General features: G+C 71.4%; 46 protein-coding genes and 3 pseudogenes (1 of these 49 cut by a window edge). 37 read left to right on the top strand and 12 right to left on the bottom strand.

The annotated features are described in order from the left end of the window. Positions 1–1,700, top strand: a 1,700-nt coding sequence (locus tag AB0B02_RS27775; RefSeq protein ID WP_357305141.1) for an AMP-binding protein, incomplete at its 5' end; no start/stop codon positions are given. A 9-nt stretch (positions 1,701–1,709) separates the two neighbouring features. Here the strand turns inward: AB0B02_RS27775 and AB0B02_RS27770 are convergent. After that, a complete protein-coding gene (locus AB0B02_RS27770; protein WP_357305138.1) occupies positions 1,710–2,681 on the bottom strand; it encodes an MBL fold metallo-hydrolase in 972 nt (323 codons plus the stop codon). An 80-nt stretch (positions 2,682–2,761) separates the two neighbouring features. On the opposite strand from AB0B02_RS27770, the gene AB0B02_RS27765 reads away from it, so the two are divergent. The 12 genes from AB0B02_RS27765 to AB0B02_RS27710 all read left to right on the top strand — a co-directional run bounded on the left by AB0B02_RS27765 (position 2,762) and on the right by AB0B02_RS27710 (position 14,490). Then, positions 2,762–4,309 carry an AMP-binding protein gene (locus AB0B02_RS27765; RefSeq protein WP_281940055.1) on the top strand — a complete coding sequence of 516 codons (1,548 nt, stop codon included), beginning with the start codon at positions 2,762–2,764 and terminating at the stop codon, positions 4,307–4,309. A 33-nt stretch (positions 4,310–4,342) separates the two neighbouring features. After that, positions 4,343–5,494 carry an acyl-CoA dehydrogenase family protein gene (locus AB0B02_RS27760; protein ID WP_281940057.1) on the top strand — a complete coding sequence of 384 codons (1,152 nt, stop codon included), beginning with the start codon at positions 4,343–4,345 and terminating at the stop codon, positions 5,492–5,494. Between the two features lie 13 nt (positions 5,495–5,507). Further along, positions 5,508–6,539, top strand: a complete 1,032-nt coding sequence (locus AB0B02_RS27755; protein WP_281940059.1) for an acyl-CoA dehydrogenase — start codon at positions 5,508–5,510, stop codon at positions 6,537–6,539. Positions 6,540–6,612: 73 nt separating this feature from the next. Next, positions 6,613–7,710, top strand: a complete 1,098-nt coding sequence (locus AB0B02_RS27750) for an LLM class flavin-dependent oxidoreductase (protein ID WP_281940061.1) — start codon at positions 6,613–6,615, stop codon at positions 7,708–7,710. Next, positions 7,707–8,714, top strand: a complete 1,008-nt coding sequence (locus tag AB0B02_RS27745; RefSeq protein ID WP_357305132.1) for an LLM class flavin-dependent oxidoreductase — start codon at positions 7,707–7,709, stop codon at positions 8,712–8,714. The genes AB0B02_RS27750 and AB0B02_RS27745 overlap by 4 nt, the downstream gene beginning before the upstream one ends. After that, entirely contained in the window at positions 8,711–10,273 is a 1,563-nt protein-coding gene (locus tag AB0B02_RS27740; protein WP_281940065.1) for an AMP-binding protein, read from the top strand. Before AB0B02_RS27745 ends, AB0B02_RS27740 begins: the two co-directional genes overlap by 4 nt. Then, positions 10,270–11,280, top strand: coding sequence for an LLM class flavin-dependent oxidoreductase (locus tag AB0B02_RS27735; RefSeq protein WP_281940067.1), 1,011 nt, complete (start codon positions 10,270–10,272; stop codon positions 11,278–11,280). The genes AB0B02_RS27740 and AB0B02_RS27735 overlap by 4 nt, the downstream gene beginning before the upstream one ends. Continuing rightward, on the top strand, positions 11,277–12,248 hold the full coding sequence (locus AB0B02_RS27730; RefSeq protein WP_357305127.1) for an enoyl-CoA hydratase/isomerase family protein: 972 nt from the start codon (positions 11,277–11,279) through the stop codon (positions 12,246–12,248). Before AB0B02_RS27735 ends, AB0B02_RS27730 begins: the two co-directional genes overlap by 4 nt. A 9-nt stretch (positions 12,249–12,257) precedes the next feature. Further along, a complete protein-coding gene (locus AB0B02_RS27725; protein ID WP_357305124.1) occupies positions 12,258–13,241 on the top strand; it encodes an LLM class flavin-dependent oxidoreductase in 984 nt (327 codons plus the stop codon). Then, positions 13,238–13,573, top strand: coding sequence for a VOC family protein (locus AB0B02_RS27720; RefSeq protein WP_281940073.1), 336 nt, complete (start codon positions 13,238–13,240; stop codon positions 13,571–13,573). The genes AB0B02_RS27725 and AB0B02_RS27720 overlap by 4 nt, the downstream gene beginning before the upstream one ends. A gap of 72 nt (positions 13,574–13,645) precedes the next feature. Next, the gene (gene npdG / locus AB0B02_RS27715; RefSeq protein WP_281940075.1) at positions 13,646–14,308 is read left to right on the top strand and encodes an NADPH-dependent F420 reductase; all 663 of its coding nucleotides are present in this window, start codon (positions 13,646–13,648) and stop codon (positions 14,306–14,308) included. Positions 14,309–14,331: 23 nt separating this feature from the next. Beyond that, positions 14,332–14,490 (top strand): hypothetical protein, encoded by a 159-nt coding sequence (locus AB0B02_RS27710; RefSeq protein ID WP_357305119.1) that lies wholly within the window; start codon positions 14,332–14,334, stop codon positions 14,488–14,490. A 65-nt stretch (positions 14,491–14,555) separates the two neighbouring features. Here the strand turns inward: AB0B02_RS27710 and AB0B02_RS27705 are convergent, their stop codons facing one another. Together AB0B02_RS27705 and AB0B02_RS27700 are read right to left on the bottom strand one after the other, a co-directional pair. Continuing rightward, positions 14,556–14,699: a hypothetical protein gene (locus tag AB0B02_RS27705; protein WP_281940078.1), complete on the bottom strand. Its 144-nt coding sequence runs from the start codon at positions 14,697–14,699 to the stop codon at positions 14,556–14,558. 295 nt (positions 14,700–14,994) lie between these two features. Then, on the bottom strand, positions 14,995–15,678 hold the full coding sequence (locus AB0B02_RS27700) for an HAD hydrolase-like protein (protein WP_357305116.1): 684 nt from the start codon (positions 15,676–15,678) through the stop codon (positions 14,995–14,997). Between the two features lie 543 nt (positions 15,679–16,221). Here AB0B02_RS27700 and AB0B02_RS27695 point away from each other — a divergent pair. The 8 genes from AB0B02_RS27695 (at position 16,222) to AB0B02_RS27660 (ending at position 24,117) form a co-directional block, all read left to right on the top strand. Next, positions 16,222–16,695 (top strand): hypothetical protein, encoded by a 474-nt coding sequence (locus tag AB0B02_RS27695; RefSeq protein ID WP_357305113.1) that lies wholly within the window; start codon positions 16,222–16,224, stop codon positions 16,693–16,695. Between the two features lie 477 nt (positions 16,696–17,172). After that, positions 17,173–17,346 carry a hypothetical protein gene (locus AB0B02_RS27690; protein ID WP_357305110.1) on the top strand — a complete coding sequence of 58 codons (174 nt, stop codon included), beginning with the start codon at positions 17,173–17,175 and terminating at the stop codon, positions 17,344–17,346. 124 nt (positions 17,347–17,470) lie between these two features. Further along, complete coding sequence (locus tag AB0B02_RS27685; protein WP_281940085.1) at positions 17,471–18,658, top strand: glycosyltransferase; 1,188 nt, start codon at positions 17,471–17,473, stop codon at positions 18,656–18,658. Positions 18,659–18,698: 40 nt separating this feature from the next. Then, complete coding sequence (locus AB0B02_RS27680) at positions 18,699–19,553, top strand: DMT family transporter (protein WP_281940087.1); 855 nt, start codon at positions 18,699–18,701, stop codon at positions 19,551–19,553. Between the two features lie 220 nt (positions 19,554–19,773). Continuing rightward, the gene (locus AB0B02_RS27675; RefSeq protein ID WP_281940089.1) at positions 19,774–19,980 is read left to right on the top strand and encodes a hypothetical protein; all 207 of its coding nucleotides are present in this window, start codon (positions 19,774–19,776) and stop codon (positions 19,978–19,980) included. A 254-nt stretch (positions 19,981–20,234) separates the two neighbouring features. Continuing rightward, complete coding sequence (locus tag AB0B02_RS27670) at positions 20,235–20,837, top strand: DedA family protein (RefSeq protein ID WP_357305106.1); 603 nt, start codon at positions 20,235–20,237, stop codon at positions 20,835–20,837. Positions 20,838–20,919: 82 nt separating this feature from the next. Next, positions 20,920–23,478 carry a magnesium-translocating P-type ATPase gene (mgtA, locus tag AB0B02_RS27665; RefSeq protein ID WP_281940093.1) on the top strand — a complete coding sequence of 853 codons (2,559 nt, stop codon included), beginning with the start codon at positions 20,920–20,922 and terminating at the stop codon, positions 23,476–23,478. Positions 23,479–23,964: 486 nt separating this feature from the next. Then, entirely contained in the window at positions 23,965–24,117 is a 153-nt protein-coding gene (locus AB0B02_RS27660) for a hypothetical protein (RefSeq protein ID WP_357305102.1), read from the top strand. Positions 24,118–24,153: 36 nt separating this feature from the next. Here AB0B02_RS27660 and AB0B02_RS27655 read toward each other — a convergent pair. Continuing rightward, positions 24,154–24,432 (bottom strand): annotated as a pseudogene (locus AB0B02_RS27655) (ferrous iron transporter B); the annotation flags it as partial. A 229-nt stretch (positions 24,433–24,661) separates the two neighbouring features. Here AB0B02_RS27655 and AB0B02_RS27650 point away from each other — a divergent pair. The 5 genes from AB0B02_RS27650 to AB0B02_RS27630 all read left to right on the top strand — a co-directional run bounded on the left by AB0B02_RS27650 (position 24,662) and on the right by AB0B02_RS27630 (position 28,863). Continuing rightward, the gene (locus AB0B02_RS27650) at positions 24,662–25,339 is read left to right on the top strand and encodes a response regulator transcription factor (protein WP_281942623.1); all 678 of its coding nucleotides are present in this window, start codon (positions 24,662–24,664) and stop codon (positions 25,337–25,339) included. A 2-nt stretch (positions 25,340–25,341) separates the two neighbouring features. Then, entirely contained in the window at positions 25,342–26,724 is a 1,383-nt protein-coding gene (locus AB0B02_RS27645; RefSeq protein ID WP_281940099.1) for a HAMP domain-containing sensor histidine kinase, read from the top strand. 101 nt (positions 26,725–26,825) lie between these two features. Next, positions 26,826–27,365 (top strand): phosphatase PAP2 family protein, encoded by a 540-nt coding sequence (locus tag AB0B02_RS27640; protein ID WP_281940100.1) that lies wholly within the window; start codon positions 26,826–26,828, stop codon positions 27,363–27,365. A gap of 34 nt (positions 27,366–27,399) precedes the next feature. Further along, the gene (locus AB0B02_RS27635) at positions 27,400–28,083 is read left to right on the top strand and encodes a VTT domain-containing protein (RefSeq protein WP_281940102.1); all 684 of its coding nucleotides are present in this window, start codon (positions 27,400–27,402) and stop codon (positions 28,081–28,083) included. Between the two features lie 33 nt (positions 28,084–28,116). Further along, the gene (locus AB0B02_RS27630; protein WP_281940104.1) at positions 28,117–28,863 is read left to right on the top strand and encodes an ABC transporter permease; all 747 of its coding nucleotides are present in this window, start codon (positions 28,117–28,119) and stop codon (positions 28,861–28,863) included. On the opposite strand, the gene AB0B02_RS27625 is transcribed toward AB0B02_RS27630, so the two are convergent. Beyond that, complete coding sequence (locus AB0B02_RS27625) at positions 28,856–29,107, bottom strand: DUF2750 domain-containing protein (protein ID WP_281940107.1); 252 nt, start codon at positions 29,105–29,107, stop codon at positions 28,856–28,858. The genes AB0B02_RS27630 and AB0B02_RS27625 overlap by 8 nt on opposite strands. A gap of 381 nt (positions 29,108–29,488) precedes the next feature. Between AB0B02_RS27625 and AB0B02_RS27620 the strand changes: the two genes are divergently transcribed. Both AB0B02_RS27620 and AB0B02_RS27615 read left to right on the top strand, forming a co-directional pair. Then, a complete protein-coding gene (locus AB0B02_RS27620; RefSeq protein WP_281940108.1) occupies positions 29,489–29,872 on the top strand; it encodes a hypothetical protein in 384 nt (127 codons plus the stop codon). A 556-nt stretch (positions 29,873–30,428) separates the two neighbouring features. After that, the gene (locus AB0B02_RS27615) at positions 30,429–31,691 is read left to right on the top strand and encodes a choice-of-anchor A family protein (protein ID WP_357305189.1); all 1,263 of its coding nucleotides are present in this window, start codon (positions 30,429–30,431) and stop codon (positions 31,689–31,691) included. A 205-nt stretch (positions 31,692–31,896) separates the two neighbouring features. On the opposite strand, the gene AB0B02_RS27610 is transcribed toward AB0B02_RS27615, so the two are convergent. The 4 genes from AB0B02_RS27610 to AB0B02_RS27595 form a co-directional block, all read right to left on the bottom strand. Beyond that, on the bottom strand, positions 31,897–34,701 hold the full coding sequence (locus AB0B02_RS27610) for a BTAD domain-containing putative transcriptional regulator (RefSeq protein ID WP_357305092.1): 2,805 nt from the start codon (positions 34,699–34,701) through the stop codon (positions 31,897–31,899). A 226-nt stretch (positions 34,702–34,927) separates the two neighbouring features. Further along, on the bottom strand, positions 34,928–35,881 hold the full coding sequence (locus tag AB0B02_RS27605; RefSeq protein WP_357305089.1) for a hypothetical protein: 954 nt from the start codon (positions 35,879–35,881) through the stop codon (positions 34,928–34,930). Positions 35,882–35,913: 32 nt separating this feature from the next. Further along, the gene (locus tag AB0B02_RS27600) at positions 35,914–36,744 is read right to left on the bottom strand and encodes a peptidoglycan-binding domain-containing protein (protein ID WP_357305086.1); all 831 of its coding nucleotides are present in this window, start codon (positions 36,742–36,744) and stop codon (positions 35,914–35,916) included. Continuing rightward, positions 36,741–36,941 carry a hypothetical protein gene (locus AB0B02_RS27595; RefSeq protein ID WP_357305083.1) on the bottom strand — a complete coding sequence of 67 codons (201 nt, stop codon included), beginning with the start codon at positions 36,939–36,941 and terminating at the stop codon, positions 36,741–36,743. The genes AB0B02_RS27600 and AB0B02_RS27595 overlap by 4 nt, the downstream gene beginning before the upstream one ends. 604 nt (positions 36,942–37,545) lie before the next feature. Here AB0B02_RS27595 and AB0B02_RS27590 point away from each other — a divergent pair. From AB0B02_RS27590 to AB0B02_RS27555, 8 genes are all read left to right on the top strand, one after another. Beyond that, a complete protein-coding gene (locus AB0B02_RS27590) occupies positions 37,546–37,689 on the top strand; it encodes a hypothetical protein (protein WP_357305080.1) in 144 nt (47 codons plus the stop codon). Positions 37,690–37,786: 97 nt separating this feature from the next. Next, positions 37,787–39,598, top strand: coding sequence for a radical SAM protein (locus AB0B02_RS27585; RefSeq protein WP_357305077.1), 1,812 nt, complete (start codon positions 37,787–37,789; stop codon positions 39,596–39,598). After that, entirely contained in the window at positions 39,595–40,779 is a 1,185-nt protein-coding gene (locus AB0B02_RS27580; protein ID WP_357305074.1) for a radical SAM protein, read from the top strand. The genes AB0B02_RS27585 and AB0B02_RS27580 overlap by 4 nt, the downstream gene beginning before the upstream one ends. Beyond that, the gene (locus tag AB0B02_RS27575) at positions 40,776–42,569 is read left to right on the top strand and encodes a YcaO-like family protein (RefSeq protein ID WP_357305071.1); all 1,794 of its coding nucleotides are present in this window, start codon (positions 40,776–40,778) and stop codon (positions 42,567–42,569) included. Before AB0B02_RS27580 ends, AB0B02_RS27575 begins: the two co-directional genes overlap by 4 nt. A 165-nt stretch (positions 42,570–42,734) precedes the next feature. Continuing rightward, positions 42,735–43,244 carry a nitroreductase family protein gene (locus AB0B02_RS27570; RefSeq protein ID WP_357305068.1) on the top strand — a complete coding sequence of 170 codons (510 nt, stop codon included), beginning with the start codon at positions 42,735–42,737 and terminating at the stop codon, positions 43,242–43,244. Between the two features lie 49 nt (positions 43,245–43,293). Next, positions 43,294–44,454 (top strand): insulinase family protein, encoded by a 1,161-nt coding sequence (locus AB0B02_RS27565; RefSeq protein WP_357305065.1) that lies wholly within the window; start codon positions 43,294–43,296, stop codon positions 44,452–44,454. Between the two features lie 7 nt (positions 44,455–44,461). Next, positions 44,462–45,724 (top strand): MFS transporter, encoded by a 1,263-nt coding sequence (locus AB0B02_RS27560; RefSeq protein WP_357305062.1) that lies wholly within the window; start codon positions 44,462–44,464, stop codon positions 45,722–45,724. Positions 45,725–46,090: 366 nt separating this feature from the next. Next, positions 46,091–47,032 (top strand): hypothetical protein, encoded by a 942-nt coding sequence (locus AB0B02_RS27555; protein WP_357305059.1) that lies wholly within the window; start codon positions 46,091–46,093, stop codon positions 47,030–47,032. Between the two features lie 701 nt (positions 47,033–47,733). Here AB0B02_RS27555 and AB0B02_RS27550 read toward each other — a convergent pair. The 3 genes and pseudogenes from AB0B02_RS27550 to AB0B02_RS27540 all read right to left on the bottom strand — a co-directional run. Then, positions 47,734–48,129, bottom strand: a complete 396-nt coding sequence (locus AB0B02_RS27550; protein WP_357305186.1) for a VOC family protein — start codon at positions 48,127–48,129, stop codon at positions 47,734–47,736. Then, the gene (locus AB0B02_RS27545; RefSeq protein WP_357305192.1) at positions 48,102–48,659 is read right to left on the bottom strand and encodes a hypothetical protein; all 558 of its coding nucleotides are present in this window, start codon (positions 48,657–48,659) and stop codon (positions 48,102–48,104) included. Before AB0B02_RS27545 ends, AB0B02_RS27550 begins: the two co-directional genes overlap by 28 nt. A gap of 5 nt (positions 48,660–48,664) precedes the next feature. Next, positions 48,665–49,012, bottom strand: a pseudogene (locus tag AB0B02_RS27540) (transposase); the annotation flags it as partial. A gap of 209 nt (positions 49,013–49,221) precedes the next feature. Here AB0B02_RS27540 and AB0B02_RS27535 point away from each other — a divergent pair. Continuing rightward, a pseudogene (locus AB0B02_RS27535) lies at positions 49,222–49,443 on the top strand (alpha/beta hydrolase) (its annotated part continues 76 nt past the right edge of the window); the annotation flags it as partial.

Raw genomic sequence — 49,443 nt, 5'->3', positions numbered from 1 at the left:
GCGAGGGCCGTGAGCGCATGCCCGGTCGGCACGGCGTGAGTGAACGCACCGAGCGCAGCGAGGGCCGTGAGCGCATGCCCGGTCGGCACGGCGTGAGTGAACGCACCGAGCGCAGCGAGGGCCGTGAGCGCATGCCCGGTCGGCACGGCGTGAGCACCGCGAACCTCGCCGCGATGCTGGCCGGCAACGCCCGCCGGTTCGCCGACGCCGACGCGCTCGTCTTCGAGGGCCGCCGGTGGACCCACCGGCAGCTCGACGACGACGTCAACGCCCTGGCCGCCGGCCTGTCGGCCGAGGGCGTACGCCGGGACAGCCGGGTGGCGATCGTGGCGAACAACGTGCCCGAGTTCCTGCTCCTGTCGCTGGCGCTGGCGAAGCTCGGCGCGGTCTTCGTGCCGCTGAACTACCGGCTCACGCCCGCCGAGTTGGCCCAGCTTCTGGGGCACGCGCGGGTCGAGGCGGTCGCGACGGTGCCGGAGTACGCCGGGCTCACCGGCGCCGCCACCGCCGACCTGCCGGACGTACGCCGGTTCGCGCTGGAGCCGATCGACGGCGGCTGGCTCGACCTGCGGGCCCTCGTCGAGGCGAACCGGGGCGCCCGGGTCGCCGACGCCGACCTCGACGACGCGGCGCTGCAACGGATCGTCTACACCTCCGGCACGACCAGCCTGCCCAAGGGCGTCCTGCTCACCCACGGCAACGTGAACATGAACATGCACGCCCAGATCGTCGAGCTCGGGCTGCGGCCGACCGACCGGATCCTGAACGTCGCGCCGCTCTACCACGTCGGCGGCACCGACCTGCCCGGCTACGGCATCTGGCACGTCGGCGGCTGCATGGTGCTGCACCGGCGGTTCGAGCCGGCGGCGGTGCTGCGGGCGATCGAGACGGAACGGATCACCGGCATGGTGCTGGCGGCGACCATGCTCGACATGGTGCGCCGGGAGGCGGGCGCCGGGACGGACCTGTCGTCGGTGCGGTGGCTCATCTACTCCCAGGTCACGTCCGCGTTGTTCGGCGTGGCGCGGGGGCTGTTCCCGAACGCCCGGCTGATCGAGGGCTACGGCCTCACCGAGACGTGCAGCGGGCTGACCTATCTCGACGCGGCGCACCAGGAGGCCAAGCAGGGCTCGGTCGGCATCCCGGTGCCGTGGGTGCAGGTCCGGGTGGTCGACCCGGACGGCGACGACGTGCCGGTCGGCGTGGACGGCGAGGTGGTCGCGCGGGGACCGAAGGTGAGCCCCGGCTACCTCGACGACCCGGAGGCGACCCGCGACGCGTTTCGGGACGGCTGGTTCCACACCGGTGACATCGGCTGCTTCGACGCCGACGGCTATCTCTACATCCGCGACCGGCTCAAGGACATGATCCGCAGCGGCGGGGAGAACATGTCCAGCGCCGAGATCGAGAACGTGCTCGCCGACCATCCGCTCGTGCTGGCCGCGTCCGTGGTGGCGGCGCCGCATCCGGTGTGGCTGGAGGTCCCGGCCGCGTTCGTGATCGGCCGGCCGGGGTTGAGCCCGGAGGCGCTTATGGCGCACGCGCGGCAGCGGCTCGGCCGGTTCAAGCTCCCGAAGGAGGTCTACCTGGTGCCGGAGTTCCCGACCAACCCGTCGGGCAAGGTGCTCAAGCGGGCGCTTCGGGAGCTGCGGTCCTCGTTGCGGCCGGACTGGACGTACGACGAGGCCCGGCGGGACTGAGCGGTCCGGTCACCGGGCGGTGTTCGCGGCGTGGCGCAGCAGCGCGAGCGTGTGCACGAGCGCGAACCGCCGGGTGCCGCGACCCAGGTCGTCCCACGGCTTCTTCCAGGTCGTCCGCCGCGCGAGGTCCCAGGCGGTGGCGCCGTCGCCGATCAGGCCGCGCAGGGCCTCGACCTCGTCGCGGTGGAAGGCCGCGAGCGCGTCGGCGCGGGCGGCGACGTCCCGGTACGGGAACTGGTGCGCGGGGCAGGCGATCTCGGCGCCGAGGTCCCGGATGAGTCGGAGCGACCGGAACAGGTCCGCGGCCGGGTCGTCCTCGGGGCGGCTCACGATGGCGAGCTGGGTGGGTCCCTCGGCCATCATGGTGTCGCCGGTGAAGACCAGGCCGCGAGTGTCGAAGTAGACCGTGTGCCCGTAGGTGTGCCCGGGGGTGGGCACGGCGTGGATGGTCACGTCGCCGAAGCGGAACTCCGTCCGGCCGGTCAGGCCGACGTCGAGGCGCAGGCTCTCGTGGTGCACGGCGACCTCGACCGCGTCGGCGTACATGCCGTCGACGACGTCGGGTGGGGCGCCGGTGAGGCCGAGCGCGGTCCGGAGCTGCTGGAGGAAGCTGCCGCGGCGCCGGTGCATGGTGGCGAAGTCGTCGGCGCCGCCCATGACGATCCGCGCGCCGGAGACGGCCCGCAGCCGGTCGGCGAAGCCGACGTGGTCCGGGTGGTTGTGGGTGAGCAGGACGGTGGAGATGGCGTCGACCCGGTGCCCGATGGACGCGAGCGACCGCTGGAACGACGCCCAGCAGCTCGGGTGGTCGTAGCCGGCGTCCACGAGGACCGGGCCGTCGCTCGTTTCGACCAGGAAGACGGTGATGGACCGCAGGGCGCTGCCGTGCAGGGGGACGGGGACGGCCCAGACGCCGTCGACGACCTCGGTGGGGGCGGGCACCTGGCGGGCTCGCCAGCTGGCGGCGTGTACGTCGCTCACGGGTATGGACATCGTCCGGGGGCTCCCTTACTGTGAGGCATCAACATACCGGATGGTCGGAATCTAATTCAAGGAGTCCGATGAGCGAGGAGCGGACCGGGTTTCGGTTGTGGGCGACCGCGGAACCGGACCTGTGCGCGATCGTGACCGCCGATGACCGGCGCATCTCCTACCGGGAGCTGTACGCCGAGGTGAACCGGATCTCGCACGGCCTGCGTACCCGGGCGGGCCTGCGGCCCGGCGACACGGTCGCGGCGGTGATGACGAACAGCGTCGGCCTCGTCGCGCTGTACCTGGCCGCGATGCAGTCGGGGCTCTACCTGGTGACGCTCAACTACCACCTCACCGAGCCCGAGGTGGCCTACATCCTCACCGACAGCGCCGCCAGGGTGGTGGTGGGCTCCGAGCGGGTCGAGGACGTCGTGGTGGCCGCCGCCGCGGCCGTGCCCGGCATCCAGGTCTACCTCGACGGCACGCCCGCCGGTGACCGGGCCCGACCGCTGTCGGCGCTCACCGAGGGCATGCCCGCGACGAGCCCGCCGGACACGCCGGCCGGTTCGCTGATGATGTACACCTCGGGCACCACCGGCCGGCCGAAGGGCGTCAAGCGCCCGCTCAGCGGCGTCGACGCGGACACCGGCGCGCTCACCTACGTCTGGCTGTTCCGGGAGTTCGGCATGGAGCGCGGCGCGTTCGCGTCCTGGCTGGTCTCGGCGCCGATGTACCACTCGGCGAACATCACCCCGGCGATGGGCGCGCTGCACGCCGGCGGCACCATGGTCCTGATGGACGGCTGGACGCCGGAGGGCTTCCTGCGGCGGGTCCAGCAGCAGCGGGTGACCGGGACCAGCATGGTGCCGACCCACTTCTACCGGCTGCTGCAACTGCCCCAGCCGGTACGCGACGGCTACGACCTCTCCTCGCTGCGCTACGTGCTGCACGGCGCCGCGCCCTGCCCGCGCGAGGTCAAGCAGCGGATCCTCGACTGGTTCGGCCCGGTGGTCTACGAGTACTACGGCTCCACCGAGGTGGGCACCACCGTCGCGCGCCCGCACGAGTGGCTGGCCCACCCGGGCACGGTCGGGCGTCCGGCCTCCATCTCGACCCTGCGGATCCTCGACGAGCTGGGCGACGAGGTGCCTGTCGGGCAGACCGGCATCGTGTACATGCGCCAGGGCGACGACCGGGTCGAGTACCACAACGACCCGGGCAAGACCGACGGCGCGCGCCGCGACGGCCTGATGACCGTCTGGGACGTCGGCCACGTCGACGCCGACGGCTTCCTCTACATCACCGGGCGGGCGGCCGAGCTGATCCTGGTCGGTGGCGTCAACGTCTACCCGGCCGAGATCGAGGCGGCGCTGATGGGCCACGACTGGGTCGCCGACGCCGGCGTGGTCGGCGTGCCCGATCCGGAGTTCGGCGAGGTGCCCCAGGCCCACGTCGTGCTGCGGGACACCGCGCCGGATCCGGACGCGGCCGTCGAGGAGCTGCGCCACTACCTGACGGGCCGGTTGGCAAAGCCGAAGCGCCCGGCCTCCTACGTCCTGCGCGACGCCCTGCCGCGGGACCCGAACGGCAAGCTCTACAAGGCCCGGCTCACGCGCGTCGAGGAGCCCAGCGCGTGACCGGCGTGACCGACGACCCGCTGGGAGGTGGGCATGGACTTCGCTGACAGCGACACCGACCTGGCGTTCCGGCGCGAGGTCGGCAGGTGGCTCGACGAGGCGCTGGCGGACGTGCCCGACCAGGAGGAGCTGTCCCAGGAGGAGCGCGAGCACTGGTCGCGGGTGTGGCAGGACCGGCTGTGCGCCGGCAACTGGGCCGGCCTGTCCTGGCCGGTCGCGCACGGCGGCCGAGGGCTGGACGCGCTGGCGCAGGCCATCTTCAACGAGGAGGCCGCGGTACGCGGCGCGCCGTACCCGCTCAACGGCGTCGGCATGATGCTGGCCGGGCCGACGATCATCGCGCACGGCACCGAGGAGCAGCAGGCCCGGCACCTGCCCGGGATCCTGCGCGGCGACGAGTACTGGTGCCAGGGCTTCAGCGAGCCCGGCTCCGGTTCCGACTTGGCCAGCCTGAGCACGGCGGCGACCCGGGTCGAGGGCGGCTGGCGGATCAACGGCGCCAAGATCTGGACGTCCAACGCGCACAACGCGTCGAAGTGCCTGCTGCTGGCGCGTACCGACACCGACGCGCCGAAGCACCGGGGCATCACCTACTTCCTCGCCCCGATGGACGGGTTCACCGTGCGGTCGCTCGTGATGATCAACGGGGACACGGAGTTCAACGAGATGTTCCTCGACGACGTGTTCGTCGCCGACGCCGACGTGCTCGGCGGCGTCGGCAACGGTTGGCCGGTCGCGCTCACCACGCTCGCGTTCGAACGCGGCAGCATGGCGTTGAACCTCTGGGTGTGGGCCCGCCAGGCGGTCGACCGGGTGGTCGACGTCGCGCTCGCGCGGGGCACGGCCGACGACAGCGCGTTCGTCGACGCGGTGGGCGCGTTGCAGTGCGACGCCGAGGCGGTCCGGATCGGCTCGATGCGGATGCTCGGGGAGAGCCGCGCCGGCGGGGTCCCCGGGCCGGAGACCTCGGCGTTGAAGAGCCTGTGGGCCGGCGTGGTGCAGCACGCCAACCGGCTCGCCGTGCAGCTCGACGACGCCGGCGGGGTGCTCGTCGACGGCGACGGCGCCGCCGCCCGGATCCGCCGCTACCTGCGGGCCCGCGCCCACACGATCGAGGGCGGCACGGAGGAAGTCCAGAAGTCGATCCTCGCGGAGCGGGTGCTGCACCTGCCCCGCTCACGCTGAGCGGAGTCGCCGGATGCGCGCAACATTCACCCAGGAGCAGCAGGAGATCGGCAAGACCGTGGGCTCGCTCGCGGACGGTGCCGGCGGCACGGCCCGCGACGCGCTGTCCGGCCCGTGGCGGGCCCCGGCGTGCGACGGACCGCTGCTGCGGGACTTCGCGCTGCTCGGGGTGCCCGAGTCGGCCGGGGGCGTCGGGTCGAGCCTGATCGACCTGCTGGTCGCCGTCGAGGCACTCGGCGAGCGGCTGGCACCGAGCCGGTTCCCGGCGCACGCGGCGGCCGTCCAACTGCTGTGCGGCGACGAGCGGCGTACCGACGCGCTCCCCGACGGGGTGCTGGACGGCAGCCGGGTGCTCACCCCGGCGATCGACGTGCCGGGTGGTTCCGGTTGGGCGGACCGGTCGTCACCGGACCGGCTGGCCCGGACCCTGGTGCCGTACGCGGCGCAGGCGGACGGTGTGGTCGCCCTCGGTGCCGACGGGGTCTGGGCCGCGGATCCGGCCCGGGTGACCGCGCGGCAGTCGCTCGACCCGTCGATGCCGTTGTCGGACGTCGCGCTGGCCGCGCCCGAGCGGACGCAGCCGGTCGGGACGGGCGCGTGGCGGGCCACGCTCGTGGTGGCCGCGCAGTTGTGCGGGGTGGCCCAGGGTGCCATCGACCTGGCCGCCGAGCAGGCGCGGACACGCCGGCAGTTCGGGCACGTGATCGGGTCGTTCCAGGGGGTGGCGTTCCCGCTCGCCGAGGCGGCCACCGCGCGCAAGGCGGCGTGGGACCTGACGTTGTACGCCGGGTGGGCGGTCGACAACGGCCGTCCGGACGCCGAGATCCAGGTGCACGCCGCGAAGGCGGCGGCGGGGCGGGCGGCGATCTTCGCGGCGGAGCGGTGCATCCAGGTGCATGGCGGGATGGGCATCACCATGGAGGCGGACCCGCACCTGTTCCTGCGTCGCGCGTTCGTGTTGGACGCCTGGTGCGGACGGGGCTCGTGGCATCGGCGGCGGACCGGGGAGCTGCGCATCCGGGCGCGCCGGGCAGATCGCGCCTGACCTGCGGAACCCTTGCCCGGCTTCGGCCGGAGCAGTAACATACCGGCTGGTCGGAATAAATGAGGAGAAGGCCGTGAAGTTCGGAATCATGAACCTGTTCCCGGTGGCCGACGGCGCATCGGACCACCAGGTGCTTCGAGAGACCCTCGAGGAGATCCAGCTGGCCGACGAACTCGGCTTCGACTCGATCTGGCTCGCCGAGCACCACTTCTCGAAGTACGGCATCCTCGGCAGCCCGCTGAACTTCGGCATGGCGGTCGCGGAGCGGACCACGCGGATCACCATCGGCACCGCCGTCCTCGTGCTGCCGCTGCACCACCCGCTGCGGCTGGCCGAGGACATCGCGGCCCTCGACGTGCTCAGCGGCGGCCGCGTCTCGATCGGTGTCGGCCGTGGCTACCAGCCCGCCGAGTTCGCCGGCTTCGGCGTCCCGCTGGCCGAGTCGAAGCAGCGTTACCAGGAAACCCTGGAGATCCTGCGGCTCGCCCTGTCGCAGGAGAACTTCTCCTACCACGGCGAGATCTTCCACTACGACGGCGTCACGACCTATCCGCGGCCGTTCACCCCGGGTGGCCCGCCGATCCTGCAGGGCACGGTCTCGCCGGAGAGCTTCCGGGAGCGCGGCGCGGTGGGCGAGTCGATCATCACCTCGCCGAACTTCACACCGTTGGGCATCATGCAGAAGAACTTCGACCTCTACCGGCGGAGCATGGGGGAGAACGGCTTCGACATCTCCACCTACGACCTGCCGTTCATGCAGCAGGTCTGGTGCGGTGACAGCCGGGAGGGCCTCCGCGAGGCCGCCCAGGCGGCGATGACCTACTACAAGTCCGTCGGCAAGGTCATCCCGGGCTCGGCGGAGGCCGTCGAGAAGGAGCGGTCCTACTACGCGGCGGTCGCCAAGAACATCGAGCTGCTGACGCTGGAGCAGACGCTCACCCACGGCGGCAACTTCGGCTCCGCCCAGCGCGTCATCGAGACCATCGAGATGCTGCGCGAGCAGCTTGGCATCAACCACTACATCGGCTGGCTGCGTATCCCGTCGCTGGACCGCCGGGAGGCGCTGCGCTCGATGGAGGAGTTCGCCGACAAGGTCATCCCGCACTTCCGGGCCCAGGACGCCGACCGTGCCGCGGTGAGCGCGCCCGCCGCCGAGGCGGTCCTCGGGTGAAGGTCAGCTGCTTTCTGAGCGCCCAGTTCGACCCGTCGGCCTCCGCCACCGAGGGCATCGACGGCGTGCTGGCCCAGGCGGTCGCCGCCGAGGCGGCCGGCTTCCACGCCGTCTACCTCGGACACCACTTCCTGGCCCGGTCGGCGTTCGTCCAGCCCGTCCCGTTGGCCGGCTACCTGGCCCACGCCACCGGCCGGGTCCGGATCGGGTTCGGGGTCCTGCTGGCGCCGCTGCTGAACCCGGTAGCGCTCGCCGAGGACCTGGCCTCGCTCGACGTGCTCTCCGGCGGCCGGCTCACCGTCGGCATCGGCGCCGGCTACCGCCGCCGCGAGACCACCGCGTTCGGGGTGGCCTGGGAGGACCGGCTGCGGCGCCTGCGGGAGTACGTCCCGATCCTGCGATCGCTGTGGAACGGCGAGACGATCGACATCGCGGGTAGCTGGGGCGAGGTGCCCGGCGCGCACCTGGCGCTGCGCCCGGCGCAGGCCGGCGGTCCACCGCTGTGGATCGGCGCGTTCGCCGACCCCGCGGTGCGCCGCGCCGCACGACTGGACGCCCCGTGGCTGGTCGGCCCGAAGGGCAACGACGACGAACTGGCCCGGCTGCTCGCCCTCTACCGGGCCGAGCTGACCGAGCGTGGCTTTCCCCTGGAACGGGAGTACCCGATGAGCCGCGAGGCGTACCTCGGCGACAGCTATCCGGCGGCCGTCGCGGCCGTCCGTCCGCACCTGCAACGCCAGTACGCGGGCTACAAGTCGTGGGACGACGCCCAGTCCCTCGACCTCGACCGGTATCTGGCCGAGGACTGCCTGGTCGGGTCCGCCGACGAGATCGTCGCCAAGTTGCGCCGCTGGGAGACCGAGCTGGGCATCACCGAGGTCTCGCTGCGGCACCAGTTCGTCGGCGCCGGGCAGGACGAGGCGATGGAGCAGCTCGCCCGCTTCGGTGCGGAGGTCATCCCGCGGGTCAGCAGCCCCGCCACCGCGCCCGAGGTGCTCCGGTGACCGCCGCCAACCTGGCCCGGGTGCTGGAGAACCGGCACGCCGACCGGGGCGACCGGCCCGGCCTGTACGGCGAGGACGGCCGGTCGTGGACGTTCGACCAGATCGACCTGCTCGCCGGCGGTGTCGCCACCGCGCTGCGGGCCGAGGGCGTCGTCGCCGGCGACCGGGTCGCCTGCTACCTCACCAACGGGCCCGAAATCGTGTTCTTCCTCTTCGGTGCGTGGAAGATCGGCGCGGTGCCGGTCACCGTCAGCAGCCTGTACAACGCCGCCGAGCTGGCCGAGTCGACCGCGAAGACCGCGCCCCGGCTGCTGCTCGTCGACGACCGTCGCCCGGACGTGGTCGCCGACCTGCTCGGCGCCGCGCCGGACGGCGTACCGTTCCCGGTCCGGTCCGTCGCCGGCGGGCTGCCCGGCGCCCCGGCGTTGCCCTGGCGGCGGGAGGTCCGGGTCCCCGGCGTCGACGTCGCACCCGAGGCGGAGGCCTGCATCCTGTTCACCGGCGGCACGACCGGCCGGCCGAAGGCGGTCAGCGTCACCCACGGCGGCACGCGTGAGTCGCTGACGCGGCTCGCCCGGGTGACCACCGGCACCGACGCGGAGGGCACCGCGGCCCCGGAGTCCAAGCCCAACCTCATCGCGCTGCCGCTGTTCCACAGCGGCGGCCAGCACGCGTTGCTGTTCGCCTTCTTCGTCGGCCGGCCGGCGGTGGTCTGGGAACGCTTCGGCGTGGACCGGCTCGCCGACCTGATGGCACGGTTCGCGTTCGACAACTTCTTCTTCCTGCCCACGATGGTCTTCGACATCGTCCACGCCGGGCGGGACCTGCCGTTCCAGGGCGTCAAGTCCGTCCTGGTGGCCGGGCAGGCGATCGCGTGGCCGGTGCGGCGCGCGTTCGAGGAGCGCTATCGGGTGCCCATCCTGGTCAACTACGGCTCCACCGAGGCCGGTCACATCGCCGGCTGGAACGGGCGGGACATGAAGGCCGGCCGGTGGAAGCCGGGCTCCGCCGGCCGGGTCTACCCGGGCGTCGAGCTGGAGATCCGCGACGACGCGGGCGCCGCGCTGCCGACCGGCGCGGAGGGCGAGGTGGTGGTCCGGTCCGCGCTGACCCGGGGCTACGTCGACGACGCCGAGGCGTCGGCCGAGCTGGTCCGCGACGGCTGGGTGCACACCGGCGACATGGGCTACGTCGACGACGACGGCGTGCTCTTCCTGGTCGGTCGCAAGCGAGACATGATCAAGTGTGGCGGCTTCCAGGTGTGGCCCGAGGAGATCGAGGACGAGCTGCGCGGGCATCCGCTGGTGCGGGACGTCCGGGTGCTCGGCCGGCCGGACGACCGGCTCGGCGAGATCCCGGTGGCGCTGGTGGTGCGCGAGGACGACGACGCGGTCGGCGACGACGCGCTCGCCGGCCGGCTCGTCGCCTTCGCCCGGGACCGGTTGGCCCACTTCAAGACGCCCCGGCGGATCGAGTTCGTGCCCGCACTGGAACGCAGCACGACCGGGAAGATCAGCCGCGTGTCGGCTGCCGTGCCGGAAGGAGGCGTGAGCCGATGAGGTTCGGCATCATGGCGTCGCACCAGTACCCGCACGGCGACGACCTCGGCAGGCACCTGAACGACCTGTTCGGCACCGTCGAGCTGGCCGCGGAGCTGGGCTACGACTCGGTGTGGACGATCAACCACTTCCAGTCCAACCTGGCCACCCCGCAGCCGATCTCGATGATGGCGAGCCTGATCCCGCGTTCGGGCGACATGGTGCTCGGCACCGGGATCCTGCTGCTGCCGATGTTTCATCCGGTGCACATCGCCGAGGAGTTCGCCACACTGGACCATCTCTCCGGCGGGCGGGTGGTCCTCGGCGTCGGCGCGGGATACCGGGAGAACGAGTTCGCCGCCTTCGGCGTCGACCCGGAGACCCGGTTCCGCCGCTTCGACGAGAGCCTGCGGCTCATCCGCGCGCTCTGGACCGGGGCGCCGGTCACCCACGAGGGCGAGTTCTATCCGCAGGTCGACGCCACGATCGGGGTGCGGCCGCTGACCCCGGGCGGCCCACCGATCTGGATCGGCGCCGGCGGCAAGAAGGCGGTCCGCCGGGCCGCCCGCCTCGGCGACGCCTGGTACGCGCCGGGCAACTCGCCGAGCCGCCGGTTCCTCCCCGAGCACCTCGCCGTCTACGACGAGGCGCTGGCCGAGTACGGCCGCGACCCGGCGACGGTGCAACGGCCCGTCGGCGTCGAGCTGTACTGCGCGCCGAGCACCGAGCGGGCCGTCGCGGAGGCGTTGCCGCACGCCCGGGTCGAGTACTCGACGTACGCCGAGTATCCGGCGCTGCGGTGGCAGCGGGACCGGTTCGACGAGCTGGTCCGCAACACGCTGCTGCTCGGCTCGCCGGAGTTCCTCATCGAGCGGATCTCCGCCCTGCGGGACCTGGGCTTCGACCACCTCATCTTCCGCCCCGGCTGGCTGGGCATGCCGACCGAGAAGCTCCGCGCCTCGCTGCGGTTGTTCGCCGCCGAGGTGATCCCCGCCTTCCGCTCCACCCGAGAAAAGGAATCGCCGTGAAGAAGACCGAAGCCGAGCTGCTGGAGAACCAGTGGGACGTGGCGAACATGGAGGTCGACCCCGAGGTTCTCGCGACGTACGTGCGCTACGACGTCGACGAGCAGCGGGCCGTCGCCACCATCACCTTCGACCGTCCCGACCGGCTCAACGCCATCCCGGTCGCCGCCTTCGAGCGGGTCGGTGACCTGGTCCGGGAGGCCGAGACCGACGACCGGGTCAAGGTCATCGTGTTCAAGGGGGAGGGGGAGCACTTCGGGACCGGCGCCGACGCCGCCGAACTCGGCCACTACATCGGCTACAAGACCGGCACCGACAAGGCGTCCCGGCGCCGGCCGGCGCAGCGCCAGCGCATCCTGCCCGACCGCAACGTGCTCAGCTCCGGCTTCACCCGCCCGATCATCGAGTCGCTCAAGGCGACCATCTGCCAGGTGCAGGGCTACTGCTACGGCGGCCACTTCCAGATCGCGCTCTCCGCCGACATCGTGATCGCCTCCCCGGACGCCCGGTTCACCCACCCGGCGTTCCGCTACCTCGGACCCGCGCCGCAGGACATGTACCACTGGATCGAGAAGGTCGGCCTGACCACGATGAAGGACGTCATGCTCACCATGCGGGCGATCGGCGCCGAGGAGGGTGAACGCAAGGGCCTGGTCACCAAGGTCGTCGAGCGCGACGAGCTGCAACGGTGGGTCGACGACTACGCCGACGCGATCGCGGTCATGCCGCTCGACTCACTGATGATGGGCAAGTCGATGATGCAGGTGGTGATGGAGGCCCGGGGCAAGGGCCTCGGGGCGATGACCGGCTGGGTCGGGCACGGCTGGGCCACCAACGTCAGCTTCGCCGACGGCGACTGGAACTTCCTCAAGGAGCGGCGGGAGAAGGGCATCGCCCAGGCGCTGGCCGACCGGGACCGGCTGGTCGCGCCGTACTTCCGGCTCAGCGACGCCCGGTCGCGGGAAGAGTAGGCGACCGACGTGAAGTTCGGCATCCTGCTCGACCACCAGTACGCCCCCGGCGACGACCTGCGCCGGCGGGTCGACGAGACCGTCGAGTACGTCCAGCACGTCCGCGACCTGGGCTACGACTCGGTGTTCGGCATCCACCACTACCTGTCGTCACTGAGCACCCCGCAACCGCTGCCGCTGCTGAGCCGGCTCATCGACCACTCCGGGACGATGCAGCTCGGCACCGGGATCCTGATCCTGCCGCTGGGCCACCCGGTGCACTGGGCCGAGGAGATCGCCACCATCGACCAGATGTCCGGCGGCCGGTTCGTGCTCGGCATCGGCTCCGGCTACCGCGACGTCGAGTTCGCGTCGTTCGGCATCGAGCGGCGTACCCGGGTCTCGCGGATGACCGAGGCCCTCACGGTGATGCAGCGGTTGTGGACCGGCGAGACAATCCACCACGAGGGCCGGCACTTCCGGCTCGACGGGGTGCGGTGCAGCGTGCTGCCCGCGCAGCGCCCGCACCCGCCGGTCTGGGTGGGCGCCAACGGCCCGGCGGGGATCGCCCGGATCGCCCGGCAGGGGCTGCCCTGGCTGGCCCCGTCGAACGTGCGGCGCAACTGGGCGGTCGGCAACCTGACCGACTACCGCGAGCAGCGCCGGGCCGCCGGCTTCGACGAGGAGGGGGCGGTCTTCCCGATCCACCGCGACCTGTGCGTCGCGGATTCGTTCCACGACGCGTACGCGACGGCCGGGGACGCGGTCCGCCGCTCCTACGGCGAGTACGTCCAGTACGGCATGGACTTCTTCGAGTCACAGTGGGACGCGATCAAGGAGAAGGCGTTGTTCTTCGGCTCACCCGACGACATCGCGGCGAAGATCCAGGACTTCGCGGACGCTGGCTACAACCACTTCGTCTTCCGGGCCCAGTGGCTCGGCCTGCCGATCGAGCGGTCGATCGAGATCGTCGAGCGGTTCGCCCGCGAGGTCATGCCGAGGTTCCGCCGATGAGGGTCGGACACGTGATCGTTCCCGCCGACGACCTGGACGCCCAACTCGACTTCTACACCCGTCTCGGGCTGACGGTGCGGTTCCGCGACGGCGACCGGTACGCCGCGGTCACCGACGGCACCGTGACCATCGGCCTGGCCGATGCCTCCCAACAGCCAGTCGCCGGCCGGACCCTGCTCAGTGTCCAGATCGACGACCTGGACGCCTGCGTGACGCGGCTGGTCGCGGCCGGCGCCACCGTCACGGCGCCGGTGGCCGGACCGCACGAGCGGCGGGCGCTGGTCGTCGACCCCGGCGGCAATCCGCTTGTCATCTACGAGCGGCTGACCTGACCATCGCCGTGGCCGGGCCGGCCGGCGACGCCACCACGTCCCACCCGCCACCGGGTGAGGAAAGGACATCACATGACCGTCAGCGAGGCGCTCCGTGGCCGCACCGTCGCCGTGCTCGGCGGCACCGGCCCGCAGGGGCGTGGCCTGGCCCGGCGCTTCGCCGCGGCCGGACTCGACGTGGTGCTCGGCTCGCGTGCCGCCGACCGTGCGGCGGAGGCGGCCGCAGCGTTGCCCGGCCGCGTGCGGGGGTTGTCGAACGCCGACGCGGCGGACGCCGGCGACATCGTCGTGGTCGCCGTGCCGTGGGCGGGCCACGCCGAACTGCTCACCGAACTCGCCCCGGCGCTGGCCGGGAAGATCGTGGTCGACTGCGTGAATCCGCTGGGCTTCGACAGGCAGGGCGCCTACGCCCTCGACGTGCCGGAGGGCTCCGCGGCCCAGCAAGCCGCCACGATCCTGACCGAATCACGGGTCGTCGGCGCGTTCCACCATGTCTCCGCCGTGATCCTGGAGGATCCCGCCCTCGACACCGTCGACACCGACGTCCTCGTGCTCGGTGACGACCGCGAGGCCACCGACCTGGTCCAGGATCTCGCCGCCGCGATCCCCGGCGTCCGCGGCGTCTACGGCGGCCGGCTGCGCAACGCGTGTCAGGTCGAGGCGTTCACCGCCAACCTCATCTCGGTCAACCGGCGCTACCGGGCCCACGCGGGCCTGCGTGTCACCGACGTGTGATCCCGGCACACGGAGCACGCCTGATGGAGTTCGCCTGTACCGCCGCGATCGTCACCGGCGCCGCGTCCGGCCTGGGCGCGGCCACGGCCGCCGCGTTGGTCGCCGCCGGCGCCACCGTGCGCGGCTTCGACCTCGGACCGGCGATCGCCGCCGCCCGCGACGCGCCGGCCGGCGTGCGGTAGGACAGCAGCTTCACGGCCCGACAGTCCGCAGGCACGTCGGCGAAAGCCGTCACACCGTGCGGCCGTTAGGCGTTGAGGTCGGCCCACTGTGCGGAGGTCAACAGTTGCCCATGCTCCAGCCGGTAAGCGATCGTGGCTTTGGCGGCCTGGTTCAGGGTGTCGGGTATCTCGTCGAAGGACGGCGGCCAGACATCCAGCAGGGAGAACACCTGATGACCGTCACGCATCGCCAAAAGGAGCATGCACCGCCAGTGCGGAGAGCGCGGTCCCGTCGTCGTAGTCGACCTGAAACGTTCGCTGAGCTCACCGGCCATAGCGACGGCCTCGCACTCGGCTTGGCTCAACCCGACACCGGCAGGGGCGGCGCCGAACAGGTCGGGTTCGGGGCGCCGAGTCATGCCCGAGCGGCATGCACCGGTCGACTCCGGCCGCTAGCCGAGCCCGCACCGGCGATCTCGCTCGCCTGGCCGGCCGTTGACGGAGGACCGGGCGTCCGACGGCGCGCTAGCCAGTAGACGTCGGCAGTGAACGCTGGTCGAGCTGCTCGACCGCGTCGACGATGTCGGGAAAAGCGTCAATGAAGGCATCGACGTAGCGGGGATCGAAGTCCGTAGGTTTCCGGACCCCGCTCTGCAGGCAGCCGACGAAGTGCATGCCGGCGCCCCCGGCGGCTAGTGCGTCACCCGGTGAATCCCCGACGTAAACGCACTGCCCGGGTGGTATGTCAGTCGCTGCCAGCAATTCATCGAAGGCGCGCGGATCCGGTTTGCGGAAACGCGTGTTGCCGGCGTGGTAGATGCCGCTGACCCGCTCGGCCAAGACATGATCCGGCTCCAGCATGTGCCGAACCTCGTCCTCGGTCCGCGACGTCAACAGGAACACCGACCGGCCGGTCATCACGAATTCGTCCAGCGCACGCAGGTTCTCAGGGGGAATCAGATCCAGACGACCGTCGGCGATGTACGCTTCCAGCGCGCTCTGATAGAGCGTCGAGAACTGCGCCAGGTCCAGACCTGGTGAACGTCGGGGCATGGCGTCCAGAAGCGGCTCGCCCCAGGTGGATAGATGCACCTCCCGTCGCATGAGGGGTCGGCCCATCTCCGCCAGGATTTCATTCTCCAGAGCGAACGAGGCGGCCTGAGTGAGGCACAGGGTGTCGTCGACGTCCACGATCACAGCGCGAATCACGAGCCAAGCCTAACTGCCCCGGCGGTTGCACACACTCATCGGGAAGCGGAGTTTCACGGTCCGTCTGCCGCGTCAGGACGGCGGCGAGCCGGGGCTCCTGCGGCAGCTACCGGGACGCGATGCCGCTGTGCCTGGGGAGCGTCATGTCGACAAAGGTACGTGCCCGCGACCGATGGCCGCACCCCTGCCGGGTACGAGATCCGCCTCGGTCGACGATCGCCGCACCGATTGTCGCCGGCGGCAGATTCCCGATTTTTTACGTGTGGCGGCACCTCCTGCCCGGATTCGGGCTGTCGAGGGCCACCGCGCACCGCCAGCCACCTGCTTCTGCTTGACGGCGGCAAGACCCGCCTGCGCGCCGACCGGATCGCCGCTGACCTACCCGCCACAAGCCATCCTCGTCCTGCACCACGTCGAAACCAACCGCTACGCAGGATGAAGATGGCTGAATTACGACGGCGCTCGGGAATGGCCGCGACATACAATCCCGGTAAGGTGGAGCCAAGGCCGAGATTCCGGCACCGGTGTGAGGGAGGGGTCAGGATGTTCGGCAGGATGTTCGGCGCGATGATCGGCAGGATGATTGAGTCGACGAACAACGTCAGCGATCTGAGGGACCAGCTCAGACCCGACCTGAGTCGGGAATCGCTCGGCGTCGGGCCCGGATTCCCCGGGATCGCCCCGAACCCGCTGCTGAGCAGTGACGCGCGGAAGCGCAATGCGGAATTGCGTACGGGGGCGCTTGCGCTCGGCGTTCTCGTCGACTGGCGGGAGGTGAACAGCAACCCTCGCGTGGTCCTGATGTTCGACGTGGAGACCGCCGACGGCATCTCGTTCCGCGGTATCGCAGACGAAGGCCTCACGATCACCGAGCTCACCCGACTCGCCCCAGGGCAGACGTTGCTCGTGCGCTACCGGCCGGCGGTCATGGACCACTACGTCGCCCTTGCCCGGGACGCGGACCCCGCCCACGTGCAGCAGCTCTCTGACGAGATCGCGAGCCGCAAGCGGACCTGATCCGAAGCCATTGAGCGTCTTCAACTGGCTTCGGGCTGGTGGGGAATGGGTTCGGGTGCCCCGGTAGCGGGTTGAGGTGAGGCTCCCGGTAGGACAGCGATGGCGGCGAGTCCTTCACTCGGCTGGTCTATGCTCTCAGCGACCTGGACAGACGTGCGTGGGCATGCCGCTGGGCCACCGGACCACTGGGGGTCAAGGGGTCGTCGGTTCGAATCCGCCGCCCCGACAGCGAGAGGGTTTCCGCAGGTCAGCGAACTGCGGAAACCCTCGTTTTGTTGCTCGGCATGGATCCACGGTCTGGCGCGTCGCTGTTGGACTTCCAGACTCGGGCAGGTTGTCGCGCCACTACTGGATCTCCAAAGGCTTAACTCGGGACTGTCCCGGATCTGGGCCGGGTTCCTCCGCGACTGGGCCCGGTCGCTGCGGGCCGGGAACTACCCGGAGACCACCCGCTACAACTACCTGCTGGTCGCTGACGTGGATCTGAACACGGAGTCGGTGCGTTTCCGCGGTAAGGGTGCGAAGGATCGGCGGGCGCGGTTCGGGCCGAAGACGGCTCGGGCGCTGTCGCGGTATCTGCGGGCCCGGGACAAGCACAAGGGCGTTGCCCTGCCGTACTTGCGGCTGGCCGACGAGGCGCCGCGGCGTTGAGTCCGAACGGCATCAAGGTTCTGTTGAAACGGTTGAGAGCGGTGGCCGGGGTGGCGGACGTACACCAGGGCGGAGTGTCCACGCCGGTGGTGTGTGACGACGGTGACAGCGGGTACCCGCGCCCATGAGCAACGGGAGGGGGGAGCGCCCTCAGGCTCGGATCCCGCCCGGGGCGCGGCCGGCGGCGGCCGGCACGTGCGGCGAGGCGCCGCGGCCGGATCGTCGACGCGATGGCGAAAGGATCGTCGTGGTTTCGGCCGACATCGGCGCGGGCCATGACGCTGCCGCCGCTGAACTGGCCGCCCGGCTCGCCCTCGACGGCGTCGAGGTACACCACCTCAACTTCTTCACGTCCCTGCCCAAGCCCCTGCACCGGGTGATCCGCGAGGGCTATCGGGCGCTGTTGCGCTGGTGCCCGCTCAGCTACGACGCCCTGTTCACCGTCACCGACCGTTCGCCACCGCTGGTGGCGACGATCAGGGCCGCGTTACGGCCGGCCCGCCGGCGGATGCTGATGCAGATGCCTCCGGATATCGGCCTGGTCGTGTCGACGTTCCCGTTCGCCAACCAGGTCCTCGGGCCGCTGCGCCACAGCGGGCGCCTGGGCGCGCCGGTCGTCACCTATGTCACCGACTTCGTCATCCACCCGACCTGGCTGGCGACCGGCGTGGACACCTACTGCGTGATCCACGAGGCCACCCGGCAGCAGGCCGCGGTTCGTGGCGCACCGAACGTCCAACTCGTCGACCCGCTGGTACCCGCCCGCTATCAGCCACCGACGGATGCCACCAGACACGCCGCCCGCGCCCAGTTCGCGCTGCCCGAACAGGGAAGGCTGGCGCTCATTGTCGCCGGGTCCTGGGGGGCTGGCGACGTGGCCCGCACCGCCAGGGAAGTGCTGGCCGCCGGTTGTGTCACGCCGGTGGTGGTGTGCGGACGCAACGGCAGCCTGCGGCGGCGGCTGGCCGGCCTTCCCGGCCACGTCATGGGATGGGTCGACGACATGCCCACCCTCATGCAGGCAGTGGACCTGGTCGTGGAGAACGCCGGTGGCCTGACCTGCCAGCAGGCCCTGGCCGCTGGACTGCCCACCATCACCTACCGCCCGATTCCCGGCCACGGCCGAGCCAACGCACAGGTGCTCGCCGGCGCCGGCCTGACCACCTATGTCCGAGACCCCGCGGACCTGTGCCAGGAGCTGACCCGCGCCGCAGTTCCCACGGCGCCGGCGTTCACCAGCGCCGCCGACGTGGCCGCGATCGTGTCCGCGACCCTGCGGGCCGGGGTCGGACCGGACGGGAACCCGCAGTGACGTCCCGGCGCTCACCCGCGGACCACTCCCATGCCCGACCATGATCTTTTACGCGTTGGCTGGGGCGTTCAGCTTCGCGTTGTCCGCCGCGTTGCACCAGCGCGCCGCGACCCGACAGCCCCGCTTCGCCGCGCTCGACCCGCGGCTGCTGCTGCGGCTGTTCCGCGACCGCCTGTGGCTCTCCGGCTGGATTCCCGACACGGCTGGAGTCGTCTTCCAGGTGCTCGCGTTGCGTGCCGGCGCGCTCGCGGTGGTGCAACCCGTCATGGCCAGCGGGCTGTTCATGGCAGTGCTGATCGAGGCCGTCATCGTTGGCCGGCGCATCGCGCGCCGGGACCTGATCGCGGTCGCGGTGGGCGTGGCGGGACTGACCGCGTTCCTGCTCCTCGCCGACGTCCGCGCAGGCGTGCCCCGCCCTCCGCCGAAGGCCTGGACGGTCGCCATGAGCTGCGCGACAGCGGTCATCGCGGCCTGCGTCCTGGCCGCGCGTCGTCGCCAAGGCGCCGCGCGGGGCGCGCTGCTGGGCGTGGCAAGCGGCGTCGCGTACAGCTTCGCGGCGGCGCTGGTCAAGGATCTCACCGGCGGGCCACCGGGTTCCCTGCTGACCGCCGTGGTCAGCTGGCGATCCGTGGCGTTGGTGGTGGCCGTCGCCCTCGGGCTGATGCTGAATCAGGCCGCGTTCCAGCACGGCCGCCTCGCCGCGCCCCTGACCGCTCTCACGCTCACCGACCCGGTGGTGAGCGTTCTCGTCGCCGTCACCGTGTTTCGGGAAACACTCTCCGCCGAGCCCATGCGCGTCGTCGGTCTCGTCCTGGCGGCCGTTACGGTCGGTGGCGGGGTGTGGCTCGCCGCTTCCGCCTGCTCAACTGGACCACATGAACACCGTCGACGGTGACCGTCGTCCGGAGGGCGCGGCGGGGGAGTACCAGCCCTTGCGCATGCGCGGGGCCTTGAGACCCGCCGGTTCCCGGTGTCCGGCGATCGGAATGCCGCTTGTCCGCGACGGGAACGCTGACATCCAGGCCAGCGTCGGGCTGTCCGGGTCGGGGAGAGCCACGTCGACGTACCGCGGCGGCGGCCCGGCTGAGTAGTGCCCCAACTCCGGAGAGGTGGCGATGAGCGCACCCGAGCAGCGCGATACCTCCTTCGCCCGGCGGCTGCCGGTGCGCATGTACCTGCTTCTGGTCCTCGCCTACCTCGCGGTCGGCCAGGGGTTGGGCCACGTGCTCACCCGCGGGCGGCACCTGAGCCACCCGACCCCGCCGGACGTCGACGCGATGCGGCGGATGATCACGGTGCCCGTGACCGCCACGCTGCTGTGATCACCGCCCTGCGATGGTGGCGGCCCGTGTGGCACGACGACCGGCCGGTGCGGTCGTGGGTGATCGTCGTGCCGGTCGTGATGGGTCGTGAGCATCATCCTGGCCACCGACTACGGCGGCCTGGCGGACATGGGCGGAGTGTTCGCCCTGCTCCTGCTGCTGTCCAGCATGCCTACGGATCGCCCGCACCTCGGATGGCCTTCTCCGTCACCGGTCAACCCGATGGGGGTGACAATCAGCCGGTGGACAGAGTCGTGGCGACGCTAGTCGGGTTGCCGCCGCTGCTCGTCCTGACCCTGGTGATCGTCCTGCCGGCCCTGGAGTCGTCGACCCTGCTCGGGCTGGTCGTGCCCGGAGAGACGGCGATCCTGATCGGCGGGCTGGTGGCCCACGGTGGCGCGCTGCCGCTGTGGGCGGTGGTCGCCGGCGGCGCCGCCGGGGCGTGCCTCGGCGACCAGGTCGGCTATGCCCTGGGCCGGCGGTACGGCCCAGGCGTGCTCGCCCACGCCCCGCGGGTGCTGCGCCGACGCGTCAACCTCGCGCGGGCCCGCCACCTGGTCGCCCGCCGCGGGGCGTGGGCGGTGGTCACCGGACGCTGGGTGGCGGTGCTGCGGACGGTGGTTCCCCTGATCGCCGGCGCGGGTGGGATGCGCTGGTCGTTGTTCCTGCGGGCAAACCTGCTCGGCGGGCTCGCGTGGGCCACAGCCGTGGCGACGCTGGGCTACCTGGGCGCCGCCTCCTACCGCTACCTGGAGCGGGAACTGGGCATCGGCGAGTGGGCTCTGCTGGTCCTGATCGGCGTCGTCGTGGCGCTGCGGGTGTGGCGGCGTGCCCGCCGGAGGTCGGCCGACCGGTGAACGGCGCGGCCAATCGCCCGCGCGCCGTGGGACGGGCTCGGTAGCGTCACCCGCGGGGAGGCCGAGGACCGCGGAGTGCGCAGTGGGGCGAGCAGACGACGGGCGTGCGGCGTTCTGGGCGGGGCCGCTGCCGGAGGCCATGGCCGCCGTCGGGGCGTCCACGGCCGGGCTCACCGGCGAACGCGCCGCCGCCCTGCTGCGCGAACACGGACCCAACCGGGTCGACGCGGGCGCCAGGCGGGGCTGGCGGCTCCTGCTGTCGCAGTTCACCAGCCCGATCATCCTGATCCTGATCGCCGCGACCGCGCTGTCGATGGCCGTCGGGGACCTGATCGACGGCGCGATCATCCTGGCCATCGTCGCCGCCAGCGGCGGCCTCGGCTTCTGGCAGGAACACGCCGCCGGGCGGGCCGTCGACGCGTTGCAGGCCCGGGTGCGGGTGGACACCGAGGTGGTCCGCGACGGGCGTGAGGTGTCCGTACCGGTCGAGGATGTCGTCGTCGGTGACCTCGTGGTGCTGCGCGCGGGGGACGTCGTCCCCGCGGACTGCCGGATCGTTCAGGCCGGTCGACTTCAGGTCGACCAGGCGGTGCTCACCGGAGAGTCGTTCCCGGCGGCGAAGTCGAGCGACCCGTCGCCGCCGGACGCGGCGCTGACCGCACGCGGCAACGCGCTCTGGATGGGCACGCACGTTGCCAGCGGCACCGCACGGGCGGTGGTGATGCGCACCGGCCGCGACAGCACCTTCGGAGCGGTGTCCCGCCGGGTCGCCTCCCGCCCCGCCAGCACCGGCTTCCAGCGCGGGCTGACCCGCTTCGGGCTGCTGCTCGTACGGATCATGGTGGTCCTGCTGGCCGGCATCTTCGTCGCCAACCTGCTGATGCACCGACCAGTCATCGACTCCCTGCTGTTCTCGCTGGCCCTGGCCGTCGGGTTGACCCCGCAGATGCTGCCGGCGATCGTCGCGGTCAGCCTCTCCGCCGGCGCCCGCGCGATGGCCGCGCACCGGGTCATCATCAAACGCCTCGACGTCATCGAGGACTTCGGCGCCATGACCGTGCTCCTGACCGACAAGACCGGCACCCTCACCGCCGGAACCGTCACCCTGACCGGCTGCCTCTCGGTCGACGGCGAACCCGACGCCGACGTGAGCCGTCTCGCCCGGCTCAACGCCGGCCTCCAGCACGGATTCCCCAACCCCATCGACACCGCGATCATGACCGGGCAACCACCGGCAGACCCGGGCGTGCGCATCGCCGAGGCACCCTACGACTTCACCCGCCAACGCCTGTCCCTGCTGGTGCGCGACAGCGACGGGCCGCTCCTGGTCACCAAGGGCGCGCTGCGCGCGGTGCTCGACGTCTGCGCTACCGCGCGGACCGCCGCCGGCACGGTACCGCTGCACGAGGTACGCGACCGGGTCCTGCACCGGTTCACCACGCTCAGCGACCAGGGCAGCCGGGTGCTCGGCCTCGCCGTGCGGCCCATGCCCGGCGCCACCGCCGTCACCGTCGCCGACGAACGGGAGATGACGCTCGTCGGGCTGCTCGCCTTCCAGGACCCACCCCGCGCCGACGCCGACGCCGCGATCCGCCGGCTCGCCGACATGGGCATCACAGTCCGTCTGGTCACCGGCGACAACCGGCACGCCGCCCGCCACGTCGCCGCCAGCGTCGGCCTCGCCGGTGAACCGCTCGTCGGCGCCGACCTTGCTGCCTGCCCCGACGACCAGCTACCGGCGCGGATCGCCGACGTCGCCGTGTTCGCCGAGGTCGACCCGCTGCAGAAGGAACGCATCCTGGCCGCGCTGCGACACCGCGGCGACGTCGTCGGGTTCCTCGGCGACGGCATCAACGACGCCCCCGCGCTGCACGCCGCCGACGTCGGCATCTCCGTCGACACCGCCGTCGACGTCGCCAAACAGGCCGCGGCGATCGTGCTGCTCGACAAGAACCTCGACGTGATCGCCGACGGTGTCCGCCTCGGCCGCCGCACGTTCACCAACACCCTGAAATATATCCGGGTCAACACCAGCGCGTCCTTCGGCAACGTCGTCAGCATGAGCGTCGCCACGCTCCTGCTGCCCTTCCTGCCGCTGCTTCCCCGTCAGGTCCTGCTGCTCAACTTCCTCTCCGACATCCCCTACACCACCCTGTCCACCGACCACGCCGACCCCGAGCAACTCCAGCACCCCCGAACCGTCGACGTCCGCACCATCGGCAGGTTCATGCTGGTGTACGGGTCGATCAGCATCGCCGTGGACCTCCTTGTGCTCGTCTCCCTGCACTGGTGGTGGCACGTGCCCACCGACGTCTTCCGCGCCGCCTGGTTCGTCCAGTTCACCGCCACCGAGATCATCGTGCTGTTGGTGCTGCGCTCCAACCGCAGTTTCCTGCGCAGCCGCCCCTCCGTGGCGCTGGCCGGCACCGGGCTGTTGCTCATCGCGGTCACCGTCGCGCTGCCGTTCAGCCCACTCGCCGTGCCCCTCGGACTCGCCCCGCTCCCACCGGTGGTGCTGGCGACCCTCGCCGCGCTCACACTTGTCAACGTCGCCGCCAACGAGACCGCCAAACACCTCGTCCCGCCCGACCCGACCGGCCCGCCACAGGTGCCCCGCCGTCATCGGATGAGTGGTCCGTGAGGCGAACTGCTCAGGCCGCACCACGGGGCGCGGCCGAACGTTCTTCGGCAACCCATCGCGCTGCGCTAACCGCACGCAACACGCCATTCGTGGTTTTCGTCAGGTGTGTTCGGTAACGCCACCTTCACGGCAGTGCGCAGCCGGTCCCGTTGACGCAGGAGCCGACGCGCAGCGACGGCTGCCGTGGTGACGGTGGCAGCCGCTCATGCCTGTCGAGAGGTGGCCAGGCCCGGATGAACGGTTGCTGATGATGCGGTGGAACGCTGCCACGGAACAGGCCGGTCGCCTCGACTCGTCGCGGAACGCACCGTACGGGCTGGCCTTCTGCCGGCGAGGCCGTCGAGCAGCTCCTGGGCGGCGTCACGTGGTGGCCCGTCGTCCGGCTGGCCGGCGGGGTCCGCTGGGGCCCACCCGGCCGGTCTTCGAGGGCGGCGTGCAGAGCCGTACGGACGCGGGCGCCGTCTCGCGGGACCACCGTGGACCGGGATGCAGCGTGGTGACGATCGCGGCGGGCTCGACGCGGACCTCAGCGAGGGTGCCGTCGTCGCGCAGGGCGGCGAGCGGGGCGGGCAGGGTGGCGGCGACACCGGTGAACGGCAGCACCCCGGCCGGGGCGATCCAGCGCAGCTGCTCGGGTGACCCGCGACGGGCTGGGGGTGAATGGGAATCATGACCTCAGCCCGCCAGGAGCGCGGTGATGGTCCTGGCGACGTACGCCATGATCCAGGCCAGCGCGGTCAGGTAGCCGACCGCGGTCAGGGGCCACCTCCAGCCGCCGGCCTCCCGGCGGATGATGCCGACCGTGGCCATGCACTGCAACGCGAAGGCGACATGGACCAGCAGCGCCGCGACGGTCGGGGCGGTGAACAGTGGCTGCCCGGCGTGCGGCCCGTCGGTTCAGGTCATTGCCTTGAGCGCCTTGGACGGTTCCTCGGAATTTTCCGCGGCGGCGACCTCAAGGCTCGCCTCACCTGCCAGGACGTGTGACGAACTTCGGCGGGCGGTACCCGTCCGACCACGACCACGTACCGTTCGGTTGTACTGGCCGCGGCCGTGGTCGGCCTCGCTTCGGTCGGATCCGTGGCGGTGCCCGGCTCACCCGTCCCGCGTCCCCACGGATGGTCGGGGCGTTCCGAGGTGATGCGGGGAGCGGGTTTCGACGCTCCGAAAGGGGGTGGGCGGGGTGCGGGTGCTGGTCGTCGAGGACGAGACCGCCCTGGCGCAGGTGCTGCGTGCCGGCCTGACGGATGAGGGTTTCGCCGTGGATGTGCAGCACACCGGGACCGACGGGCTGTGGGCGGCCACCGAGAATCCGTACGACGTGGTCGTGCTGGACATCATGCTGCCCGGTCTGAACGGTTACGAGGTGTGCCGGCGGCTGCGGTCGCGGGGTGTGTGGACGCCGGTGTTGATGTTGACCGCGAAGGACGGGGAGTACGACCAGGCGGACGCCTTCGACCTCGGGGCCGATGACTATCTGGTCAAGCCGTTCTCGTTCGTGGTGCTGGTGGCCCGGCTGCGGGCCCTGGTGCGCCGGGGCGCGCCCGCCCGGCCGGTCGTGCTGACCGCCGGGGACCTGACCGTGGACCCGGCCCGGCGGCAGGTCAGCCGGGCCGGCCAGGCCGTCCGGGTCACCGCGCGGGAGTTCGCGCTGCTGGAGTTCCTGATGCGTCACCGCGGTGACGTGGTGTCCAAACGGCAGATCATCGACAACGTCTGGGACGCCCACTTCGAGGGCGATCCCAACATCGTCGAGGTGTACGTCGGCTACCTCCGCCGCAAGATCGACCAGCCGTTCGGGCGCCGGGCGATCCAGACCGAGCGGGGCATGGGCTACCGCCTGGCAGCCGACGGCGGCTGAGCATGGCCATCGGGTGGATCCGCCGGCACCTGGGGGTACGGCTACGCTCGGCGCTGGCCGCCGCCACTGTCGTGGGGGCAGCCTTCGCCATCGGCGCGGCGGCGTTCGTCCTCATCGCCCGAGCGGATCTCGCCGGCAACGTGGACGCCGCCGCTCGGCAGCGGGCGGCCGAGGTGGTCGCGGCGGTGGCCGCCGGCGATCAGGACGCGCTCGCCCAGACGCTGAAGCCCAGCCCGGGAGAACAGACGTTGGTGCAGGTCGTCGACCCGTCAGGGCGGGTCGAGGCAGCCTCGGCCGCGCTCGGCGACGCCGCGCCGCTGTCCCCGCTGCGGCCCCGGCCCGGTGAGGCGCTGCGTGAGCAGCGGCTGCTGCCGTTCGCCGACGAGGACCCCTTCCGGATCGCGGCAGTTGGGGTGGCCACCGGCGCCGGCACCCGCACGGTCCTGGTCGCGCAGTCGCTACGACCGGTCAACGAGAGCACCGAGGCGGTCGCGGCGATCCTGGCCGCCGGGCTGGCACCCATGCTGCTGGTGGTCGGCGCGGCGGTGTTCTGGTTCGTCGGGCGGTCCCTGCGCCCGGTCGAGGCGATCCGCCGGCGGGTCGCCGGCATCACCGCCCGTGACCTGCACGCCCGCGTGCCGGTGCCGCCCGCCCGAGACGAGGTCGCGGCGCTCGCCGAGACCATGAACCGGATGCTCGAGCGGCTGGAGACCGCCGCGGCGAGCCAGCGGCGGTTCGTCGCCGACGCCAGCCACGAACTGCGCAGCCCCCTGGCCACCCTGCGCGCCGGCCTCGACCGCTTGGCGCTGGCACCCGTGGAGGGGCACGGCGAGCTGGTCGAGTTGCTGCGCCGCGAGACCAGCCGGCTCGGTGATCTCGTCGCGGACCTGCTGCTGCTCGCGCGCATCGACGAGCGCGGCGCCACCGGGCGCCGTGACGACGTCGACCTCGATGATCTCGCCTACACCGAGCGGGAGCGCCTCGCCGGGCAGCACCCGGACCTCACCGTCCGGGCTGACCTCACCCCGGTGCGGGTGACCGGAGACGCCCACGACCTGGGCCGGGCGTTGCGGAATCTGGCCGACAACGCCGCCCGCCACGCCCGCACCCAGGTCACCCTGCGCGTGTCGGCGCGCGACGGGTGGGGGTGCGTCGAGGTCACCGACGACGGACCCGGTGTCCCCCCTGCCGACCGCGAGCGCATCTTCGACCGGTTCGTCCGTCTCGACGACAGCCGCACCCGCCCGCAAGGCGGCACCGGCTTGGGCCTCGCCATCACCCGCCAGGTCGTCGCGGTGCACGGCGGGCACGTGCAGGTGCTGCCCGGTCCGGGCATGACCGTCCGAATCCGGCTGCCCCACCACGTCGACTCCGAAGATCACTGAACCCCGACCTCGGCGATTTCAGGCTCCTCTCAGGTGACCGGCGGCACCCTTGGCGTGCCGGGCGCCTGCATGAACCGGAACCCATCAGTCACGGGGGAGCGATGAACTACCACCTGTTCCAGATTGTCAACGACACAGCCGGCCGCAGCGACCTCGTCGACGATCTCTTCGAGTGGTCGGCGGTGTGGCTGATCTACGTCCTCGCCGCCGCGGCGACCATACCTGTCCTGGCTCACCTGCGGCAGGGGCGCGCCGCCCTGGCGCGCGTCGTTGTCTCCCTCGGGCTGGCCTTCGCCGTCGGGCAGGCCGTCGCCGCGCTCAGCACCGAGGTACGGCCATTCCAGACCCACCCCGTGCACCAACTGATCCCGCACGCCGCCGGAGCGTCGCTGCCCAGCGACCACGCCATCGCGGCCTTCGCGGTGGCCTTCGCCGTCGGGGCGTTTCTGTCCCGCCGATGGGGGGTAGCGCTGAGCGTGCTCGCCACCATCATCGGCTTCGCCCGCGTCTGGACTGGCGTGCACTACCCCGGGGACATCCTCGCCGGCGGGCTCATCGCCGCCGGGGCAGTCGCCACCACCGGCGTCGTCGGCCGCGCCTACGACCGCCGTGCCAGCCGCCGCCTCGACGCCACCGCCTGAGGACCACCCCGCCCCTCGTACCGGAGGTCATGCCATGTCGCCTCAAGCGCTCGTCGCCGCGGGCCCCCGCTTCATCGACCCGGAATGGCTGATCTCCACCTTCGGGCTGATCGGGATCCTCGCGATCATCTTCGCCGAGTCCGGGGTGCTCATCGGGTTGTTCCTGCCCGGCGACTCGCTGTTGTTCACCGCCGGACTCCTCGTCGCCGACGGCCGCTACCTGCACCAGCCGCTCTGGCTGGTCTGCCTGCTCGTCGCCGTCGCCGCGATCGCCGGTGACCAGGTCGGCTACCTGTTCGGCAAGCGGGTCGGCCCGAGCCTGTTCCGTCGCCCCAACTCCCGGCTGTTCAAGCAGGAGAACGTGCACCGGGCCAACGCCTTCTTCGCCCGCTACGGCGCCCGCTCGATCGTGCTGGCCCGCTTCGTACCGGTCGTGCGCACCTTCACCCCTGTCGTCGCCGGCGTCAGCCGGATGCACTACCGCACCTTCGTCACCTACAACGTCCTCGGCGGCCTGCTGTGGGGAACCGGCGTCACCGTGCTCGGCTACTTCCTCGGGCAGATCGCCTTCGTCAAGGCGAACATCGAGTTCATTCTGATCGCCATCGTGCTGGTCTCCGTCCTACCGATCGGCATCCAGTTCCTGCACTCCCGCCGCCGCTCGGCAACCCCGGCCCCCGAGGCGACCATGACCGGAAACGCCTCCCGCACCGACTGAACGCCGCATCGGCGCCGAGGCGACACTGGCCGGGTGAACTCGACGATGCTGGTGCTCGGGCCGAGACTCGCCGTCGCACTGGTGCTGCTGACCGCAGCCGCAGCCGCCATCGCCGCCGTCGGACGGCTCGGGCACGGCAGACAGATCGCCGTCGCCGCCGTCCGCGCCGCGCTGCAACTGACCGCCGTGTCCCTGGTGATCACCGCGATCGTCGGCTCGCTGTGGGCCACCGGTGCGTTCGTGCTGCTCATGTGCGCGGTCGCCGCCGGCACCTCCGGCCGGCGGATCACCGGCGGGCCGTACGGCTGGTGGGCGGGAGTCCCGATCGCCACCGCCAGCCTGACCGTCGTCGCCGCGCTGCTGATGGCCGGGCTGGTGCCCCTGCGCGGCATCGCGATCATCCCGATCGCCGGCATCCTGACCGGCGGCGCCATGACCGCCACCAGCCTCGCCGGGCGACGCTTCAACGACGATCTGCACAACCGGCGCGGCGAGGTCGAAGCCGCGCTCGCGCTGGGCCTGCTCCCCCGCGACGCCCGACTGCTCGTCTGCCGGCCCGCCGCCAGCCAGGCACTCATCCCCGCCCTCGACCAGACCCGCACCGTCGGCCTCGTCACCCTCCCCGGCGCCTTCGTCGGCGTCCTCCTCGGCGGCGCCAGCCCGCTGACCGCGGGCATCACCCAACTGTTCGTCCTCGTCGGCCTCCTCGCCGTCGAAGCCGCCGCCACAGTCCTCACCATCGAGGTGATGGCCCGGGGGCGGCTCCGTCCGGTCAGTTGACGCCGTCGAACTGATTGAAGGTCGCCAGCAGGGGCCCGGTCCAGTTGAGGCCTATCCGGTAAGCCTCATTGGCGAGTTCCGGGAGCTCGTCCTTGCGCCACGCCTCCAGGGAGATGGGGACAGGCCGCAGGTCGTTGCCCCAGACGTCGGCCGCTCGCTGAGCACCAGCCTGGGACGACCAGTACGGCATGGCTCGGGTGCCGCTGGAGGTCTTGGGAGCGGGACTTCCCTGGGCGTCACGCACGCGGTTTGGTGACCAGCAACCTCACGGAAGAACGCCGCTGCCTGGCTACCGCTCTGGCTCACGAGCGGTGAGGCTAGCAGCACAGATCCCCAGACTGTCAGCGGTAGAAACCACTGAACCGTTGTCGCCGCAGCATCAGCGCAACGGCTCTGGCCGGAGGTGACGTCGACCGGGGGTGTCGCGGGGCAGCCCGGAGGCGACTTCCCGGCGCATGGATCTGCCGCGCATGGCGCCGCGTGGAGCAGTGATGCTCCCCGCGTACCGCGCCTGCCGGTGTTCGGCTGGGAGCCGTCATCTCGGAACTGGATCAAGGGTCGGGGCCCAGGTGGCCAAATCATGATCATGGCCGGTTGTAGTATGTGGATTCGCTCAGTGTGGGGGATGGTCGACTTCGAGCGGCCGTACTGGGCTGGTGAACATCCGGTCGAACCGGTCCCGGGATGGTCCGACGAGGGTCCTTGTCCGCTGCCGTTCCATCCGCTGGAGTTGGGCGAAGAAGCCCTGCGCGCCTTGTTCGGTTTCGTCATCGAGGGTTTCCCGGAGCCGGACGACACCGAGGCGCACGCCGTTCGCATGTACGAGTTTCGCGTCGTTGACCCGTCCGCTGACGAACAGGCGGCACGCGAGGCGGCCTACCAGCAGGCGCTGCGTGGCATGGGGCCGCCCCGGTTGTTCCGGCTGGGCTCGGACGGGACGATGCGCGAGATCAGCTGGGATGAGTTCTCGGGCCGTCCAGCTCAGGAGGACTCGCACACTCCACAGTGATGTCCGGGCACGCATGAGGTAGGCGGCGTGGATGCCCGCGATGGCGCCCAGGCGGTTCGCTTGGCGCTGCAGCACGACAGCACTGGCATGGACATCTTCGTCATCGCCAACGCCGACACCGTCATGAACCGCCCCAGCAGCGAACTGGCCGCACAGTTCTTCCGGCGTCCCCTACTGTCCTTCGACAGGGCCCGCCGCGTCCTGGGCTACGAACCCCGCCACTCCCGGCGGGCCGTCACCGCGTTCTTCCCGCCAGTCGCCGCCGCAGACCTGCCGAACGCCGATGGGCTCAGTCGACTCCCGGAAGGTTGGGCGATTCGCTCGGAGGGCCCGGCGGCCCGTGACGCGCCCCGTGCTTCGGGTGGCACGGTCCGGTGCATGCGGGCGCTCCACGATCGGGTGAACGGGCGACGGTTGGCGTCGACGGTATGTTCCTATCTCGATACCTTCCCTGCATTTGGTCAGAGAAAGGTATGTCATGACCACATTGGCGAAGCGCGCCCGTCACGTCGTCGTCCTGCCCGTCGTCGGTGTCGCCACGGTGATCTCCGTGGCGATGTTGGCTGGCGCCTCCCGCGCCGAACCGCGCCAGCCGGTGAATCCCGTGGCCGGTACGCAGGGCTTTCTGGTCATGACCGAGGGCAATGCGCGGCTGGTCGGGGCCGAGAACGAGGGCACGGTCGCGGTCGGTGGTGACCTCAGCTTCGGCAACTATCAGGTGGCGCTCCAGACCGCCGGATCTTTCGTGGTGCCACCCGACACCAACCCCACCGCCCTGGTCGTCGGTGGTCGGGTGGACTTCGCCGGCAGCGTGCCCGGCTCGCGGCTGCAGATTCTGCAGAACGGCTACGTCAAGGTCGGCGACCTGACCGGCACGTACGTCCGGGACACCGACAACAACGGCGCAGCGGTCAACACTCGCGTGCTGCCCGCCGACGACTACGACGCATCTCCCCGGGTCGAGCTGGTCACCCGTCAGCCCGTGAGTAGCGTCGGCCCGGCCTCGCCCATCGACTTCGCGTCCGCGTTCACCGGCTTCCGCCAGACCACCGCCGACCTCGCCATCTGCGAGCAGAACGTGGTGCTGCGCACCCCGAACGGAGATCCCCTACCCCGGCCGATCCCGCCGGGCAGCAACGCGGTCGTCACGCTCACCCCCGGGGTGACGAACGTGCTCAACCTGACCGCCACCGACCTGGCGAACATAGCCGTGCTCACGTTCGCCGACCAGCCCGCCGCGGACACTCCACTGCTGATCAACGTAGACACCAGGGACGTCGGTGACCAGTTCATCTGGCGCGCGCCGAACTTCGCCGGGATCGGCGGCCAGCAGGCCCGCTACGTGCTGCTGAACTTCCCCACCGCGACCTCGATCACCCTGACCCCGGACAGCGCGACGATCGAGGGCACCCTCTACGCACCAAACGCCGACCTGACCGCGACCACCCAGAGCAACATCGAGGGCAGCATCATCTCGCGGACGTTGACGCATGACGGCGGCGAGATCCACGACTTCCCGTTCTCCAGCACCCTGAACTGCGTGTCCACCTCACCCACGGCGAGCCCGACCACACCCACCGCCAGCCCTACGTCCAGCCCGACCGTCAGCCCCACGTCCAGCCCGACGAGCGGTCCCACCACCGGGCCGCCGATCAGCCCGACCTGGCACCCCTCCTATGACCCGACACGCCGGCCTCATCCGCCGCTGCCCGTGACCGGTGCCACCGTGTGGCCGCTGCTCGGTGTCGGCGCCGTGGCGGCCGGCAGCGGAGCTGGACTTCTGCTTCTCGCGAGGCAACGCCGACGCGAGGCCAACTGACACCATCGATCGGGTGGAACTCCCGCTCGCACGCCGATGCGTGAGAGCGGGAGTTCCATCCGTAGGGGGCGTACGAACCCGCCGGGCCGGCCAGCGGTGGGACCCGGATGGTTACGCAGCTGCCAGGAAGCAACGGTGTCCGCGCAGCGTGACCCAGTGTCGCGGTCACGGCTGGGCCTACTGCTGCCGACTTCCCTTCGCGTCTTCAGCGCTGGCCGGCCGCTCGCCGGGGCGTGGCGGGAACGCGGAGCGCGGTCAGCGCGCGGCGTACCTCGTCGGCGCCGATGGCGTCGCCGGTCTGCTCGGAGATGGCGAGCGCGTGGTGCAGGTCGTCGCGGGCCGTGAGCTGCTGGCCCGTGTCGCGGTGCACCTTCGCCCGCACGGTGAGCACCCGCCATTCCGCCTCACGGTTGCCGGTGTCCCGGGCGGCGGTGAGGGCCCGGTCGAGCCATCCGTACGCCTGCCGGTACCGGCCGCTGCGGGCGTACGCCTGGCCGATGGTCAGGATGGTGATGCCGAGGCCCAGTTCGTCGCCGATCTCCTGGCGCAGCCGCAGACTCTCCTGGAGGTGGACGAGCGCCGCGTCGGACTGGTCGAGTTGCAGCAGCACGTCGGCGAGATTGTTGAGGGTTACGCCTGTCCGCCGCCGGTCGGCGCGCCGGCGGTGGAGGTCGAGGGCTCGCAGGAAGGCCGCCCGGGCCTCGTCGAGGCGGCCGGCGGCGGCGAGTAGGACGCCGAGGTGGTCGAGGGTCACCGCCACCGCCTGCGTGTCGTCGTCCGCCTCCCGCAGGGCGAGCGCGATCAGGAGGTTGTTGACCGCCCGGTCGGTCTCGCCCAGCCGGGACTGGGCCACCGCGAAGTAGGTGAGCGCGGTCGCCTCGTCCGGGCGGCTGCCCAGCCGTCGGGCGCACCGCAGCGCCCCCTGGGCCACCTCGCGCAGTTCGCGGTAGTACCCCCGCATGGGGAGGAACGGGTACAGCTCCGCGCACAGTCGGACCGCGAACAGGTCGCCCTCGGCGGTGCCGTCGCGGGCCGCCGCGCGCGCGGCGGCGACCAGGTTCTCCCGCTCCCGGTCCAGCCAGCGCAGGGCCTCCCGCTGGTCGGTGAAGGTCACGATGGGCCGCGCCTCGACGAACCCGTCGGCCGGTCGGTCGGGAACGCGCCGAAGGTGGTCGCCGGCCCGTCGCGTGGTGCCGAGCCAGTGGCACCGGGCGGCGTGGATTGCCGCCGCGCGGGTCGTCGGGTCGCGCCGGCCGCGCTCCATCGCGTAGAGCCGGACGAGATCGTGCAGGCGGTAGCGGTCCGTTCCGCACGCCTCGACGAGGCCGGCGGCGGCCAGCCGGTCCAGCAGCGCGCGCACCTCACGGGCGTCGGCTCCGGTGAGCACCTGGGCCAGTTCGAGACCGACCGCCGGGGGGCAGACCATGCCCCAACGGTCGAACAGGTCCATCGCCTCGGGCCCGCCGGGCCGTTCGGTGAGGACGTCTGCGGTGACCGCGAGGCTGGCGCGGACGGCCAGGTCGTCGCAGCTCAGCTCGTCCAGCCGGAACTGCTCGTCGGTGAGCCGGGCGACCATGTCGGCGAGGGTCCACTCCGGGCGGCTGGACAGCCGGGCTCCGACGATCCGCAGCGCGAGCGGAAGGTGGTCACACAGGTCGGCCAGCACCCTCGCCTCCTCCGGGGCCGCGATGATCCGTTCGGTCCCCGCATGCCGGGCGAGCAGCACCACCGACTCGTCGGGGGCGAGCGCGCCGACGGCGAGGTGGGCCACATCCAGCGTCGGCAGCGCCGTGCGGCTGGTCACGATGACGGTGGCGGTGCCGAGCACCGACAGCAGCCGGCGCACCTGGCCGGCGTCGAGCACGTTGTCCAGGACCAGGAGCATCCGCCCGTCGCCGACCCGCGCCTGCAACTCGGCCGCCTCCGCGGCCGCGGTGCCGCCCGAGCGTTCGCCGCCGAGCGCGCGGAGCAGGCTGCCGGTGGCTTCCTCGACCGTCATCGGGGTCAGCCCGGGGCTGCTGCCGCAGAAGTCGAGGTAGAGCTGGCCCCGCGGGAAGGACGGGGCGAGCCGGGCGGCGGCGGCGCCGGCCAGCGCCGACTTGCCGACCCCGGCCGGGCCGTGCAGCACGATCGCGCCGGCCCTGCCGAGGGTCGCCTCGATCTGGTTCAGCAGGCACTCCCGGCCGATGAGGACGACCGCAGGGGGGAGACTGGACGGCGCGGTGCGCGGTGACGCGTCGCCGGGGGCGGCATCGGGACGGCCGGGCGCCGCCGGCGCGCGTTCGAGCAGACCCCGCTCGATCTCCCGCAGAACCATCCCCGGGCCGCGGCCGGCACCGGCGCGTAGCGCTGCGTCCGCGGCGGCCAGGGCGGTCATGGCCTCGGCCCGCTCGCCCAGCCGGACGAGGGCCTGAGCCAGGGCCTCCCAGGCGGACTCACGGGCCGGCCGGTCGGCGAGCAGCGATCGCAGCGCGGCGACCGCAGCGCGGTGCTGGCCGGCCTCGGCGCAGGCGGCGGCGTGCCGCTCCACCGACACCCATCGACTCTCGTCGAGCGCGTCGAGGCTGTGGCCGAGCGCCCCGAAGCGGGGCAGCCCCTCGGCCGCCTCGCCCCGCCAGCGCCGCAGCCCGGCGGCGAGGGCCTGCGCGGACTGCTCGGGGCGTCCGCGACCGACCGCGTCCAGGGCGTCGCGAATGTCGACCTCGAACCCGTCGAGGTCCAGCTCACCCGCCTCGACGGCCAGCGCGTAGCCGGCGTTCACCCAGACCAGCCGGTCCCGGTGGGGACCCAGCAGGCTGCGCAGCCGCGTCACGTACGTCCTGAGGTTGCCCGACGCCGACGGCGGCGGCTCGTCCCACAGGTCGCCCAGCAGCCGCTTGGTGGAGACCCGCCGCCCACGGTTCAGCAGCAGCGCGGCCAGCAGGAGCTGTGTCCGGCCGGCCGGCAGCGCGACCGCGTTCCCGTCCAGGTGCATGGTCACCGGCCCCAGCAGGCCGAATGCGACTGTCATAACCCGCGACCCCCCATACCCTCGGAGATCCGATTGCCGGCCGTGCGAGCCTAGCTTGATCTTCGGGCTGTTCGGGATGGGAGGGGATTCAAAGTCTTGGTTTCCTGATGCCTGTCGGGTGGGGGCGCGACGCACCGCCGGGTGCCGCGGCAATGCTCGTAGGGAGCATCGCCGGCGACACCCGGCGGGTGGCGGTCGACAGGTCCTCTCGGGTGGACCGGTCGCCTCAGTAGTTGACGTAGGCGGTGATGGCGATGTGCTCGGAGTACGCGCCACCGGTCGCCGTCGGGCTGATGTGGGCGGCGTTGCTGAAGCCGCCGCCGCTCTTGGCCAGCATGAAGTCGATCCGCCGGGAGCCGTTGGTGTCGTACGCCGAGGAGCAGTCGCGGCTACCGCACTTCTCCGCGATCGGGTCGCGGTAGCCGAGCGCCTTGGCGTCGTCCCACCAACCCTTCGTCTGCGCCTCGGTGTTCATGTCACCTGCGACGATCTTGAGGTCCCCACCGAGGCGGACCATCGCCTCCTCGGCCTCGGACATGTTCTCGTCGGCGCAGTCGGGGCCGTTCCAGGTGTTGGTGGGCCAGTGGATCGAGGCCACCGAGACGTCCTGGTTGCGGACGTTGTCGTGCAACCGGACGCCGATGTTCTCCACCCGGTCCTGACTGCTGGAGGTGGGCTCCAGGTTCTTGCACCCGCCGGTCTTGTTCTCGGGGGCGTCGGAGCGCCAGCGGGTCTCGGCCTCCTGGGTGAACCGGTCCGAGCGCCAGATCACCGCGTTGGTCTGCTGGTTCTTCATCTTGCCGCAGGTGCTGGTGTAGCCCATGGAGCCCGGGCTCGCGATGGCGATCTCGCCGGCGTAGGTGCCCGGCAGGTCGGCGCTGAGCCGAGCGAGGAGGGTGTTGAGCTGCGTCTGGTTCGAGATCTGCTGGACGGTGAAGATGTCCGGGCTCAGCGGCCGGCCCTTGAGGTAGGTGAGCAGCCGGTCCCAGATGTAGCCGTCGGCGCACGAGGCCGGCAGCCAGTTCTCGATGTTGTTGTTGTAGACCACCAGGTAGTTCGGCGACGTGTTGACGGCGGCCTGGGCGGCGGTGGCGCCGGTGAGGCCGACCGCCGCGGTCATCAGGGCCGTGCCGAGCACGGCGACGGCGCCGCGCGCGAGGCGACTGTTGCGAATGGACATTGTTCCTCCTGGTCATGCTGGTGCGATGGCGGTCAGAGCGACCGCTGGTATTCCTCCCAGGTCCGCTTGGCGACCACCGGGCCGTCGTCGGGGCCCCGGTTGGCCAGGCCGTTGCGGCCGAGGTAGTAGTCGCCGGCCTGGTTCTGCGCGCCGGTCGACTGGTCGGTGTCGGCAAGCGCGACGGCGTGGATGTGGTAGCCCCAGTCCCCCTGGGCGGGGGTGCGCAGCCAGGCCGCGAAGCCCACCGTGCGCAGCCGGCGCAGCACGTCCGTCCGCGTGGCCGAGGAGAGGCCGCTGACCGACAGGTCGAGCGCGCCGCCGCCGTCGTGGGTGCCCGCGGACGCGTCGACACCCGAGTTGTACGAGCCCTGGGTGATGCCGAGCTGGCGACCGAGTAGGCGCTCGGCCTCCAGCAGCATGGCCCTGGTCCGCGTGTTGATCTGCACGCCGCGCAGGGTCACGACGCTTCCGGGCGAGAGGGCCCGGACGACGGTGAAGCGCCCGTCGCCGAGCGCCCGAAGCGACGACGGGCCGGGCAGGCCGGTGGCGTCGAGGCCGGTGTAGCCGAGCGAGCGCTGGTACGCCGCGTACGCGGCGACGGTGCTGGTGCCGAAGTGCCCGTCCACGTAGGGGGTCGACAGCAGTCCCTTGGCCTGGAGCGCGCGCTCGACCAGCAGCACGCTGTCCTTGGCGCCCTCGGTGAGGGCGGTGTCCGCGCGTCGGGGGTCGATCTGGGCCGCCTTGATGAGCGCCTCCATGTCGACCTCGGGCAGGGCGGCGGATGCCGGGCCGACGGCCGCCGGTCCGGTGGTCGCCAGGGCGAGGACGGCGGCGCCGGCGAGCAGCTTCCTTCTGGCGATCATGCGTGCTCCGTCGAGGCGGTGGGGGCGGTTGCCCGGTCAGCAGCGCGGCACGCCGGGCTGTGGTTGGTGCGTGTCTGCCCGGACCAGCTCTGTTCGCAGGGAAACGGCACCATGAGCACCGGGGCCGCCAGCGCCGGCATGCTCACGGCCACGGCGAGCAGCCCCATCGCGAGCAGGCGCACCAGACGTCGCTTCATCCGACCCGCCCGGCGGGGCGAGCGTTAGTAGATAGATGTGGGCGCATGCCGCACGACTCTTGGTGGGCGTCTGATCGGAGTCAAGGCGGCTGCCCACGATGAGCGCGGAATGTGCCGGGAATGTGCGGGGGCGGCGACCGCCCCGGCAACGCGATGGCCGGATCAGAGTTTGTCGATGCCGGCATGCTCGGGACTCGACAGCACGATCGACATCGCTCCGCGGAGTGCCACCGGCTAGGTCGAGGGGCGTCGGAAGGGCGGTTGACGAGGAGCGGCTCGAAGCGGAGGGCCGTGGTTGCCGACCGTCCCGTAACACCTGCGGGCGGGCGGATCGGGAATGCCGACGAGGGCCGATCTCGGCGCGGCGTCAGAGTGCGACCTCGGTGGCAGGCGTGGCGGTCTCATTGCGGAGAGTAGCGGATCTTCCGATGCGTGCCGGGCGGCTTCCGCTGAGTTACGACTCAGTAGCCGCACCAGCATGCACTGCGGGACCACATCATGGAACTAGGGGTTCACCTGGGCGAATATCTATCGTACGTTGCCGTTCACAGCTCGTGGCGTGGATCACGAACTGACCTGTAGTGCGGAAGGCAAGGTGATTGCGATGTCCACCATGACCGACGCGGCCATCACGGAGAGTGCCGCCCTCGAGCTCACGGACACCACCGAGGTCGAGGTGGTCGAGATCGAGTTCGACGAGCTGGGGCGCTTCGAGTCGCTCTCGATGTGCTGCAACGTCGCGTTCTGACCGACCTGGTCTGAGCAGTACGAACGCCGGCGGGACGGAGCAACCGGCCGGTACGCCCCGTCCCGCCGGCACCCGACGCTCGGAGGAGAGCCCCGCCGTGCAGACCTCCCTGATCTTCCCCCCGGCCACCTACTACCACATGCCCTACCTCGCTCCCTACCTGCTCAAGGGGCACCTGCACGCCAGCACTCCGGTGACCTGCCGCACCGACGACGCGAACATCCGGTTCTTCCACGCGATGTGGACCGGCGACGTCGACCTGACGGCGCTGGATCCATCGACGCCGGCGCGGGTCCGGCTCGGCCTGGAATACCTGGCCGCCCGGGGAGCGTCGGCGTGGCGGGCGCTCCGGGACCTGGCGACGTACCGGAGCACCCGGTCGGTCTCCCGGGCTTCCCGGACACTTCGCTTCGCCGACCTGGTGCTCTCCTACGACCTGCGGCACCACGACCTGACCCGGCCGGTGCCGACGCCGGAGCAGGACTGGTCCACCCTGGTCGACCGCCTGCGGGGCACCGTCCTCGGTCGGTGGCTGGCCCGGGACGTCCGGGGCGGACGCTACCGGGACTGCGCCGTGGTCTGCCTCAGCGCCGCCTACCTCGAACAGTTGGCACCGGCGCTGCTCACCGCCCGACTGCTCAAGGAACACCAGCCGGGCACCGTCGTGGTGATCGGCGGCAACGCCGTCACCCACGTCCGGCGCGAGGTGCTGGCCCACGACACGTCGTTCTGGCGGGACGTCGACTACGCCGTCGCGTTCCAGGGCGAGGAGCCGCTCAGCGCGTTGCTGACCGCGCTGGCCGAGGGGGCGACCGACGTGGACGTCGACGGTGTCGCCCGCATCCGGGACGGAGCCGTCAGCTACCGGCGCGCCGCCCCGCAGACCGGCCCCCCGGCCGGGGCGCCCGACTTCGCCGACCTCGAGCACCTCTATCCCACCCCGGAACCGATCTACCCCCTGCTGACCAGCAAGGGCTGCTACTGGGGGAAGTGCGCCTTCTGCACCCACCACGAGGGGTACGGCGACGGATACTTCAGGCTCGGCGCCGATGCCGTGGACGACGCCCTGAAGGCGATCACCGCGGTCGACGGCTCCTACCTGTACTTCGTCGACGAGGCCATCCCACCGCGGGAGATCAACGACCTGGCCCGCCGGCTCGCCGCCATCGCGGAGGCTCCGGCGACGCGGCCGACGCCGGAGCCGGCTGGTGACCGGCGGTTCCGATGGACCGCCGAGGCTCGGGTCGACAAGCCGATGCTCACCGACGCGGCCGTCCGCGCCCTGGTCGACTCCGGCTGCGTTCTCCTGGTCAACGGCATCGAGTCCGGCTCCCAGCGGGTGGCCGACCTCATGCGCAAGGGCATCCGGCTCAGCGACGTCGAGCGGCACGCCGAGCTGCTCAAACAGGCCGGCATCCCGGTCGGCTGGATGTTCTTCATCGGCTTCCCCGGTGAGACCGACGAGGAGGCCCGCGCCACCTTCGAGATGATTCGCCGAAACCGGGACCACATCTCGTACGCATCGGTCGGAACCTTCGCCCTCGAACGCGACTCGCCGGTCTGGAACGACCCCACTCGATATCAGATCAACCTGCTCGAGGCGAACGTCCCGTACGCCCTGGCGCAGAACTACACCACGGCCGGCGCTCCGGGTCCCGAGGCGGACCGGCAACGTGCCCGGCTGGACCGCCGGCTGGCGGATCTGCATGCCGAGTTCGCCGATCTCGACCCGATCTTCGAACGGGCGGTGGACCGGTCCTTCGCGATGTTCATGGCCGTGGCGCAGGACGGGCGACCCGACGTGCCGGCCGAGGTGGGGGAGCGGGCCCCTGAGTCGTTCCGGTCGCCGTCCCTGGGCCGCACGGTCTCCGTCGACCTCGACCGCTGGAAGATGAGAGTGAATCCATGACCACACAGACCATCGGTGACCTCCCGGCCGAGCTGGTGCTGGCGCCGTTCGTGAAGCTCACCGGCACCCGGCGGTACGCCGACGACACGCCCCGGGTCTACCGCCGGCTCGACCTCTGGCGCGGGGCGAAGCAGGGCGTGGCCGCCACCGACCAGATCACCCGCCTGCTCAGCCGGTTCGAACACCCGCAGTCGACCGCCGCGCTGGTGGTCTCCGCCGGGGCGCGCGCCGACGACCTGGCCCGCACGCTCGCCACGCTGGTCGAGGTCGGGCTCCTGGTGGACGTGTCGGCGATCCGGACGCCCCGGCCGTCCCTCGAACTGGAGATCACCAACCGATGCAACGCGGACTGCATGATGTGTCCTCGCCAGGAACTGCGTCCGCTCGGCGACATGAGCGAGGAGACCTTCGACCGGTTCCTGGAGTTCGCCGCCGCGATCGATGCGCCCGGGATCATCCTGCAGGGCATCGGCGAGCCCACGCTGCACCGCCAGCTGGTGCCGTGGGTCCGCCGGATGCGGGACGTCCTCGGCCCGGAGGACAGATTTCCCATCGTCGCGGTCACCAATGGCTTCCGGATGGACGCCGACACGGTGGCAGCGCTGCGTGACGCCGGTCTGTCACTGCTCAAGTGGTCGATCCACAGTCTGCGCCGCGACCGCTTCGCCAAGATTTTCGGTCGGGACAAGCGGGACGCCTCGGTGGCCAACCTGGAAGCGGCGATCCAGGTGGCCCCGGACCTGGTGGCGCTCAACTTCGTCAAGATGGACATCAACCGGGACGAGGTGGAGGACTTCTACCGGTGGATCGACGAGCGCGGCCTGTCCCGCGGCCGGCTGCGTCAGATCGAGGTCCAGGGTCGCGGTGGCACCCTGCCCATCATGCAGCTCACGTCCCGGCCGGGCGCGCCCGACCAGGCGCACTGCCTGTTCCGCAAGCAGTCGCTCTTCGTCGCCTGGGACGGGGATCTCCTGCCGTGCAGCAACGACGTGGGTAGCCGGCACCGCTACGCGAACCTGAATACGGACGACACCGACACCATCATGAACAGGTGGCGAAGCGAGCTGCTCGGCCGGCCCGCCGAGTTCCCGATCTGTGAGGGCTGCGATCACGGCAGCCGGGGGAATCTGCCGACCGACTGGCACACGCTGGCTAGCAAGGCCAGCCTGGAGCTGGCGTGACCGTCCCGGCGGTCGCGGGGGGCTTCGAGGCATGGCGAGGCATCGCCGCCGCCTGCGACGTCGTCAGCGTCGACGGCGCCGGTGCCGCGGCGCTGATCCGGCGCGGGGCGCGTGGCTGGCAGCTACGCTCGGCGTCGCCGACGGCGGTGCTGGCCGAGGCCAGTCGCCTCGCCGGCGGCGACCCGGCCACGCCGTCCGGGGCGCGGCCCGGCAGTGCGGCACCCCGGCCGGAGCACATCTTCCTCGACGGCCCCGACGAGGAGTGGCGGCTGGGTCGCTGGTCGGTGGCCGGTGATCTGGTCGCGGCCTGCCGCGGCGTCCCGACCGACGCGGTCCCGGTGGCGGCGTGCGCCCACCGGCCCGGGCCGTGGGCCGCCGCGCTGGCGGAGCTCGCCGGCGCCGTCCCGCACCAACCGGTTCTCGTGCTCGGCCGCTGGCTGGTCGTGGGGCCGGTGGTCCGAAACCGAATTGATCACAGCTGGTTCTGGTCCGTGCTGGGACAGCTCGACCCCCACCTTCCGGGTCGGGTCGACGGCGACCACCGGCTGGTGCACCCGGCCGGCCACGCGCCGGCCGCCGCGGTGGTGTCGGCTGTGGTAGCCGCCCGCGAGGTGGACCCGGACGGCGCCGACGTGCACCTGCGCGACCTGCGCACCGGATCGCGGCAGCGGGTCCGGCCGCCGCGCTCGGTGCGGCAGGCGGGCGCCACCGGGGCCGTTGACGGGCCGGTCTTTCAGCCCTGGGTGGACCTGGAGGAGATCGACGCGGCGATTCCGCTGGCGGTCGCGTTCGGCGCGGCCACCGATCCGGTACGCCCGGTCCGTTCCGCGGCGGTCTCCCCGCTGGCCAGCCTCGCCACCGCCCGAGCAGCCTTGGAGGCCGCCGAACGCTTCGCGCTCAACCGCCGGCCACCCCGGACCGTCACCTGCGCCAGGAGCGAGTTGCCCGCGGGGCAACCCGTCGTGGTGCCGGAGCCCTTCACCAGCGCGCAGCAGGCTGCCGCGGACTTCCCGCACCCCGCCGTCGACACCCGCACGCCCCGGCCCTGGACGCCCGCGAGGTCACTGGTGGACGGCAGTGTGTGCTGGGTGCCGACCGAGCTGGCCTGTCTGGTCCCGGGTGTGAGCGGCGAACGTCCGTGCGCGCCCCGCACCAGCACCGGCACGGCGGCGCACACCAGTGGGCTCCTCGCCGAACAGGGCGGCCTGCTTGAGCTGGCAGAGCGTGACCTGGTCGTCCGGCACTGGACCAGCGGGCGGGTTCACCGGCTCGACCCCGCCGTGTGGGCGCGGGAACTGGACCACGCGGCCCGACAGATCGGCCGGGAACCGTACCTGTACGTCTGTGCCGATCCGACGGTGCCGGTCTGCGTGGTCACGCTGCACGATCCGGATACCGGTGCGGCACACGTCGGCGGCTGTGCCGCCGCGTCGACGATCGCCCAGGCGGCCGCCCACGCCTTCGAGGAGGCACTGATGCTGCACCACCGCGGCGTGCCGGCCGGTGCTGCGGCTCCGCTGTCCGAACCGGTGGCGGCGGATCCGCTCGACCGGGCCGGCGCGACCGCGCTGGAGGCCGACTTTCGCTTCGACCGGCTACGTCGGCACTACCGGGCGGTCAGCGTGGACCTCGACACGACCGGCCTGCGGGCCGACGGCATCGTGGTGCGCAAAGTGGTCTCGCCGGTCGCGGTCGATCTCCCCGTTCCCGGCGGACCGCTGCCCGAGCGGCTGCTCGACGCCGTGGCGCTGCGGGGCGTCGGACGGCTGCGGCTGTTCCAGGCGGGCTGAGGTGACACGGTGCGAGATTCCGACCAGGGTGCGGCGGTGAACGACGCGGCGACGGGCCCGCGTTCGGCGGCTCTGACGTTCCACGACCTCAGCCGTCTGCCGCCGGACGGCCCGCCGGTGGCGACGCTTCGCGTGCCTCGGCAGCAGCCCGGCCGACGTCCTGCGGTGTCGCGTCCCGCGTCACAGCGACGGTTCGGCGCGGCCACGCCGGTCATCGACGCGGCGGCCCGCGCGGTGACCGAGGAGGTGTTCGGCCGGGATCGGGACGGACGCAAGGCGTACCCGTCGGCCGGCGGGCTGTACGCGGTCCGCGGGCACCTCGTTCAGTCGTACGCCGGGACGGTGCTGGCCTGCGGCGGCTTCCCGCAACCCACGGTCGGGGCCGTCGATGCCGAGGAGTTGAGGGCGCGTTCGTTCGGTCAGGTCGGCGGCGAACCGAACTGGGTGGTCCTGACCGGATGCCAACCCCGCTACGAGCACCGTTACGGCCTGCGCGGCTACCGCTATCTCCTGCTGGAGGCGGGGCACCTGGCGCAGTGCCTGCTCGACGCGGCCACCCGCGCCGGTCTCCGGGCACTGCCGATCGGTGCCTTCGACGACGAGGGCGTGATGGCGAGCATGGGTCTCGTCGGAGCGGACCAGTTGCCGTTGTACCTCATCGCGCTGGGCCGCTGAGGCCAACCTCGCGCCGACCACGACCCGCACACACCGGAGGGGAAACTTCATGCGGCCGACCATGACGCACCGCTGGCTCGAACGCCCATTGGCCAACACCTATGTCTGTCTGGCCACGGTCGGCGGGCCCGCCCTCGAGGAACTGCTGGGAGCGCCCACCGGCACCAGCCACCTGCTGGAACACCTGCTCTTCCGGCGGGTCGAGAGCGAACCGCCCGACTCGCCGTTGCGCGGTGCACGGCTGGGCATGTTCACCTCGCGGGAGACGATGCAGGTCGACGTCGTCTGCGCGCCCGAGGCCGCGCCCGGCATCGTCGACCTGCTCGAACGATGGTGGCTCGATTTCCGGCTCACCGCCCGCCTGGTCGCCGAGGAGCTTCCGGTCATCGAGGACGAGCTGGCGGAGCGTCGCTTCGAGCTGATGCCCCGGCTCTGGCCGCTGGTGTTCGACCGGTTCGCCCCGGGAAGTTGGGCGGCCCGTCCCCTGTCCGGCCCGGTCGAGGACCTCGCCGGGCTGGGTGTCGACCAGCTGTTGGACTGGCAACGCGGAGCGGCCGACCTCGGGGCCCACCTGACCGCGGTCGGGCCCCGGGACCCGTGGCGCGGCTCTGCCCGATACACCGAGCCCAAGCCGGGTGACGCCGTCACGCTGCCCGCCCTTTCCTGGACGTCGTTCACGTCGTCCGTGGCGCCACGCGCGGTGACCGGGGCCGAGCGGGTCATGGTGTGCTGTGCCCGGGAGGTGCCAGGCCGCCGGTCGCCGCACGTCGCGGCGGGCTACTGCGTCAACGGGGCGCTCGACCGGGGATTGAACGTCGAGATCCAACGGGAGTTGAAGCGACGGCACGCGATCCGTTCGATCGAGTACCGGCAGGAGTTCCTCGCCGACCGGGCCGTCGTCGTCGCCGTCACCGAGTGCCGAGGGGAGGCCGCCCCGGACGTCTGCCGGCTGCTGGAACGATCCTTCGACGTGCTGCGGCACGACACCGACGCGGCGAGCCTGGCGGCGGCCGGGGCCGGATACCTGGGGGCCTATCTGGACGATCCGAAGACTCTGGCCCAGCACGACGCCCGCGCCGGGCTGCTCGCCGTCGACGCCGGGGTCGACACGCCGGGGACGCTGCGGGAGAGTCCGGCGGAGACGATCCGAACCCTGGTCCGCGACCACGTCGCGCCGGCCGGGCCCGCGATCATCGTCAAGCGCCGGTGACGGGGTGATGCGCCACGGTGGCCGTGCCGGCCGGCTGATCCTCACCGCCACCAGTTTCTCCGCGCTGGGAGACGGGTTCCGCTACACCGCGCTGCCGCTGCTGCTGCTGTCGATCGGCGCCGGCACGGACACCCTCTCGACGGCGTACGTGGTCAACAGTGTTCCCGGTGTGCTCTTCGTGCTCTTCGGTGGCCTGCTCTCCGACCGCTACCCGTCGAAGGCGGTCGTCGTCCTGGTCGACCTGGCGCGGGCCGTCGCGGCGACGGTGTTCACCGTGGCCCTCGTCCTCGGCGCGATCTCCGTGTGGTGGGTCTACGCGCTGGTCTTCGTGCTCGCCACGGCGGAAGTCGTCTACTTCAGTGCGGTCCAGGTGTTCCTCGCCGACGCACTCGACCGGGGCGACCTGGGCGTGGTCAACGGCCGGGTCGCGTCGATCACCACGACGGCGAACAGCCTCGCCGGGCCCGGTGCGGGCGCCTTCCTGTTCGGGCTCGCACCAGCCCTCCCATTCCTGGTCGACGCCGTGTCGTTCGGCGCGGCGGCCCTGTGCAACGCGCGGGTGCCCGCCCGGCGAACCGGGCAGCGCGAGGCGTCCATCCGGTCCTCTCCGCCCGCCGGTATGGCTGCGCAGCTTGCGGCCGGCTTCCGGGCGACCTTCGGTGATGCCTTCCTCCGCTGGTTCTTCGTCTTCGCGGTGACCCGGGCACTCGCGGCCGCGGCGGTGCTCTCCGTGCTGGCCGTCTTCGTGGTCACCGACCGGCGCCTTCCCATCGCCCACTACGGGTACGTGCTCGCGGTCGGTGCGATCGGTGGGGTCGTCGGCGGCTGGCTCGTCTCCCGCTACGGGGACCGCGTTCCGCTCTGGCGGAGCATGTGGGCGGCGAACGTCACCTTCGGGCTCTCTTTCGCGCTGCTGCCGCTGGGTGCCACGGTGCCGGTGATCGGCGCTCTGCTCGCGCTGAACCTCGCCGCCGCAGTCTGGACCGCCGTTCTGGCAGCCACCTACCGCCAGCGCGTGGTGCCCCGGAGCGAACTCGGCCGGACGAGCAGTGTGCTACGGCTCGGGGTCGGGGTGGCGACCATCCTGGGTGCGGCGATCGCGGGGCTGCTCGGTGACGCGCTACCGCTGGGCGGGCTGTTCGTCGGTCTGGGCCTTCTGGTGGTGGCCGTGTGCGGCCCCTTCGTCCGGTCGCCGCAGCGGCCCGACATCGACCTGACGTCAGCCCCCGGACCGCGCGACCAGGAATCCAACCGACTGCCGGCGCCGTGATGGTCGCTCCTCAGGTCTGGCGACGGCGGCTCGACCTGCGCATCGGCAAACCTCGCGGGTACGGCCGGGTCCGAGTGCACGTCCACAACAGGCTCAGCTGAGCCGCGTACACATGCCGTCGTGCTCGTTTCTTCGACGGTCTCCTGCGGGTTCGGGAGACGCAGACACGCTCGGTGGGCCGGTCGGCCGATCACCGACGCGATGCGCTATTCACGAGGGCGCCGAGTCCCTGACTGCCCAGGAACAGATTCCTTCCCGAATGCTACTGAGGTCCAGACCAGGATTGCCGGGTAGATGCCGGCGTCGCGCCCGACAGTCACGAAATAGTCGGATGACGACCAGCGGCGGGTCTGCCAGCCTGGTCCAATGGACGAGCGGCGAGCCAACGTTTTGGCTGAGGATCGGGTGTGGGGCGTGGTTTCCGCGGAAGCCAAGCGGATGTTGGAGAGTGGTTTGGCGCCGACCGACCTGCAGACGCTGCTGATGGCGGTCGCCCGTTCCCGGGCTGAGAAAGTTAATGCCGCCCGAGTGCTGCGGCGTTGGGGTGAGGACCGTTTCGTGCGTCCATCGGGAAGCGATCCGCGCCTGTTGTCCGAAGTTGAGGCGATGCTGTGGCGGTTGTTGCCGGACCGGTTCGTCGGGGTGGAGCTGTCACCGGTGGCGCCGTTGGGCACGTGCTCCGCGCTGGGTCCGGTGGACCAGCATCGGGTATTGAGCACGATGCGGGGGACTGAGGTGCTCAGCGATCCGACCAACGCCCTCGCGGTGGAAGCGGCCGCTCGCCGCGGTGGGCAGGGTGTCGACGGCAGGGTCGATCTCGCTGCCTGTCACCGGGTGCTGCGTGCTCAGCAGTTCGGTCCCGGCAATGCAGCGCACTTCCGGCTTTTTGCCTTAACCTCCAGCGCTCGTGATCGCGGCTCTGGACTGACCGATGCACAGTTGGTTATCGATCACATCAGTTTCTGGCAGCAAGTCTTGGCCGCGTTGCTCCCGAGGTTCGCCGCCCGGATTACCGTCACGGTGTTCGGCTGCTCCGTTCTCGCCGAGCGTCTCGTTGACACGATCGGACCGGCGGTAGCCGAGGGTCCGGTTCCCGTCGTCGAGGACCGCGCCCGCAGCCACGGGGCCGGCTACTATGCCGGCATGGCGATCGGGCTGCGGGCCCAGGCCGGCGGCCAGAGCGTCGACCTCGGCGATGGCGGGTTGACTACCTGGACCCAGCAGCTTCGCGGCGACGCGAAAGAACGCTGCTTTGTTTCCTGCCTGGCGACCGAAAGCTTCGCTGCTCTGGTCGGGCAACACGCGTAGTTCCAGGCGGCAAGCCCTGGGGGCCGGATGCGACGCGCCGCACAGCGTCGACGTGGCCTCAGCGGCCGTGTCGAGGCACGGCTCGACCACGCGATTACAGACTCGGCCGGCCCGCCGGCAAAGGAACGCACCGAGTTCGGCTCTGCGGGCAACTCGCCCCGCGGAGAGCCATTGATCGACGTCTGCCTGCTGGAGGTCGGACAAGTCCCGGCGGTGGGAGGTGAGCTCGGCCAGGATCGCGGTCGCCGCGTTCACGCGGTTACGCACGGCGGTGGCCCGCGTATCGGTGACGGGGGTGTTCGGGTAGACCCGGTTCGTAGCCGGCGCAGGTGATACCAGTGGGCGTAGCGGGAGACGACGCGGCGCTGCTGCGCATCGTCGATGGCAGCCGAGGTGCGGTGCAGCCGTTGCTGGAGGCGGGCGGTCCAGGTGCCCGTCATGGGCCGGCAGGACACCGGATGCCACGAGGACCCGTACGGGGAGATGGTCAGCGCGATCCGGGCGTCGGTGGTCAGCTCCGGCCTGATGCCGTCTCCGCAGCTCGATAGCGGCTGCACCGAGGCCACCAGGCGGCAGCTGGGACAGTCACCGTTCGATGGCCGCGGCCGCCCGCAGGTAGGGCATTGAGCAGCGTCTCGGCAAGCGGATGACGTGGTCAGGATGTGTGAGCGTTGGCGACTCGGCTGGCAAGTTCGGCGACGTCAGATGGCGCCGAGGAGGTCCCACCGGTTGCCAGCAATGTCGAGGAAGACCGCAACCCGCCCATAGGGCTCGGTCCGGGGTTCACGGACGAACGTGACGCTGGCCTCGATCATCCGCCGGTAAACGGCGTCGAAGTCGTCAACGCGGAGGAAGAACCCGACCCGGCCGGCTACCTGGTTACCGACAGCGGCACGCTGGTGTTCTCCGTCGGCGCGAGCGAGCAGCATCCCGGTGTGGGCACCCGGCGGTCGGACGACAACCCACCGTTTGGGTCGCCCGTCATTCGTCAGCGATGAGGAGTCCTCGACGAGGTCGAAGCCGAGTGCGTCGGTGAAGAACGCGATCGCGGGGTCGTACTCGTCGACGATCAGGGCAACCAAGTCGATCTGCACCACGGCAGCGTACGCGGGCTGTTCTGCTCGCCGCCCGCCCGCCGACAGCGGCATGAGCGTGCGTTCATCCGTCGCGTCGTCAGAATGCGGCGACGTGGAGGCGCCCGACGAGGTAGCGGACGACCTGGCCAGCGTATTGGCCGAGTCGTTGGCGGAGCATCAGGTTTTGGTACGCCGACTTCCGTGTCGGCCGGGATCATGTGGTTGTCTTTCCTAGACAAGTGTTCCGTTGCACCGTCGGTGATCAGGACGGTCGCCAAGCCGCCGTGGACTACGGCCGCGTTGATGGTGGGCGGTGACCAGGCCAGGGTCCGCTCCACGGCCCAGCGGCGTGAGTGCACGACGAACCCTTTCTGGTTGGCGGGTTTGCGGACGATCTCGACGGTGGTGCGCAGCAGGTCGCGGGCCCAGTCGACGAGGCGGCCGGCGAAGACGTGCCGGATGGGGGTGGCCGCGTAGGTGGCCAGTAGTGCGCCTTTGGCGCCGTCGCGGTCCTGCCAGGACGCGGTCAGGACCCAGACGGTGATCAGCAAAGCGAGGTGTCGGTGACGATGAACCGTTTCCGGCCGTTGATCTTCTTCCCGGCGTCGTAGCCGCGGGAGTCCCGCGTCACGGTGTCAGCGCCTTTCACGCTCTGCGAGTCGATGATCCCCGCCGCCGGCTCGGGCTTCCGGCCGTGAGCTACCCGGATCTGCTCACGTACACGGTCTGCCGCGGTGGGAAGTCGACCGGTAGGTACCGCCACGCGCAGCCGCTGCGCACCACGTACAAGATGGCGTCGATGACGGCCCGCCGGGGGATGCTTCTCTGGTCTGCCCATCCACTGCGGGGACGGCGGCATCGGCTCGATGATCTCCCACGCGGCATCGTCAGGCCAGACGGGCATCGCCGCACTCGATCCATGCCTGCCTATCGACCGAGTTGCATCCATCGACCGGACTCACTGCGGGACACACCCGACCGACCCCCAAGCCAAACGCGCTCTGGCTGCGGCAGTTGATCGACCAACTCGCATTCTCTCTGCTCCGGCATACCAACCGTCGCGGCGGGAAAGCAGGGCCGGTTCGGTAGCACCGCTCTGCCCTGGAGGCTCAGATGCCGATCGTCGCCGTGGGGACGGAGAACTCCGCTCCCATCGACCTGTACTACGAGGATCATGGCTCTGGTCAGCCGGTGGTGCTGATCCACGGTTTCCCGTACAACGGGGCGACCTGGGGGGAAGCAGACCCAGGCGCTGCTCAATGCCGGCTACCGGACGATCACATACGACCCGCGTGGGTTCGGCAACTCCGCCCAACCCGCGTTCGATTATGACTA

It is taken from the genome of Micromonospora sp. NPDC049240, from assembly GCF_040647835.1.
GTDB lineage: Bacteria > Actinomycetota > Actinomycetes > Mycobacteriales > Micromonosporaceae > Micromonospora.
Note: the sequence above shows the minus strand (reverse complement) of the source record. Positions and strands in the feature narration are given on the sequence as shown.

Coding starts and splice junctions, on each gene's coding strand:
- AB0B02_RS27610 (WP_357305092.1), bottom strand. CDS start 34,701: ATGACAGTCGCATTCGGCCTGCTGGGGCCGGTGACCATGCACCTGGAC.
- AB0B02_RS27765 (WP_281940055.1), top strand. CDS start 2,762: ATGAGCGAGGAGCGGACCGGGTTTCGGTTGTGGGCGACCGCGGAACCG.
- AB0B02_RS27640 (WP_281940100.1), top strand. CDS start 26,826: ATGAACTACCACCTGTTCCAGATTGTCAACGACACAGCCGGCCGCAGC.
- AB0B02_RS27590 (WP_357305080.1), top strand. CDS start 37,546: ATGTCCACCATGACCGACGCGGCCATCACGGAGAGTGCCGCCCTCGAG.
- AB0B02_RS27605 (WP_357305089.1), bottom strand. CDS start 35,881: ATGTCCATTCGCAACAGTCGCCTCGCGCGCGGCGCCGTCGCCGTGCTC.
- AB0B02_RS27615 (WP_357305189.1), top strand. CDS start 30,429: ATGTTGGCTGGCGCCTCCCGCGCCGAACCGCGCCAGCCGGTGAATCCC.
- AB0B02_RS27675 (WP_281940089.1), top strand. CDS start 19,774: ATGAGCGCACCCGAGCAGCGCGATACCTCCTTCGCCCGGCGGCTGCCG.
- AB0B02_RS27620 (WP_281940108.1), top strand. CDS start 29,489: ATGGTCGACTTCGAGCGGCCGTACTGGGCTGGTGAACATCCGGTCGAA.
- AB0B02_RS27685 (WP_281940085.1), top strand. CDS start 17,471: ATGAGCAACGGGAGGGGGGAGCGCCCTCAGGCTCGGATCCCGCCCGGG.
- AB0B02_RS27710 (WP_357305119.1), top strand. CDS start 14,332: ATGGAGTTCGCCTGTACCGCCGCGATCGTCACCGGCGCCGCGTCCGGC.
- AB0B02_RS27755 (WP_281940059.1), top strand. CDS start 5,508: ATGCGCGCAACATTCACCCAGGAGCAGCAGGAGATCGGCAAGACCGTG.
- AB0B02_RS27695 (WP_357305113.1), top strand. CDS start 16,222: ATGTTCGGCAGGATGTTCGGCGCGATGATCGGCAGGATGATTGAGTCG.
- AB0B02_RS27560 (WP_357305062.1), top strand. CDS start 44,462: ATGCGCCACGGTGGCCGTGCCGGCCGGCTGATCCTCACCGCCACCAGT.
- AB0B02_RS27635 (WP_281940102.1), top strand. CDS start 27,400: ATGTCGCCTCAAGCGCTCGTCGCCGCGGGCCCCCGCTTCATCGACCCG.
- AB0B02_RS27645 (WP_281940099.1), top strand. CDS start 25,342: ATGGCCATCGGGTGGATCCGCCGGCACCTGGGGGTACGGCTACGCTCG.
- AB0B02_RS27555 (WP_357305059.1), top strand. CDS start 46,091: ATGGACGAGCGGCGAGCCAACGTTTTGGCTGAGGATCGGGTGTGGGGC.
- AB0B02_RS27680 (WP_281940087.1), top strand. CDS start 18,699: ATGATCTTTTACGCGTTGGCTGGGGCGTTCAGCTTCGCGTTGTCCGCC.
- AB0B02_RS27600 (WP_357305086.1), bottom strand. CDS start 36,744: ATGATCGCCAGAAGGAAGCTGCTCGCCGGCGCCGCCGTCCTCGCCCTG.
- AB0B02_RS27735 (WP_281940067.1), top strand. CDS start 10,270: ATGAGGTTCGGCATCATGGCGTCGCACCAGTACCCGCACGGCGACGAC.
- AB0B02_RS27760 (WP_281940057.1), top strand. CDS start 4,343: ATGGACTTCGCTGACAGCGACACCGACCTGGCGTTCCGGCGCGAGGTC.
- AB0B02_RS27660 (WP_357305102.1), top strand. CDS start 23,965: ATGCAGCGTGGTGACGATCGCGGCGGGCTCGACGCGGACCTCAGCGAG.
- AB0B02_RS27595 (WP_357305083.1), bottom strand. CDS start 36,941: ATGAAGCGACGTCTGGTGCGCCTGCTCGCGATGGGGCTGCTCGCCGTG.
- AB0B02_RS27580 (WP_357305074.1), top strand. CDS start 39,595: ATGACCACACAGACCATCGGTGACCTCCCGGCCGAGCTGGTGCTGGCG.
- npdG (WP_281940075.1), top strand. CDS start 13,646: ATGACCGTCAGCGAGGCGCTCCGTGGCCGCACCGTCGCCGTGCTCGGC.
- AB0B02_RS27720 (WP_281940073.1), top strand. CDS start 13,238: ATGAGGGTCGGACACGTGATCGTTCCCGCCGACGACCTGGACGCCCAA.
- AB0B02_RS27565 (WP_357305065.1), top strand. CDS start 43,294: ATGCGGCCGACCATGACGCACCGCTGGCTCGAACGCCCATTGGCCAAC.